Below are 54,923 nucleotides of genomic sequence, written 5' to 3'. Positions count from 1 at the left end.
GAGTCGTCGCTCGCGGGAAGGGGACTCGATCCGATGCCGCCCGCCGCCGGCAGCTCGGCGCCTCAGCCCTGCTGGGGCGCGTGGCAGAGCGTGCTGGGACTGGTGGCTCGGGAACCGGAGTGACCTTCGTGCTGGGTAGGAGAGCCTCCGGGATCCGCCATCATCGCCCGGAGCCGGACCAAGTAGGCTCGTAACTTGTGTACTCATAATCTCGATCTCGCAGACGTAGCGGTCCTGTGTCTGGCTTGGGAGAAACCGTAACTCGTGTACTCAAGTTGAGTACACGTACAAATGGGTGAATTAGTCTGTACTATGCGTGATCAGGCTGATCGCGAAACGGAGGTAGGCGTGGCTCAGCAGCAGCTTCCACCGGCGGTGATGAAGATCGTGTTGGGCAATGAACTCGCCCGGCAACGCATCGAGGCCGGGTTGAAGCAGGATGAGGCGGCGGAGGTCCTGCGCTGCACCCAACAGAAGATCGCGCACATCGAATCCGGTAGCGGCATCCGGCCTGTGGAGCTGGATGCACTTTTGGAGCGCTACGGAGCCACCGAGACAGACAAGGCGTACGCCCGGGACCTGCAAGCCGAAGGCAACCGTCGGACGAAGCGAGGCGCGTTCAGTACGAGGTTTCGCCAGCACATGCGGCTATTGGTTGACATGGAGGCCAGCTGCCAACGCTTCTTTTCCTATCAGGCCATGGTCGTACCGGGCTTGCTGCAGACCGAGCAGTACATGCGCACCTTGTTCCGCGCCTGGCGCCCCTCGCCGAGCCAAGAGCAGATCGACCAAGACACCTCGGATCGGCTGGCACGCCAACGCGTGCTCGACGACGCCGATCAGAAGTTCTGGTTCATCATCGACGAAGCTGCACTGCGTCGGTGGAGCATCGGCAGCTCGGAGATCATGAAGGGGCAGGTCATGTGGCTTACCGAGGTCCTGGATCGCCCGAACATCGAGCTTCAGCTCGTTCCGTTCACTGCCGGGTACTACATGGGGCAAGGCCACGACTACTCGGTCTTCGAGTACGACACCAAGACTCCAGTAAGTATCGTTTACCTGGAGCAACACGATGGTGGTACCTACGTGGATGACAGCAAGCGAACGGCGCAGTACCTGGCTCTGTGGGACCAGCAGAAGGCAGCGGCATCTGGCCCCGAGCAGACCCGCCGTGTCCTGCTTGATCTTGCTGCCAGCCTCTGATCGCCAGTCACGCAGCAACATAACGAAGGACAGCAGCGGAGATGACCTCCAACAACGCCAGCACGGCTCGCCGTGACAGCCCTATCGGGGTGTGGTTCAAGAGCTCGCGCAGCAACCCAAACGGCAACCAGTGCGTCGAGGTTTGCTTCGGCACCGATCTCGTCCACATCCGCGACAGCAAGGACCGCGGCGCAGGCCCGGTTCTGAGCGTCCCTGCTGGTCACTGGACACGGTTTCTGGATGAAGTTGTTGGACGTGTGCCAGCCAACTCGAACGCCGTGATCAACATCGTGATCGGCACCGACGGTCGAGCAGACCTCCACGCGCGCACCAGCCCAGGCAAGACCCTGTCGTACACGCCGGGCGAGTGGTCCGCGTTTGTCGAGGGCGTCCGCAATGCGGAATTTGACCTGGCCAGCGCCGAGAAAGTAGCTGCCTGAGCCTTGAGCCGCGAAGCGTCTTGCTCCCGCGAGCGGTGAGCGCGACCACTGGTTGAGGACACAAGTAGCGCGTGACGAACGGTTCTAGTGTCTTCGTGTTCAAGGCGGCGGGAGAGGTCGCGTTGGACCGTGCGGGCCGGCCCCCCGCGCCCACAGGGACGCGGCCCGCCTCGTCGTTTCACCAGGGCAGGTGCAGGTGGACAGCAGGAAGGAGCCCGGCCAGTGGAGCGGAACACGACGCAGCCCCGCCACGCCACAGCCGGTGTGGGTTTGCCTGCCGCAGGTGTTGCCGCCCGCACGCGCCGGAAGCCGAAGCGGGGTGCCACTGCGCGTCCGGGCCGGCGGGCTGGATAACTCCGCGACCGTGCCCGGTGTGCTGCACGCTTGGCACCAAAATCACACCGGCGATTGGTAGGCCTTGGCCAGCTTCGAGATCGCCAACCGCAACGGTACCGCCAGCCTGATCGTGACCCAGCTCGTGACCGCCGACGCGCTCCGGCCCCGCTGACACGAGCGCCGTGTCCTGTCAGCACGGTCTGTGGCAGGCCGTGCTGCCTGGCCACGCATGCTTCGGAACATGGCAGCGCGGCCGCAACCGCCTCGGTGGCTCGCCCGAGGGCCGATGCTGCCTGTCCTCGGGAATCCGCCCACCAGGCCCGGGTGGGCCGTCGAGATCAAAGGGACGGACCTGCGCGGGGTCGCCGGTTCCTGTGCGTCGGCTCTCCGGGAACCGGTACTGGTGACCGCGCGGGTCACCGGTTTTCGTGGCAGGTTTCCGGGTCGGACGCCCGGTGTGGCTTGCGTTGCCGGTCGATGAGTTCGTTTTCGTTTCCGGAACCGACGGCGTGGGCGGGGCGGAGACTTCGTCAGCCGCTACGGCCTCGGCAATGTCGTGGTTCGGCGGTCATGGCGGGTTGCTGGTCAGCCGTTGCATGGCCTGTTCGAGTTCCGCGGGTTCGGGTGCGGGTGGCGGGGCGTCGATCTCGTGGGCGGCGAAGGCTCGGAGCAGGTGTCCGACGAGGCGCTTCCACGCCCCCGGGGCGGAGTCGCCGGCGGCGGCCACGACACCGGCATTGGCCATCAGCAGCACCACCAGGTCCTCCGGGCGGAATTCCGCGCGCAGCTGTCCCGCCCGCTGCGCTCGTCCGATGAGCTCGGTGACACCGTTGAGCGCAGTGGAACGCTTGGCCTCCAGTTCGTCGGCCGCGGGGAAGGTCATCGTCAGCACTTCGGCGAATCCGCGGTCGGCCGCCTGCATCCCGCACGCGGTACGGATGAAGTACGCGAACCCCTCCCACGGGTCCGGTTCCTCCAGCGCGGTGGTGACGGCGGAGACGTAGGAGTCCATCGTGTCCTCGAAGACCGCCGCGATCAGGTCCTGCTGGGTCGGGAACCGCCGGAACAGGGTGGCGATGCCGACGCCGGCGCGGCGGGCCACCGATGCCATCGACACGTGCAGCCCTTCGCGGGCGTACGCCGAACGAGCCCGGACCGAGGAATGGTCCTATGAGGAATTTCTGGCCGCTTGCCTGCAGCGCGAGGTCGCCGCCCGTGAAGCCCACGGCGGCGAAGGCCGCATCCGCGCTGCCCGCTTCCCATCGCGCAAATCGCTGGAAGAATTCGATTTTGAGCATCAGCGCTCGTTCAAGCGGGAGACGATCACGCACCTGGGCACACTAGATTTCGTTGCTGCCATGGAAAACGTCGTCTTCCTCGGACCACCAGGCACCGGCAAGACGCACCTGTCGATCGGGCTTGGCATCCGCGCCTGCCAGGCCGGACACCGGGTCGCCTTCGCCACCGCCGCCGAATGGGTCGCCCGCCTGGCCGAGGCCCACCACACCGGGAACCTGCAGGCCGAACTGATCAAACTGGGTCGCATCCCGCTGATCATTGTCGACGAGGTCGGCTACGTCCCCTTCGAGGCCGAAGCAGCCAACCTGTTCTTCCAACTCGTGTCCTCCCGCTACGAGCGAGCCAGCATGATCGTCACCTCGAACAAGCCATTCGGGCGCTGGGGCGAGGTCTTCGGCGACGACGTCGTCGCCGCCGCCATGATCGACCGCCTCGTCCACCACGCCGAAGTGATCTCGATGAAGGGCGACAGCTACCGGCTCAAAGACCGCGACCTCGGCCGCGTCCCCGCGGCCACCAAGACCAATGACTAAAAGATCCACAGCTAAAGAAGGGGGTCAAGGCTCGCCCGGAACAGAGGGGTCAAGAGTCAGCCGGAGTTGACAAACGCGCTCGGTCCGTAGGCGTAGCTCGTCAGGATGTGGTGGTCGAAGCTGGCCCAGAGAGTTCGCTGATTCTCCGGGCAAGCGGGTGATGAGGATGTTTTCTACCCACCCTGAGACCGAGCGCCGCATTTCTCGGTGGCGAGGCATGGCCCACCCAGCTCTCGCTGAGAGCGTTATCTGGCATCAACAGCAGGCAGGTGGGTGTGCAGCCATGGCTCAGCAGCTGTCTGGCGAGATGGTGAAGGGTTCGCGCGACGAGGGCGGTCGAGATCGTGGGCGTTGGCGCGTCGTGTGGACTGTCACTCGGGCGAGCATGCCGTGTGTGGGGCACGTGTCGCCAGGGTGGTTCGTTGAGCCGGTAAGAAGCCGGTTCGGACATCACGGAGGATTTCGTCATGAGCTTCATCGGGACTGTGCTCGGGTATGTCTTGACGGCGTTCCTGTTGCTGCTCATCGCCCGGCTGGTGCTGGATTGGACGCGAGTACGGGCCCAGGGGCCGCACTGGGTGAGACGGGTTCGCGCACTGACCCACACCGGGACCGAGCCGGTGATCGCGCCGGTGCGGCGGGTGCTGCGACCGGTGCGAGTCGGCGAGATCTCGATCGATCTGGCCTTCACGGCCGTGTTCGTCGCCGTGCTGATCTTGCGCTCCGTTGCCTTCAACCTGTAGCCGCAGTCTCCCGGCCGGTGGGACGTCACGCTCGGCAGCCCAGAATTCATGCGCCGACGCCACGCCGCCGAGGAATCGTTGAACACCGCCGCCCTAACGTCCGCGTTCGAGCAGCAGCGACTGCGCGCCGCCCATCGACCATCGCCTCGGGTCCATGCCTAGCGCGTGCCTGATGGATCGTGGTCGGTGGGAGCCGTGCACACCGCTGGCTGCTCGTTAGTGTTTCTCGGCGACGCCGCACCATGCGAAGGGCCGCATCTTCTCCGCTTCGGCCTTGTCCTCCGGGGCGATCTGGTTGGGGCGCCAGTCGGGCAGCTGCGTCACTCCCGGTACCAGCAGTGTCCACTCTTGCCCGAGCCTCTCCAGCCAGCTCGTGATGGTGTCGCGGTCGCGGAGATACAGCGGGTGGGGGGTGACGTCGCATTCGGTGCGGAACCGTTCCATGGCGGCGCGTGCCTCCGGGTCGGGCACGTCGGAGGCGAAGTGCGAGACCGCTATTCGGGAGCCGGTGGCGAGTTTCGTGCCGTAGCGGCGCAACATCTCGGGGATGCCGCGGTCGGGACCGACGAACTGGAGGGCGGCGACGGCGAGCAGGCACACCGGTTCGTTGCGGTCGAGGAGGTGCTTGGTCGTGGCGTGGGTGAGGACCTCGTGGGAGTGCATGAGGTCGGCTTGGACGACCCCTGCCCAGTCGGTGTGCTCCAGTTTCACGCGCGAGTGGGCGGTGGCGACCGGTTCGCAGTCGACGTAGACGACGCTGGCCGGGTCGTTGGTGTGCCGTTGGACGATCTCGTGCACGTTGCCCACGGTCGGGATGCCCGAGCCGAGATCGAGGAATTGGCGGATGCCCGCGTCCAGCGCGTCTGCGACGACGCGTTGCAGGAAGGCGCGGTTCTGCCGGGCCACGCCTGCGATCTGCGGCCACATGCCCAGCAGGCGTTCGCCGAAGACGCGGTCGATGGCCCAGTTGGAGTTGCCGCCGAGGAACCAGTCGTAGATCCGTCCGGGGTTGGGTCGCTCCAAGTCCACCCCGGCGAGAACTTCGGGTGGCTTCCGTTCGGCCATCGGCGTCCCTTCCCGTCGATAATGCGCGTTTGCGATGATCTCATCGACAGTACCGCCATGGGGGGCCGGGAGGGCTCGCCGTGCGGGATGATTATGGAGTGGCGGCAGGCTCAGAGGTCGGAGACCCGGGCGACCGTGACTTCGGTGCGCATCAACGGTCATGCCGTGCCAGACCTTTGTCGATGCTGGTGATTGGCGACGGGAGCGTCGGGTGCTCGCCGGGGCCGAACGCCTGGCGGCTACCGAGTGGTGCAACGCGGGCGTGCCCGCGCTCGGTCTCGATGTGGACCACCAGAGCGAATGTGACGGGCACGACGGCCACCTGCTGCGATCCGCCGGTGATCCGGACTCGCCAACGAGGTTCTCCCCGGGCGGACGCGGGGTGGCGGAGTATCCACGGAGGCGCGCCGATCGGCTTGGCACTCCCCCACGGTCCCATCGTTCGTGCGGCCAGCTGCTCGACCACCTCGGCGCCGACGTTGCCCGACGGGTCGGTTACCACCAGCATGCTGCCGTCCCTCCTTGCTCCGAACCGACCTGCACGCAGGGATGTTGGCGTAACCAGGTATCGAGTGTGGCCACAGTGCGGTCACCAGGGCGTCGACGCGGTCGGCGCCCCGCGTCGACGATCACGGTGACGTATCGCCTGTCGCTTGCGCAGGGCGAGCTTGCTAGGAGTCGACCCCGCTGCGCCCGGCGCGGTCGGTTTGGTGCGGTTCATGGGGTGAGGAGTGAGCGGCGACGGCCGCAGGGTCGGTGCTTCGCCCGTTTCAGTCGGCGGCGTCCCACGTCTCCATCTCGGTGATTGCCCAGATCTCGACCAGCACGCCGCCGACGAGGCCGGCCCAGGATTGCTTGTGCGCGCCCGGGACTGGGGCGGCTTCGAGGCCGAGGTGTTCGGCCCACTCGCGGCCCGCGACGATCCGGGCCCGATCATCTGGGTGGTCGCTGCGCGCGAGCTGCCCGCGCAGCGCCGCCCCGTGGCCGTCCTGGTGTGGCATCGACCAGGTGATCTGGGGTAGATCGTGCTCGGTGGCGTAGCGCTCGAGCTGTTCACGCAGCCCGGTTTCGGCAGCCGACCGCGGAGCCCAGTACACCTCGAAAGAGTTTTCCCGCTACTGCAAGGAAATCCGCGTGACCACCAGCCTCGGCGGCACCGGTGTCTGCTGTGACAACGCCGCCGCCGAATCGTTCTTCGCAAGCCTGAAAAACGAGTGCTACCACCTGCACCGGCACGCCACCCGCGCCCGGGCGAGATTCGCCGTGGCCGACTACATCGAGGTCTTCTACAACCGCCAACGGCTACACAGCAGCCTCGGCTACCGCACGCCCGCCGAGGCCCTGCACGACCACCACACCACCGCACCAGCGGCTTAACCAGGAAAAACCAGAGGAACTGTCCAAGATCGTTGACACAGCCCACTGGGTCGCGTCCTGCCGCTCCCAGTCGGCGAAGTGGTTGTACACAGTGGACCACGGTGGGAAATCTGCCGGCAGGGCACGCCATTTGATGCCGTTGTCGACGACGTACAGGATCGCGTCGATGATCTCGCGGCGGCAGCGCTTCGCCCGACGACCGCCCCGCCCGGCCTGGTCGCCCGAGGGCCAGCGGTAGGACCGCGGACGCTCAACGTCACGGCTCCGCGGGACTACCGCTGGCACTTCGGGCGGGGCGAGGTGCACCCAACGGAGGCGCGACCGATCGAGCAGGGCCGGGCGGACGGCACCGCGCCAGCCGGAATGTCCGATGTGGACATCTCGGGGCCCGGATGCCGGGCTCACGGCTTGACTTGCTCGACGCGCCACAGCTTCCGCGGCAGGCCGCCCTCTTCGAACGCGTGCACCTCCGCGAGGTTCCACCCCCGAGCCAGCGAATCGACCAGTGCGCGGTCGAAGTAGTGCACGGCGAAACCGCCGTGCTCGTGGATGTCGTCGCCGTGGTCGATGCCGGTGCCGTAGTGCGAGTCGCCGGTGTGGCGCGCGGTGTAGACGAGACGCCCGCCGGGCCGCAGCACGCGGCGGATTTCGGTGACGACGTCGTGAATCTGCTCCGTGAACAGGGCCATGCACAACAGCATGTGCGCGAAGGCGGCATCCGCGCTCCCGTCCGGCAGCGGAAGCGGTGTGCGCACGTCGTGCACGAGCGTGCTGATCCGGTCGGCCGTGCCCTCCTGCCGGGCCCTGGTGCGCAGCTGGTCCAGGGCGGTGGCGCTGAAGTCGGTGGCGTGCACCAGGAATCCGCGGCGGGCGAAGTGTAGGGCGTCCCTGCCGTGTCCGGAACCCAGCTCCAGGACCGCGTTGGTGCCGTCGGCGGCGAACCGCTCGGCCGCGTGGCGCGCAGGAGCGGAGGCGTCGTCGCCGTACATGTGCGGATTCGCTTCGTACACGGACTGCCAGTGCTCTCGCTGGAGTCGTCCTAAGTCGGTTGTCATAGCATTTCGCTTTCGGTGTGGAGCAACCGGCAGGACCGGTCGGCGACCGGACGGCCGGTCTGGAGCGCGGGCCGCGATCAGCGGCTGACTCAGCATCGGGATGCCGGGAAACCCGGCGGCGGAGTCGGCGTGCGCGTCAGTCGCGGCCGAACAGCTTTCGCAGGAACCCGCCACCGCCGTCGCGCCGAGCACCGGCGAGCACCTGTTCCACGTGTCGGCCACATCCCGCGTAGGTCGGCTTCCCGCACGTGCGGCATTCCACGCGACGGCACATGTTCCACCTCTTCGTTTCGGAGAATTGCCGGTTCGACGACTCGCCGCGGCGTCAACCCGGCAGCGTCAACCCAGCGCGGAGGGATCGATGACAGCGGCTGCGGCGACGAGTACCGCCACGGCGAACACGACGTAGGCGAACCAGCGCCGCACGGTCGACGAGTTCAGCCTCGTCGACATCCGGGCGGCCAGCACGGAGACCACCAGGGACGTACCGGCGAACACCAGCAGCACCGGGTAGTCGATGCCCGCGGCCGCGTCGGCGTGGGCGACCAGCCCGGCCACCGAGTTGATCAGTACGACCACCAGGGATGTCGCGACCGCCTGCTGCGCTCCCAGGCCGAGCAGCAGGGTCAGGGCCGGGACGATGACGAAGCCGCCGCCTACGCCGAACAAGCCGGTGAGCACGCCGACGGCAGCGCCTGCGAGCACGGACTTGGGAAGGCAGGTGCGCCAGTCGATCCGGCCTTCCCGGGTGCGGCAAGCGTCTGCGTGGTTCTCCCCGCCACGCAGCATCCGCACCGCGACGACACCCATGAGCGCGGCGAAGGCGATCAGCAGCCAGCGCTGCGGAAAGAGATTGCCGAGCGCCGCACCGCCGAAGGTGGCGGGGGTACCTGCCGCGCCGAACACGAGCGCGACAGGCCACCGCACCGCGGTGCGCCGCTCGCGGGGGACCAAGCCTCCCAGCGAAGACAGCGCGACGACGGCCAGCGAGGCGGGGATCGCCGTCTGCAAGGGCTCTCCGACGCCGTAGACCAGGGCGGGCACGGCGAGGATCGAGCCACCGGCGCCGAGCAATCCCAGTGCCAGCCCGATCACCGCGCCGAACACCACTGCCAAGTACAACGGAACCACCTAACCCGGTGGCGAAGTCGCCACCCGTCGCCGCCACAGCGCACTGCCCGCGGGTCACTTCCCAGTCGCCGCCTCTTCGCCGGTAAGCGCTTCGAGCAGGGAGCGCCGACCCGTGCTCGGGGTGCGGTTGTGCGGCAGCAGCCCCAGCACCCGGGACATGGCGCAGGTGTCGGTCACCGCGGCGAAGGTCAGGCCCGCGCCGACGAACCCGGCGATCCACTTGAGCGGTTCGTAGGCGATGCTGGCGACCACGCCGGTGAGCACCAGCAGGCCCGCGGCCAGCCGCACCTGCCGTTCCATGGCCCAGGTGCCCCGGCCCCGGTTGAGCTCGCCGCCTTCCCGGCCCCAGCCGGTGATACCGCCGCGGAGCACGCTGAGCCGCTCCAATCCGGCCGTCTCGAGCAGGGAGCGGGCTTGTTCGGCGCGACCACCCGAGGCGCACACCAGCACCACCGGGTCGCCGTGCTGCGCGGTGAGCTCGTCGCGGTGTTCGCGCAGCAGGTCCAGCGGGACGTTGTAGGAGCCCGGGATGTGCGACGAGACGAACTCGCCGGGTGTGCGCACGTCGATCAGCCGGATCTGCGGGTCGGTTTCGCGGACCTCGCGGACCTCGGCGGTGTCGACGAGTTTGGGCAGGGTCTTCGGCATTTTTCGCGTTCCTCCGCGATCGTTTCCGGATGTGGTGTCAGATTCCGTCGGTCATCGGCACGCCGGCCCCGGCGGCGGCGCCGAAGTGGTCGTCGATGAGCACGACCGGGCGGTCGGCGCCTTCCAGCAGCGAGGCCGCCGCGGTCGCGCGGTAGCCGCTGCCGCAGTGCACCCACACGGCCCCGGCCGGGACCTCGTCGAGCCGGTCTTTAAGCTCGTAGAGCGGGATGTGCACCGCGCCGGTGACGTGCGCAGCGCTGAACTCGTTGTTGGTGCGCACGTCCAGCACCACTGCGGGTGCGGGCAGCAGGCCGGCGTCGCCGTCCAGCGCCGCGGCCAGATCCGCGAAGGTCGCGGTCGGGGTGCTGCGCAGCTGATCCGGGTCGACGGCCAGGTGCTGCGGGGTGCCCACGGCCGCAGCGGCGAACTTGTCGATGCCGATCCGCGCCAGCTCGCGCTGGGCCTCGCCGACCTGCTCGCGGGACTCGCCCAGCAGCGTGATCGGGGCGCCCCAGTCGATCATCCAGCCGAGCCAGGTCACCATCGGACCGTCCAAGCCGAGGCTGACCGTGCCTGCCAGGTGCGAGATCACGTAGGCCTTCCGGGAACGCAGGTCCACCACCCACTCGCCGTGCTGCAGGCGGCGGCGCAGCTCCTCCGGCTCCGCACGCACCGGCTCGCGCAGGTCGAGCGGTTCAGGCCCGGTCGTGTTCTGCACACCCATGTGCGCGTAGTACGCCGGGTACGCATCCAGGCCCGCCAGGGTCTGCTCGACGAAGTCGCGTTCGGCCAGCGTCAACGCGGGGTTGAGCCGCTTCTGCTCGCCGAGCGTTGCCGAATCTCCCGAAGCCTGCGTGGCCGAGCAGAAGCTCCCGAACCCGTGGGTCGGCCAGATCTGCGCCCCGTCCGGCAAGATCGCCGCGAGCTTCTGCGCCGAGGCGTGCTGGTGGCGCGCCAGATCCTCGCTGTGCTGCTCGCCCAGCAAGTCGGTGCGCCCGGTGGTCCCGAACAGCAGCGACCCACCGGTGAACACGCCCACCGGGCCGTCCTGGCCTTCCAGCGCGTAGGACAGGTGGTGGTAGGTGTGCCCCGGGGTGGCCACCGCCCGCACCTGCATGTTCGGCGAGAGCTCGACCGCGTCGCCGTCCGAGAGCGGTCGCCGATCGAACGGCACCTCGTCCGCGGCCGCCAATCCGTACTCGGCGCCGGTCAACCGGGCCAGCTCCAGCCCGCCGGAGACGTAGTCGTTGTGCACGTGCGTGTCGAGCACCAGCGCGATCCGCACGTCCAGCCGCCCGGCGGCCGCGATCACCCGATCCACGTCCCGCTGCGGATCGACCACCACGGCCACTTCGCCATCGCTGGCCAAGTAGCTGCGATCCCCCAGCGAAGAGGTCTCGATCACCTCGACCACCAGACCACCGGCCAAGCGGTCCTCGTGCTCGACCGCACCGGTCGCCGTCATCGCTGCACCCCCTGCTCCACCTCGTTACCGGCTTCGATCCACCCCGACGTCCCGCCGGACACGGACACCGCGCGGGCACCTGCCGCGTTCATCGCCTCCGCCGCCCTCCGGCTGCGGCCTCCGGAGCGGCAGATGACGTAGCACTCCTGCCCCGCGAACCGCTCGGGCGAGGCCACCACGTCCGCCAGCGGCACGTTCACCGCACCCGGCACATGGCCCGACGCGTACTCCTCCGCCTCGCGCACATCGATCAGCCGAGTGCCCTGCCGCCACAGTCCTGCGAAGACGACCACACCGACTTCCGGCGTCTGTTCAGACACGAATCCTCCTAGTACCCACTGGGGTATCAACGATCGAACACGGCCCCGGGTGACAGGGGCGCACCATGCTCAGGCGAGCGCGAGGAACAGCCGCTCCAGCTCCTGCTCGGTCATCGGCGGCTCGTCGCCGTCCTCCCGGGCCTGCTGGCAGTAACGCATCCCGCTGGCCACGACCTTGAACCCGGCGCGGTCCAGAGCACGGGAAACAGCAGCCAGCTGGGTCAACACCTCGGCGCAGTCGCGCCCCTCCTCCATGGCCTCGATCACACCGCTCAGCTGGCCACGGGCCCGGCGCAACCGGTCCAGGGCGTCGCCCACCATTTCCGGCTTCATCTCCACAACGACCATCTCCCTTCGTCCATACCAACCTAACAAACCCCCCGGGGTATACCGGAAGGGCTATCGCGCTCCGGACCGTGCCCGGCATGGGGTCACGCCGGTTGGCCGACCGCCTGCTCCCAGCTGCTGAAGCCGCCTTCGAGGTCGGCGACCCCGGTCCGCCCGGCGCGGCGCAGGACGCTGGCACCCACGCTCGAACGCCATCCCCCGGCACAGTGCACGATCACGGGCCGGTCGGCGGGGATGTCGGCGAGCCGCCGCTCGAGGTCGGCCAGCGGGATGCGCAGCGAGCCGGGGATGGCACCGGTGTCCACCTCGGTGGGGTTGCGCACGTCGAGGACCGTCGCGCTCCCGTCCCGGCGCGCCCGCTCGAGGTCGGCGACATCGACGCGTTCGGCGGTGCACACCGGTTGATCGGGCTCGGCGAACACTTCGGCCGGCGCGGCGAGGTGACCGGCGACGTCGTCGATGCCGATGCGCGCCAGCCGCATCGCGACCTCGGCCTCCCGGCCGGGCTCCGCGACGATGACGACCCGGTCGCCGAGGTCGAAGAACATCCCCGCGGTCTCGGCGAACCGCCCGTCGATGCCGACGTTGACGGATCCCTCGAGGTGCGCCTCGGCGAACTCCTCGGGTGCGCGGGCGTCGAGCAGCTTGGCACCGGCGTCGACCTCGGCACGCAGGTCCGCGAGCGCCAGCGGGACCGGCGTCCGGTCCTGGCGACCGAGCTGGTGCAGGCGGCGGTTGAGCACCGCGTCCTGGGCGAAGTACGCGGGAATCGCGGGCTGGCCCGAGGAGACCGCGGCGACGAACTCGTCGGCGCTCATCGGGCGCACCGACGGGTTGCCGATGCGCTGGGCGCCGATGGTCGACTCCAGCTCACCGGCGATGTTCTTGCCGCACGCGGACCCGGCGCCATGGGCGGGCAGCAACCGCACGTCGTCGGGCAGGCCCATCAGGGTCTCGTGCGTCGAGACGTACAGGGCGCGCGCGAGCTCGTCGGGATCCGCGCCGACGGCGGCCGCGAGGTCGGGTCGTCCCACGTCCCCGTTGAACAGGGCGTCGCCGGTGAGCACGGCGTTCGGGGCCCGGTCGTCGGCGTGCTCGCGCACCAGGACCGAGACCGACTCCCAGGTGTGGCCGGGAGTCTCGACGATCTCGAGCTCCACCTCGCCGAGCGAGATGCGGTCGCCGTGGGCGAAGGCGCGGATCTCGTAGTCGGGATCGGCGCGCCGCCCGTACCCGATCCAGGCCCCAGTGGCCTCGGCCAGTTCGAGGTGCCCGGCGACGAAGTCGGCGTGGAAGTGCGTGTTGATCACGCCGACGATCCGCAGCCCGGCGGCCGCTGCGTCGTCGAGGTAGACCTGCACGTCCCGACGCGGATCGACCACGACCGCCCGGCCGGAGGTCTCGTCGCCCACGAGGTAGGAAGCGTGCGAGAGGCAGTCGATATAGTACTGGTTCAAGATCACGAGAAGTTACCTCCGAGATTGGGGGAAGGCACCCGCGTGCGCATTCCCTGTCGGTTCCGCTGATATCCGGGTCGAGATCGCCCACCTCGTACAGGCCGGTGACAGCACCGGTCCCGCGCGGACCGCGGCCGCGCCGGAAATCACCGCCGCCGTCGGCTGCCGGACCGCAGAGCCGGAATCGCCCGCGCCACCGGTCGAGGTCGGGTGGAACTCGTTCCGCGAAGTGACGGGTCATCGCCCCGGAATGGAAGAAGGAATTCAGGCGTGCGGGTATCTCCAGCCGGTCCGGGCGATCATCCCGGTCGGCGGCGAAAGCCGCACCCGTGCGAATCCGCGACGAGTCGGCGCGGGAAGTCCCGCACCGGCAGCACGGACCACAGCTGCACGAGGCCCGTAGCGGGGGCTGCCGCCGGGTGGCGGAGCCCCCGCGTGCACGGTGTTCAGCCCCGATCAGAGACCGAGGATGCCCAGTCCCAGCAGACCGTCGTCGGCACCGGTCGAGGAGCTGGTGCCGTTCGAAACGGCCCCGTCCGGTCCGGCGACGTGCTGCTGCTGGTCGTAGGACGCGCCGCCGGAACCGTCGGTGCCGGCCTGCACGCTGTTGGATGCCGCCCCGTCCGGGCCGACGGCCGCGTTGTGCTGCTCGAACGAGTCGGCCGCGGCGATTCCGGTGGCACCGAGGACGAGGGGCAGCGACAGAATGCCGGCGGCGATGCCACGATTGAGCTTGCGCATCAGGGTTACCTCCTGTTGCGTCGACAGTGACACCCGGGCCCCGGCGCCGTATGCCAGTACCCGCCGGGGTTCGGAGTGTCCGAGACCTTCCGATCTCGCACTGGTCAATCTACTGGGTACCCCCCGGTGTATCAACCGGATCTGCACCTTCCCGCCGGTGACTCCACTCATAGCTTTGCCCTTAAGCTTGCACGTTTTGCTGAGAATACCCCCGGTTCAGGCCTGCTAGTGGCTTTGCGGTCGCACCCCAAGGACTCAGCGCGTCTCGCGATAGACCCCCGGGGGTACCCTGCCTTGAAGTGGCTTCTGTTTACCGGGCGGGGCGAGCCCTGCCGCCGAGCGGTGTCAGCCCAGCAGTTGCGGGAGCGCCTTCCACAGCAGGTTCACCGCGGTGGCGAGCAGCAGCGCGGTGATGACGGCGTCCAGCCTGCGCTTGTCGATGTTGAAGCGGCGGCGGATGACCGTGCCCAGTGCGAGGCCGAACAGCGTGACGAGCGCGATGGTCGATCCCAGCCAGATCCGGTACTCCGTGAGCACCCCCTGCAGCCACATCTGCACGACGCGCTCGCCGATGACCACGGCGAAGAACAGCGACATGCCGCCGATGTAGCGCTGCGCGTTGCGTTCGAAGATCTGCAGGTAGGCGGGCAGCACCGGCCCGAGGTTCACGGCCCCGAGCAGGAACCCCTGCACGACGCCCACCACGCTCAGCAGGACCGGGTGGCCCGCCCGCGGTGCGGTGGCGAACCGGCGGGTGAGCTGGAACGTGATGTGGGCGAGCAGGATGACCGCGACCAGCACGGACAGAATTGCCTGGTCCGGCTTGGCGCTCAGCAGCGCTACCCCGGCCACCGAGCCGACCAGGCCGAAGGCGAACAAGGCCCAGTTCTGCCGCACGTAGGCGCGTCCGGTGCCGGTTTCGCCGACTTGGAACACGTTGAGCATCAACGGTGGGATGGCCAGCACCACCACGGCCAACGTCGGATCGATGATCAGTGCGGCGACCGGGGTCACCAGCAGCGAGTATCCGAACCCGGAGATCCCCTTCAGAGCCGCGCCGACCACGGCGACCGCCGCGAAGGCCAGCAGGCTCCAGCCGGTGACTCCGGCACGCAACCCGTCCGCGAGGTGCTCCACTCCGGGAAACAGCGCGACCGCAGGGACGGCGACCAACAGGACGGCCGAGGTCATGATCAGATGACTATGGCTCGGCCGCGGACGGCTCCGAGCCTCGAGAGGTGCGGTGGGCATCGCAGATGCCCCTCCTTCCGGCGTTCGTGGGGTTCGGAATCCGCCTCCGGTTCGGCCCGCGGTGCCCGCGAAGCGCGGAACCTCGGCCGCCGTCCCGGAATCCCCGGCGAAGTGAGCCGCCGCGGGACATCGGGCTGTGCTCCGCAGGAAGGTCGCGCCGATGCAGGGGGTTCGAGCGGCCGAACAGCTGCGCGGAAAACGAGCTGCGCCGAGTGCCGCCGCTGCCCCGAAGACGGGATCAGTGCTCAAAGCGTCGCGCGTCCGGGAACGTTCACGGGTGGACGTAGGCCCAGCCGTCGTGTTGCAGCCGCACCAGCTCGGCCAGCCCGGCCCGCACCAACCGCACCCCGGACAGCACCTCGGTTTCCGGAATCTCCTTGCGGCGCAACGTGTTCTGACACGCCAGCACCTCCACTCCGGCATCGAGCGCGGCCCGCACACCCGAGGCGGCGGCGGTGCGGCCGGTCGCGAACTCGATCCCGTCGCCGTGGGCGATGACCCGGATGGCGACGTCGCCGAGTTCCGCCGCCACGTTGCGCACGTTGCGCACGACGGTCTCGTGGAACTCGGCACCGTCCCGGGGAACCTGGAAGACGACCTGGTAGACGCTCACTCTTGCGCTCCTTCGCTGTGCGGGTTGTTCATCTGCTGACTCGCCCCGAACGCCCGCGCCGGGCAGCTCGGCGCGGCCGCCGCGGGGCTTCTCGACGACGCCCTCGGCCCAGCACCCGCCGGAACAGCCCCCGCGGGCACTACGCAGCGCCCGGCGCCGCGCGCGGGCGACCACGGCAAGCGCTCCACTGAGGACCACAGTGGACAGCCCGATCGGGCCCGCCGGTGCGTTGCGGCCGAACGGCACCGCGATGCCGGGTCCCGGCCGAACATCGGTAAATCCAGCCACTCGACGCGCTGCCTACCGGTCCCGGTGCAACGCCCGATCGGCCGCGGTCCGGCAGAACGGCGGGCGGCGGTCCGGCATCCGGCGCGGTGACCAACGCCCGCCGAGGCCGCGGCGAACCACAGCATCCGGACCGGAGCCCTGCCCTTTCGCCCGATGCCATCCCCACCGCCCCTCGCCCGACCGAATGTCTCCTACGAAGGTTAGTAGATCTTCTACTGTCGTTAGTAAGGTGGTCCGGCTCATCCGCGAACACACGGCAAGCGGGAAACCGCGCAGCCGGACAACACGCCCCGCCCGTGGACCGTCCTCGGCCGCGGGCGGTGGCCACCGGAACCGCGACGACTCGCGCGAGGGCGGTCCCGCTCATCCCCGGGTAAGCGAGGCACCATGCGCAGCTGGACGACACGCCCCACTGGATGTGGGCCGCGGTCGTGGCAGCAGTCACCGGAATCGTGACCGCTCTCATCCCGAACCCGGTCTGCACACGCACGATCGAAGCGCCGTGGTGGAGCTACCCGGTCTGGATCGCCTCCGCGGTCCTGTCCGGACTGCTGATCGCGACCTACGTGCGCGACCGGCCAGGCGACGAACCCTCGGCCCAGCGAGCACCGCGACATTACCGGGGCGGTGCTGTCGTTGCTGGCGGTCGGCTGCCCGACGTGCAACCACTTGGTCGTCGCCGCCCTGGGCGCGCAAGGGGCACTCACCTGGTTCGCCCCGGCCCAGCCGGGGCTGGCGGTCGGTTCGCCAGTGCTGATCGATTTCGTGCTGCGGGCCCGGATGCGCGCCGCCCGCGGCTGTCCGATCCCGGCGGCCGGACGACCATGACCTACCCTGCTGGCGGAAGGGGGGAGCAGCTCGATGCGCAGTCTCGGTCCGCTCGAGTCAGCGGTGATGTCCCTGCTGTGGGACGCCGATGGCGCCCTGAGCGTGCGGCAGGCGCTCGACGGCCTGCGCGACCGCGACCTCGCCTACACCACGGTGGCCACGGTCCTGGAAAACCTGCACCGCAAGGAATGGGTCGAGCGGGAACGACTCGGCCGGGTGTGGTTCTACCGCCCCCGCGTGCAGCCCAGCGAGCACGCGGCCTCGCAGATGCGGGAGGCGCTGGCGGCCAGCAACAGCCCCCGCGCCACATTCCTCAAGTTCGTCGACGAGATCAGCGACGACGAGGCGGCCTTGCTGCGGGAGTTGCTCGCCGAGGCCACGCCACCGGAGGAACGATGACGCCGCTGCTGCTCGGGTTGTCCGCTTACGCTGCGGCCGCGGCCGTGCTCGCCCCCCGTCTGATGCGCGCCTACCGGAGTTGGCAACGGGCTGCGCCGCGGCTCGGCCTCGTGCTCTGGACCGCGCTGCCGCTGTCCTGGATCGTCGCCGTGCTCAGCGTCGGTCTCGCGGCCACCGCCCGGCTCTCCGGCGGACTCGGGCTGGCCGGGCTGCTGCACGCATGCCTGCGCGCGGTGGAGGTCGTACTCGGCGTGCACAGCCCGGCCGACGCTCCCGCCGCCCTCGCCCTGCTCGGCTCCCTGACCTTCCTGCTGCGGCTGGGAACGATCGCCGCACGACAGGCCGCCTGCGACCGCAGACACCGCAGAGCGCACCGGCGTCGGGTGTGCGAGCCATCGAGGACCGTACACCGCGACGGGCAACGGATCTCCGTCGTCGACAGCCCGGCGCCGGCCGCATACTGTGCACCAGGGCGCAGGGCCTCGATCGTGCTGACCACGGGCGCCCTGGAGAGGTTGTCACCGCGCGAACTCGACGCGGTCATCGCCCACGAGCAGGCGCACCAGCGCGGCAGGCACCACCTCTGCGTGTCCTGGGCAGCAGCGCTCGCCCGGGCGTTCCCGTTCGTACCGCTGCTGCGCAGCGCTCCGCACGAGATCGCGCGCATCGTCGAATGGCTCGCCGACGACCACGCCGGAAAGCAGTGTGGCAGGCAGCCGGTCGCCCGCGCCCTCGCCGCGATGGCGACGAGCACCACGCCCACCAGCCGACCGGCATCCGTCCTGACCGCCACCGGCTCCGACGTGCTGGACCGCGTGCGGCGCCTGCTCGAACCCCCGGCGAACGCTGGCCGCGCCCGCTGGCCGATCACCGCGGTGATCGCGCTGCCCGTGCTGGTGCTCGCCGCCGCGGCAGCCGTGCTGATACCCGCCGCCACCGCGGACCCCGCACCGCTGTGCCAAGGCAGGCAGCCGTCGCACGCACCGACCGGCTCGCAGCGGACGGGGACGTGACCGTGCGCGGTAACGCGGGGAGGCGGAACGAACGCCGAGCACTCGATTAACCACTACCGCCGCCTCCCCGCCCCACCCGCACCTCCGCGAACTGACCAACCGCGAACTCCGCCGCTCTGCTCATCGGAGCCGCCGTCCGCCGCCGGATCGGGGTCTGTCCGATCAACGGTGTTTCCGGCGGTGCGGTTAGTAGGTTTCAGCGGCTGGCCAGCGGTCGCTGAAGGTGATAGCGAACGCGTTGATCACGGGCTTCCAGCGTTGCGCCCATCGTGTGCGGCCGGTGCCGGTCGGGTCCAGGCTACGGGTGACGAGGTACAGGCACTTCATCGCCGGGCGGATTCAGGCGGTCAACGCAACACCAGGTGGGCTGGTCGGCTTGGAGAGTAGCACCTTGAGGGCTTCGGCAGGGGTCTTCCAGTCCAACCGTTTCCGTGGTCGGCTGTTGAGTTCTGCTGCGACGAATTCGAGGTAGTCACGATGATACCCCAATAGATCAAATCCCTTGGGAAAGTACTGGCGGAGCAGACCGTTCGTATTTTCGTTGGAGCCGCGCGGATTCGCCGAAAGGATGCCGATCCGGTTTCGGCCGACGCCCGGCCTGCGAGGGGGAGGGAGATACAGGCCGGGCGCCACCAAGGCCACGGAGGGGGATCGTGGCGAGCGCAACTGTAACCGAACCCGCACCCGAAAGAACTTCACATCGCGGTCGGGGTACAACGGGTTGGTCAACGCTTGACTCGGCAACCGGGGTCGCACGAGTGCTCACGCGAATGTGCATAGATGCCGTATGTCTGTGCGAGGTTGGAGGTCCTGCTGGGACTCGGGGCGGGCGACCGTCGGGGGGTCGCCCGCCCTGCTGGTGCGGGGGTGTGACACCGCGCAGCTGTGGAGCAGGTCGCCGTGGTGATCGCGGTGTGCAGCAGTCGTGCTATTCGGTTGGCAGGCTTGGGCTGGACCTTCCAGACGGCTGGGAGGTGCACTCTTGATGGAACACCAGGGACTCGACCGGCAGGGAGCTGTGGTGCACATCGGGGAACTGGCCCGGACGGCGCGAGTGAATCCCAAGACGGTTCGCTATTACGAGAGCATCGGTCTGCTGCCTGCGGCCGAGCGCAACGCTGCTGGCTATCGGGTGTACAGCGCCAGCGATGCCGACCGGGTGGGTTTCATCAAGGCCGCGCAGCGGCTGGGCATGCGGTTGGACGAGATCAGCGAAGTACTGGCGCTCCGGGATGCGGACAAGCGTCCGTGCGGCTATGTCCGGCAGGTCCTGCACGAGCATGTCGGCGACATCGATGAGCGGATCGCGGAGTTGCAGCGGATGCGGCAGCAGCTGCTGGAGTTGGACGCGCGTGCCGATCGGTTGGCCATGGAGGAGGCCGATGCCGCCTCCTGCCCGCTGATCGACCACATGCGGCGCGAGAGCGAACCGCGGACTTGACCTTCCACTCGACTGGAAACCTTAGCGTGCCGCCTTGGAGGTGATGACGATGGCAAACCGCCACGTTGAAGTGTTCACGACTGGGTGCCCGGGTTGCGCGCCCGTGGTGGAGCTGGTGGAGGACATGGCCGGGCCGGGTTGCGAGGTCGTGGTGCGCGACCTGCGCAGCGACGCGAATGCCGCGGACCGGGCGGCCGAATATGGCCTTGCCCGGATTCCTGCTGTGGTCGTGGATGGCGAGCTGGCCGAGTGCTGCCGGAGTGGGCAGGGCCCGACCAGGGAAGGGTTGACCGCCGCCGGGGTCGGCCGCTGCGGCTGATCATCAAGGGGCGGCCCCGCCGAGCGCGGGGCCGCCCCTCGCTGCTTTCTTCCCGGTTTGGCTGCGGCGGCGCTGCTCGGGTTCGGCAACAGCGCCGCCGTGGTCTGTCAGCCGTGGTTGAGCATCTGGTGGATGGTGTTGATCTCAGCTTGTTGGGAACTGATGATCCGCTGGGCCATCTGCTTGGCGGCGGGGAACTGGCCCTGTGCGGGCTCGGTTTGAGCCATGCCCACCGCTCCTTCGTGGTGCTTGATCATCATGGTGAGGAACATTCGGTCGAACTCGGGCCCGTTGACCTGCTGCAGCTTTTGCATGTCGTCGGCGGTCATCATGCCGGGCATGTTCCCGTGGTTCATGCCGGGCATATTCTCGTGTTCCATGCTCGGCATGGTGCCGTGGTTCATGGGCATGCCGGGCCGGGGTGTGGGGGCGCCCCAGCTGCGCAGCCAGCCGTTGAGCGTCTCGATTTCGGGGCCTTGGGCCGCCTCGATCTGACGCGCGAGGTTCTTGACCTGGTCGGACTGGGCGCGTTCGGCGGCCAGTCGGGACATGTCGATGGCCTGGCTGTGGTGGGGAATCATGTCCTGGGCGAACGCCACGTCAGCGTTATTGTGCTGCCCGGCTGCGGCGGGCGGCTGGGAGGTGCTTGCCGGCGGGGTGGCGTGGTTCATGCCCGGCATGCCCTGCTCGGAACCGGTACACGCGGCAAGGACGCCACCTGCGGTGGCGATGGCCAACGCAACGCCGACTGTGCGCATCGTGTTCATGGTTTATTCACTTTCGTCGTTCCGAATTGGTTGCTGCAGAAAAGGAACGATCCGTCGGATCGTTCGGAACGGCGAAAGATCACAACCGGAGCACGCACAGCTGCGCCAGTCTTCGAGGTAACGGGGGCGGGGGGCGACTCCGGCTTCGACCTGGGCCGAGTGCGGCCGCCCGGAACGGTGCTTTCGGGAGGAGTGCCGAGGCGCGGAGGGCGTGTGCGGCGAACAGGACGATCGCTGCGGCCAGGATCGCCAGACACAGGTGGAGCCACCCGTGCTCATGAGCAGGCTGCCTGTCGGGTGACGAATGGGCAGCCGGTTCTGCGGAGCGGCCGACCTGGGCGTGGGGGACGTCAGCTGCCTGTGCGGCGTGCGTGCCGTGCAGCTGCACCAGGGCTGGCGGCATCGGCATCGGCGCGGAGTCGCTGGCGTGGGCCAGCGGCGCATGGTGCATGACCATGACGCCGAAGGCGAGCAGCGCCAGCAGCCACCCGTAACCGTTCGTGGACCGATACCCCACGGATTCCACCCTAGTTCGTGACTCGTTCTGCTTGGGGAGACGGTGCTGTCGCCCAGCGCCAACCGGGAATGTGCTTTCCGCCTTACCTCCCGGGAGGGGAAAGTCGTGCTTGAACAGTGGTCCTACCCGCCGTACCGGCCGTTAGGAGCGCGTCGCGCTGGGCCGCGGTGAGGACACGTCGTGTGTTTCGGTGCCCAGCTGGCGTGGGTTGGTAGTGGTGCTGTGGAAGCGGCGTAGGCGCAGGCTGTTGGCGACGACGAACACGGAGCTGAACGCCATGGCGGCCCCGGCGATCATGGGGTTGAGGAGTCCGGCTGCTGCCAGCGGCAGGGCGGCGACGTTGTAGGCGAAGGCCCAGAACAGGTTGCCCTTGATGGTGCCGAGGGTTCGGCGGGCGAGCCGGATCGCGTCGACGGCCGCACGCAGGTCGCCGCGGACGAGGGTGAGATCGGATGCCTCGATGGCAACGTCGGTGCCGGTGCCCATGGCCAGTCCGAGGTCGGCTTGGGCCAGTGCGGCGGCGTCGTTGATGCCGTCGCCGACCATGGCCACCACGCGGCCCTCTCGTTGCAGCCGGGCGACGACGTCGACCTTGTCGGCGGGCAGGACCTCGGCGATGACCTCGTCGATGCCGACCTGCACGGCGGTCGCCTGGGCGACGGCCTCGTTGTCGCCGGTCAGCAGCACCGGCCGCAGCCCCAGGCCGCGCAGGCCGTGGATCGCCTCCGGCGAGGTGGGTTTGATGGTGTCGGCGATCACCAGCGCAGCGCGGGTTTGCCCGTCGACGGCGGCGACGACGACGGTACTGCCGTCCCGCTCGGCGTCCAGTTTGGCCTGCGCCAGCGTCTCGGGGACCCGGATACTCCATTGCTCCAACAGCTGCGCCCGGCCGACCAGGATGGCGTGGCCGTCGACGACGGCTTGCACGCCGAGTCCTTCGATGTTGGTGAACTCCTCGACTTCAGGGAGATCGCCGACGCGGTCGGCCGCGCCGCGCGCGATCGCTTGAGCGATGGGGTGCTCCGAGGCGTGCTCGGCGGCTCCGGCCAGTCGGAGTACTTCGTTCTTGTCGACGCTGTCGAGGGTGTGCACTGCGGTTAGGGACATCTGTCCGCTGGTGATGGTGCCGGTCTTGTCGAGCACGACGGTGTCGATGCGGCGGGTGGATTCGAGGACCTCGGGGCCCTTGAGCAGGATGCCCAGCTGGGCGCCGCGGCCGGTGCCGACCAGCAGCGCGGTGGGGGTGGCCAGTCCGAGTGCGCAGGGGCAGGCGATGATCAGTACGGCGACGGCGGCGGTGAACGCCGCTGTGGCTCCGGCTCCGGTGACGAGCCAGAAGATCAGGGTGGCCAGCGCCAGGGCGATGACGATCGGGACGAAGACCGCGGAGATGCGGTCGGCCAGGCGCTGGACGGCGGCCTTGCCGGTCTGGGCGTCTTCGACGAGCTTGGCCATCTGGGCCAGCTGGGTGTCCGAGCCGATTCGGGTGGCGCGGACGACGAGCCGACCACCGGCGTTGACCGTCGCGCCGGTCACGATGTCGCCTCGGGCGACCTCGACCGGGACGGATTCGCCGGTGAGCATGCTGGCATCGACCGCCGAGGAGCCGTCTTCGATCACGCCGTCGGTGGCGATCTTTTCGCCGGGGCGGACGATAAAGTGGTCTCCGACGGCGAGATGGTCGGTGGGGATGCGCTGTTCGTGGCCGTTGCGCAGGACCGTGACGTCCTTGGCGCCGAGTTCGAGCAGGGCGCGCAACGCTGCGCCCGAGCGTCGTTTGGATCGGGCTTCGAAGTAGCGGCCGGCGAGGATGAACGTGGTGACCCCGGCGGCGACTTCGAGGTAGATGTTCCCGTCGCCGCTGCCCGGTTGGACGGTCAGGGCGAACGGGTGGGTCATGCCGGGCATGCCGGCGGTGCCGAACAGCAGTGCGTACAGCGACCACGTGAATGCGGCCAGGGTGCCCATCGAGATCAGGGTGTCCATGGTGGCCGCGCCGTGGCGCAGGTTCGTGGCCGCGGCGCGGTGGAACGGCCACGCGCCCCACACGACCACGGGAGCGGCCAGGGTCAGCGAGATCCACTGCCAGTAGGTGAACTGCAACAGCGGGATCATCGCCAGTGCGATGACCGGCACGGACAGCACGGCGGAAATGATCAGGCGTTCCCGCAGCGACCGCGTCGGGTCGTCGGAGTCACCGTCGCTGGTGGACGGTGTGTTCGTGCGAGCGGGTTGGGGCAGGGTGGCGGTGTAGCCGGCGGCTTCGACCTGGTCGATCAGCTGCTGCGGGTCCAGCCCCTCGGGGTAGGTGACCTTGGCCTTTTCGGTGGCGTAGTTGACCGTGGCGGCCACCCCGTCGAGCTTGCCCAGTTTCTTCTCGACCCGCGCCGCGCACGAGGCACAGGTCATGCCGCCGATAGCGAGCTCGACGTCCTGACTGGGCGAGGCCGTGGACTGATTTGTGGTGGTAGTCATGGAGCCCTCCTGTGTCCCTCCGGTGCTCACGGACGTCGGAGGGGTCGACTTGCTCCTGCTGGCGAGCAGTGATGGTGGTTAGCGGGCTGCCAGTTGGTAGCCGGCTTCTTCGACGGCGGCTTGCACGTCGTCGTTGCTGACCGGTTCAGCGCTGGTCACCGTCACCGCACCGGTGGCGAGGTTCACCGCGACGTCGGACACGCCGTCGATCTCGGTGAGCTCTTCGGTCACCGACCGGGCGCAGTGCTCGCAGGTCATGCCGGTCACGATGTAGGTCGTCTCGGTCATAGCGATTCTTTCCTTCTCGATGTGAACCGTGCGTCGGTGCTCGTCGCGTTTGGTCAGGAGCGCACCAGGCGGGCGATGGCGTCGCTGGCTTCGCGGACCTTCTCGTCGGCGGCCTCGCCGCCTTCGGCCATGGCTTCGGCCAGGCAGTGTTTGAGGTGCTCGTCCATCAGTCCCAGCGCGACCGACTGCAGGGCTTTGGTGGTCGCGCCGATCTGGGTGAGCACGTCGATGCAGTACTGGTCGTCGTCGATCATCTTTGCCAACCCGCGGACCTGGCCTTCGATGCGACGCAGCCGCTTGGCGTAGGCGTCCTTGTCCTGGGCGTAGCCATGCATGGCGAGCCTCCTCGGGACTATTAGGGGGTAGGGGTATGTCAAGATTTCGCGGGCTGGGGCGCTGAAGGGGATCTGCGGTGCTTACAGGTGGTTGAGCATCGACTGCATGTGCTGGATCTGTTGGTTTTGGGACTGCACGATCGAGTGCGCCAGCTGCTTCGCCTGCGGGTTCTCCCCGCCCTGGATCTCGGGCTGCGACATGGACACAGCGCCCTCGTGGTGGGCGATCATCTGGTGCAGGAACAGCTTGGAGGCAGCCGCGCCGTCGGCGTGCTCGAGCGCGGCGAGGTCGTCGGGGGAAAGCAGTCCCTGCATGCCCTGTGCTTGTTCGAGCGACATCGCGGATCCGGCGTTCCAGGCACCCAGCCACGACTGCATCGTGGCGATCTCCAGGCGTTGCTCGCGCTGGATCTTCTCGGTCATTTGGCGCACCTGCGGGTCCGGTCCCTGCTTCGGCAGCACGATCTCGGCCATCCGCAGCGCTTGCTGGTGGTGCGGAATCATCATCTTCACGAACTGCACGTCGGCCTGGTTGTGTGCCGGGCTCACCGCGGTGCCGGGTTGCGCGGGCGCGCTCGCGGCCGGCGGTGGTGGCGGACTCGCAGACGGTGCCTGGGGCGCTGGCCCTTCCGGGGAGCAGGCCGCAACGCCGGCCAGGCCCAGCGCGAGAACGGACGCGGCTGCGGTGCGGCGAAGGTTGATCATGCTGTCCTCTCACGTCCTTGATTGTTCGACCAGCTGACACTTGCGCTAACACCCCTACCCCCTAGGGGTATTCCGGCAGCCGAGATACATCCTTGTGTCGATCTAGGATCCGGCGCTCTCGATCGCGGTGGCAGTCGGCGTCGGCGAGCGTTCCGCTGGGTAGTCGGTCAGGCTGGGAAAGCCGTGATCTCGCTGTTCGGGGGTGGCGATGGGTGATGCAGTGACGCTTCAAGCGCGGTGCGCGAGGTCTGTGGGCTCGAACGTGCTTGTGCTGCGTGGAGCATGAGCGGGTTCGCGATGGCGCTGTTGGTCCTGGTCGTGGTCGTGGTGGTGGTCAGCGGCGTGTACGGCGTGGCCTCGCTGGTGCAGATCGGACCGGGCAGCATCCGAGTGAGGCCGTTTCTGGCCGGTCATGCACCGTCCGAACATGCGTTTTCGCGTTTCCACGTGCGGTGGTATGCGCTGACGATGATTTATCTGGCGTTCGAGATGGAGATGCTGTTCATGTATCCGTGGGCGCTGGTCGTCTCGTCGGTGGGTACGAGCGCGGTCGTCGAAATGTTCGTGTTTCTAGGGATTTTGCTGGCTGGGGTGGCGTATGCGTGGCGGGAAGGGGCGTTGCGATGGGCGTGACCGCCCTGTTGCGGCGCTTCGCCGCCGGGGTGCCCCACGTGCTCGTCGCCGAGGCTCCAGGAGGTACCGCGTCTCGGTTGGCGGTTGAGCAACTGCTGCGCCGATGGGGATGGGTGCAGGTGTCCCATCCGGCGGATGCTGATGTCCTGGCCGTCGTCGGGCCTGCGGGGCCGCAGTGGACGAGCTTCGCCGATCAGCTGTGGGACCAGGTTCCGCAGCCCCGGGTTCGCGTGCAGGTCGGCAACGCGGCCGAGGCCGACATCGCGCTTCAGCGTGCGGCGAGCCTGCTAACCGACCAGGGCGAGGCGCCTCCCGTTGGTGAAGGAATGTCGGCGCGGCGTGGGCGGGGCGGTGCGGGCCACGCTGAGCACGGTCGTTCTGATGACCAGTCCCAGGGCCACGAGCAGCACGGTGGCGGCGGGATGGACATGCCGGGCGGTGTGCCCATGGCCGATCGTGGTCCGGATCGGGATGGACTGATGCTCGATCAGCTCCATGTGCCGCTCGGCCCGGTGCTGCCGGACTGGCCCGCCGGTCTCGTGCTGCACACCACGCTGCAGGGCGATGTCGTGCAGAGAGCCCGGCTCGAGGTGATTCGCGATTACGGCGACGTGCCGGATTTCTGGAACGAGCCATGGCGCCGGTCAGCCTCTGGTGAGGCCGTCACGGCGGGCGAGGCCGCTCGGCGCCGCGCTGCGGCGCACCTGGACAGCCTGGCGAGGTTGCTGGCTGTGGCGGGCTGGCGTGACGCGGCGCTGCGGGCGCGGCGAGCCCGCGACGACGTGCTTGCGGGCGTGCCTGCCGAGGTGGTCGCTCGCCTGGTGCACCGGTTGGTCCGGTGGCTGCGTCGGTCGCGAACGCTGCGGTGGCTCACCGGTGGGTTGGGGGGCTTGCCCGCGGAGGCGGCCGAGGCCGCAGGGGTGACCGGGCCTACCTTGATGGCATCTCGTGCCGGGGGTGACGTGCGTGCGCGGTGGCAGGCGTGGCTGGCCGAGATCGAGCGATCGGTGCCCGCATTCGACGACGGCGCGCCATTGACCATCACCGATTCCGGGCCACGAGGACGGCTCGGTGCCGGCGGGTGTTCGGCGGCGGCTCTGGGGGTGCTTTCCGGGCTGGTGGAGGGGGCCGAGCTGGCCGGGGCGCGGTTGATCGTGGCCAGTGTGGATCCGGATATCGCCGAGCTCGACCACGTCGACGTGGGAGCGGTGGATGGCTGAGGCTCCAGTGTGGAGTGTGCTCGTGCTGCCCGTGTTGTTGGGGGTGGGTGCGGTCGCGGCGCTCGTCTTCGATGCGGCTTTGGCGGCGCGTGCGGCTGGACGACCGGTGTCGGCGTCAGCGGCGTTGAGCGCACCGCTGCGTGCGGTGGTGCGGCTGCTGATCACGCAAAGGCGGACGACCGCGGCAGCTGACGCGGTGCTGTGGCGCACCGGCGTGGTGCTTGTTCCGGTCCTGGCGGTGCTGGCCGGATCGGTGCTGCCGCTGGGCGGGGTGGCCGTGTCGGATCTCGCGGTGGGGGTCGTGTGGTTCAACGCGATGGAGATCCTGTCTTGGGCGGCGGTGTGGATGGTCGGCTGGGGCCCGAATGCGGCGTTGTCCCTGGTCGGTGGTTACCGGTTCGTGGCCCAGGGGTTGGCTTACGAGTTGCCGCACATGTTCGCGTTGATCACGGCGGCCACCGGTGCGGGCACGTTGCGGGTGGGCGGGATCGTCGAGGCCCAGTCCGGGTTGTGGTTCGTGGTGTGGATGCCGGTCGCCTTCGTCGTCTATCTGCTCAGTGCGATGGCGATGGCGTTCTGGGGCCCGTTCGACGCGCCGCTGGGGCATGACCTCGCCGGCGGAGCGGCGGGGGAGTCTTCCGGTGTGGACCGGCTGGTGTTCCTCGGTGGGCGGTGGTTGCTGCTGGTGGTCGCGGTGGCGATGGCGGTGCCGCTGTTCCTCGGAGGAGGCGGTGGGCCCTGGCTGCCGGGCTGGGTGTGGACGGTGCTCAAGACTGCCGCGGTGCTGGGCGTGGTCGTGTGGCTGGGGCGCCGGTTTCCCACGGTGCGGATGGAGCGGTTCGCTGAGTTCGCCTGGGTGGTGCTGGTCCCGCTGACGGTCCTGCAGGCGCTGGTCGTCGCGCTGGTGGTGCTGGTGCGGTGAAAAGGGGTGCGTGGTGACGGTTGCGTTGTTCTGGCTGTTCGCGGTCGGCGCTCTGGTGTCCGGGTTCTTGGTGTTTCGGTTGAACTCGATGGCGCGGGTGACGTTCGCGTTGCTGGCCTCGTTCGTGTTCGTGGCCGCGGAAGTGGTGCTGCTCGGGTTGGCCTACCTCGGCGTGGTGATCGTGTTGATGATGGTCATGGAAATGGTGATCATGGCCGTGTTCATGGTCATGTACATGATGAATCCCGCCGGGCTGATGCCGATGGCGATGGAACACAACAAGACCGGCGCCGCGGCGATCTCGGTCGGGACTTTCGTCGTGCTCGCGGTGGGCATCGTGCTCGTCGACTGGCCGCAGCGGGCTGGGATGCCGCCGCCGGACCCGACGGTCGCGCTCGGGGAAGCGCTGATGGGCCCGCACATGCTGACCATGATGACCCTGGGGGTGGCGCTGTTCGCCACCATCGTGGCCACCGTCGTTCTGGCCACCCACCGGGGGCGCTACGACCGGTGGGGCGACGACCTGCGCGTCGTCCGCGCCGACGAGCCGGTGTGTGGGGGGATCGGGCGGTGAGCCTGGAGCTGTTCCTGCTGCTCGGTGCCGGGCTGTTCGCCATCGGCCTCTACGGAGCGTTGTCGCAGCAGTCGATCGTGATGCTGATGATGGGCCTGGAGCTGATGCTCAATGGCATCACGGTTGCGGCGGCGGCCTTCTGGTACTACGTCGCTCCGTCCAATGCGGACGGTCAGGTTCTGATCATCGTGGTGATCACGGCGATGGCGGTGGAGATGGCGGTCGGTTTCGCCGTGGTGACGGCGATTTTCCGCGCCCGGGATGTGGACATGACCGACATGGCCGCGGATCTCAAGGAGTAGCCGATGGGCGCGCTGGCATGGCTGCTGGTCGCGGTGCCGCTGGGCACCGGGGCAGTGCTGGCGTGCACCGGTAGGCGAGGCGATCGGATCGCGCCCGTAGTCGGAATCGCCGGCGCGGGGATCACGGTCGTGCTCGCCGTGCTGGCATCGGTGGTGCGCCCTGCGGCGACCGCGCCCTTTCTGCAGGGGATGGACGCGGGTGTGGCCGTTGACGGGCTTTCGGCGGTCCTGGTGGTCACGGTCGCGGTGGTCACTCTGGCGGTGCTGGTCTTCGCCGCGGACGAGTTCGGCCCGCACGAGCCGCGGGCTCGGTTTTTCGGACTGATGCTGCTGTTCGCCGGAGCCATGCTCGTCACGGTCACCGCCACCGGCCTCGCCCTGCTGCTCATGGGCTGGGAGGTCATGGGTGCAACGAGCTGGGCTCTGATCGGGTTCTGGTGGCGCGACCCTCGCCGGGCGCACGCGGCCAACGTTGCGTTTCTGACTACCCGCGCCGCGGATCTTGGTCTCTACCTCGCGGCCGGGGCGGCGCTCGCCGGAGGTGTCGGCACGCTCGCCCTCGCGGAGCTGCCCGCGGTGAGGTCACCCTGGCTGACCGTGCTCACCGTGGGGATCGTGCTGGCCGCGTTGGGCAAGTCGGCCCAGGTGCCGTTTCACTTCTGGCTTTCGCGTGCCATGGAAGGTCCGAGTCCGGTCTCGGCGCTGCTGCACTCAGCCACCATGGTCGCCGCTGGCGCGTACCTGCTCCTCCGGCTGCACCCGGTACTGGCCGCCTCCGATTGGGGTGGCCCCTTGGTCGCCTGGTTCGGTGCGGCCACCGCGCTGGCGCTCGGCCTGGTCGCGGTCGCGCAAACCGACCTCAAACAGTTGCTCGCGGCCTCGACGTGTGCGCAGATCGGGTTCATGGTGCTGGCCGCGGGCACCGGTGGAATCACCGCCGGCACAATGCAGCTGGTGGCGCACGCGGCGACCAAGTCCGCGCTGTTCCTGGCCGCCGGAGCGTGGCTGACCGCACTCGGCACGAAGACGCTGCCCGCCTTGCGGGGTGCCGCCTGGCGACACCCGGTGGTGGGCGTGACGTTCACCCTCGCCGCCGCGACGCTGGCCGGCCTGCCCCCGCTGTCGCTGTGGGTGACCAAGGACGCCGTGCTGGCCGCGACGGCACAACACGCGCCCGGGCTGTATGTGGTGGGACTGGCCGCCGCGGTGGTTTCCGCCGGGTACAGCGTCAAAGCGGTCTGGTTCGTCTGGCAGCCAGTACCCGCCAACGCCGCGACCAGGTGGGACACGGAGCAGCCCGGCTCCCGCGAGGTGTCCGCCTTTGCCTGGCCGGTACTGGTGGTGCTGGCCGGCCTGGCTGCGGTCTTGGGGGTGTTCGGCCTGCCGTCGGTGGCCGAGAGCGCGCGAGGTCTGCTGGGTGCGGGACCTGCCGCCGCACCCCGCGTGTGGGAGCTCGCGCTGTCGGCGGCACTCGCCGTCGGCGGGTCGGCTTTGGCTTGGTGGTGGGGAGATCGACCGGTGCCGCTCACCGCACCGGTACGGCGATGGTCACGGGACTGGCTCGGGTTCGAGCGCGCTGCCACGGTGCTGCTCGTGCGGCCCACGATGGTGCTCGCTCGCGCACTGGCGGTCTTCGACGACCGCATCCTCGACCGGGCTGTGCGGTCCGTGCCCGCACTCGGTCTGTGGCTGGCCGAGCTCGCCAACCGGCGCACGGAAATCCCCGTCGACGGTCTCGTGCGCGGCCTGGCCCGCGGTGCCCGACGGCTCGGAAGGCTCGCCCGGCGCCCGCAAACCGGGCAGCTGCACCAGTACTACGCCCAAGCCGTCACGGTGTTGGCCGTGCTCGCCCTGCTGATCATCCTCGTGAGGTAGCCCGTGCTGTCGCTGATCGTGTTCCTCCCGCTGGCGGCCGCGGCGGTCCTCGCCGCGGTGCCCGCCTCGGCCGGGCGACGGGTGTTCGTTTGGAGCTGGATCGGGATCACCGCAGCCGATTTCGCCTTGGTCGTGGCGGCCTGGATCGGCTACGAAGCCAGGGCCGGACTCGCGTACGAGGAGAATCTGCGGTGGATTCCCAGTGCCGGAGTCGGTTACCACGTCGGTCTCGACGGGCTCTCGCTGCCGCTGGTGGCGATGACCGCACTGCTGTTCTTGGCCTGCGCGGTCCATTCGCTGCGGCACACGCAGCGGATCAAGAGCTTCGCGCTGCTGTTCCTTTTCCTGCAGACGGTGAGCATGGGATTGTTCACCGCGCTCGATTTGATCCTGTTCTTCGCCTACTTCGATCTGTCCATTGTGGGCATGTACTTCGTCATCGCCGGGTGGGGGCACGGCAACGCCCGCGAGTCGGCGTTGAAGTTCTTCCTCTACACCTTCATCGGCTCGCTGGCGCTGTTGCTGGGGTTCATCGGCCTGTACCTGGCCGCCGAGCCGCACACCTTCGACCTCGTCGCCCTCGCCCGTGCGAACCCGTTGGCGGGCAGGGGTGTCTTCGGCGGGCTGGTGCTGCTCGCGATCAGCATCGGTCTCGCGGTCAAAACCCCGACCGTGCCGCTGCACACCTGGCTCCCGCCGGCCCACACTGACGCTCCGGCTGCCGGGTCAGCGATCCTGGCCGGGGTGTTGCTGAAGATGGGCACCTACGGTTTCGTCCGCATCGCAATGCCGCTGCTGCCCGGAACATGGCGGCACTACGCGGCGGTCGTCGTCATCATCGGCGTGGTCTCGGTGCTCTACGGCGCGCTCGTCGCACTGGCCCAAGAAAACTTCAAGCGGATGGTGGCCTACACCTCGGTCAACCACATGGGCTACATCGTTCTCGCAGTCGGTGCCGCCGGCATTCTCGCCGGGAGTGACGGGCAAGCCCGCTCGTTGGCCGTGACCGGGGCGGTGACCCAGATGGTCAGCCACGGTCTGCTCACCGCCGCGCTGTTCCTGCTCGCCGGGGTCTTCTACGACCGCAGCCGCACCTACGACATGGGCGCCTACTCCGGTTTGGCCGCTCCAGCACCGGTCTTCGCGGGTGTCACCGCGCTGGTCGCCTTCGCCTCTTTCGGCCTGCCCGGCTTCTCCGGGTTCATCGCTGAGTTCCAGATCTTCACCGGAAGCCTCGCTTCAGCCACCGTGGCCACCGCGTTGGCGCTGCTCGGCATCCTGATCACGGCCGGACTGTTCCTGCGGGTCGTGCACCGGATCTTCCTCGGGGAGCTGCGGGTGCCCGATTCCCCTGGCGCGGCCCGCGAGTTCACCGATCTGCGAGCCAGCGAAACCACGGCGATCCTGCCCCTGCTCGCGCTGGCCGTGGTCATCGGTGTGCTGCCGCGGTTTCTCCTCGACGTGATCGAACCCGCCTCGACGACGCTGATCGGTCTGGTCAGCCGATGACCATGAACGAGAACCCCGCCGCGCTGATCCCCGAACTCGCCCTCGTCGCCGGAGCCGTGCTGGGTCTGCTGCTGGGCTCCTGGCTGCCACGGCACCGGCAGTGGCTTGTGCGCATCGTCGTGGCCACTGCGTGCGTCGTCGGCCTGGCGGCCACCTCCATCGCGATGCGTGCGGCCCCCGAAACGGTCTTCGGTGACAGCTTCGCCGTCGACACCGCCACCAACGCGGCCCGATTCATCGTGCTGGCTGCCACCCTGCTCACGCTGTGTTTGTCGATCGACACCGTCGACTCCCACCATCGGGAAACCGAGTTCTACGCCTTGGTGCAACTGGGCGCACTCGGCACGATCATGCTCGTCGGCGCACTCGACCTGCTGCTGCTCGTGGCCGCCTACCTCCTCGCTTCCTTGCCGCTGTACGCGCTGGCCGGGTTCGGCAAGGATGCGCCGGGCACCGAGGCTGCATTGAAGTACTACCTCATGGGCGTCTTGTTCGGCGTCCTCATGCTCGCCGGGACCACCGTCCTCTACGGCACCGGCGGAGCCACCGACTACGCCACGCTCGCCCGCACACTGCCCGACACCTCCCGTGCCGCGGTCGCGATCGGCGTGCTCGCCGTCCTCGCCGGGCTGCTGTTCAAAATCGGCGGCGTGCCCGCGCACTTCTGGGTTCCCGACGTCACCGACGGCGCCACGACACCCGTCGCCGCGTTCGTCACCACAGTGCCCAAGATCGGTGGCCTGGCCGCCGCCTACCGGCTCGTCGTCGAGGCACTGCCCGCGGTGAGCCTCGACTGGCCCCTGTTGATCGCGATCCTGGCCACCGCATCGATGACGCTGGGAAACCTCGCCGCGTTCTTCCAAGAGAATGTCCGCCGCCTGCTGGCCTACTCCACGATCAGCCAAGTCGGCTACGTTCTCATGGCCGTTGCGGTCGCCACCCGCAGCGGTCTCGCCCTGCCCGCCCTGCTGTTCTACCTAGCCGCCTACACCGTGACCAACCTCGGCGCGTTCGCCGTCGTCGCCGAACTCCCCGACGCGAGACGACTCGCCGACTACCGCGGCTTGGCCAGGCGGCATCCCGGATTGGCCGCCGTCCTCGTCGTGTGCCTGCTCGGCCTGGTCGGAACCCCGCCCACCGCGGTGTTCCTCGGCAAACTCGTCGTGTTCACCGCCACGATCAACGGTGACCTCGCGTGGCTGGCGGTCGTCGCGGTCATCAACACCGTCGCCAGCCTCTTCTACTACCTGCGCTGGATCGCCCCAGCTCTGTTCACCGCCCCCGACCGCGAGCACGACACGCTCGTTCCGGCCGGACGGTTCGCAGCGCTCGGCGCCTACACCGCCGGAACAGCCTCCCTCGCCCTCGGCCTCGCAGGAGGACTCGTGCTCCCCCTCGGTGCCGGACCCTTGCTGCCGTAGGCAAACGCGACGAGGACTTCGGCTTTTGGCGGCTGTCCCGCCGAACCTTGGTCGGTTCGGCGGGACAGCGGAGCGGAGGTCGGCAGTCTCGGTCGAGTCGATCCCAGCCAGCCTGGTGGTACTCGTTGCAAGCCGTGCATGAACCACTACCCGGGAGGTCAACGTCCACGGCCGGACGCTGATGCGGCAGCACGATCACGGTGTCCGTGCGCGGGCCCGGAGGTTGCGGTCAAGCGTCGGCGCAGGATGCGGTTCGCCGCGTGCGGTGGCCAAGCCCGCAGCAGCCAACCGGTCCCGAACTGAGGGCCCGGCGTGGTGCTAAGCGCGGTTGCCAGGATCCGGGTGAGTCGCGAAGGTCCTTTCAGCCCTGTGTGCCGTACTCGCGGGTTGGGTGGGACTCGGCAGCTGGCCGCTGAGCGTTCTCGGTAAGGGGTGGAGGGGGAGGGTGCGCGCGGCCGGGGGTTCGAGTTCGCTGCTCATCCGACAGCGGATTTCGGGTTGGTCGCGATGGTGCGGCCTGGCTTCGTCCCGGTGCCGGTGAGCGTGCTCGTTCCGGAGTGCGCGCAGGCAGCACAGGCTCGCCACCGCACACACCGTCCCCATCAACGCGATCGAGGCTGGGGTGGGCAAGACGATGGCCATGGGGCCTGCGAGCAGTGGGCCGGCTGATTGGCCCGCGAGCAGGAAGCTGTTGGCCATGGCCACGTAACCGCTGCGGCGTTCCTCCGGGGCGTGCCGGCTGAAGTGGAAGAACAGCGACTGGGCCAGGGCGGCGAAGCTGGCCCCTTGCGCGAGTCGCAGCACGACCAACCCGGCCATGCCGAGCGGCAGCGCTTGGGCGGCGATGCTCACCGCGCACACTGCTGCGGCGATGGCCAGAGCACGGACGGGCTGTTGGGCCCGGTCGTTGTGCCGTCCCCACCAGAACGAGGCGATCAGCGTCGCTGCCCACGTCAGGGACTGGAAGATCCCCACCCACAGGCCGGCCTGTCCGGGCGGAAAGCCTTGCTGCACGTGCTCGGCGAAGACCGGGATCAGTCCGTAGACGCCGAAGTAGGCCGCGACCGCGGCCACCGCCAGCGGTGCCGCGCCGGGGACCTCCCAGAAGCCTGCCGGCCGGGAGCGCCCGTGCGGTGTGGTCGCACGGCGCTTGGGAGTCGGCTCTGACTGGCCCGCGTGAGGATCGCGGAGCCCGAGTGCGCAGGCACCCGCGAGCAGAGCCGCGATGACCGCGATGGCGATCATGAGCACGGTGAGCTGGCCTGCGCCGATGAGGGCACCGCCGAGCACGGGGCCGGTCAGCGAGCCGGCGGCGGTGGCGCTGAACGATTTGCCGAGCGCGGAACCCCGCTTGTTGCCCGGCCCGGCTGCTCCGGCGAAGGCTTGGGTAGCTTCGACGACCCCGCCGAGACTGCCTTGCAGCAATCGTCCCACGACCAGCATGATCGGGTTGCCCGCCACCGCCATGACCAGCATCGACAAGGCGAGTCCGACAAGGGCGCGCACGACCATCCAGTGCCGCCCGATCCGGTCGCCGAGGCGACCCCACAGCGGGGTCGCCACGGTCAGCGCCAGCGCAGGCGCCGCGATCGCCACGCCCGCCCACGTTTGGATCTCGGCGGTGCCGCGCACGCCCATGCCCTGCACGTAGAAGGGCATGATCGGCACCAGCATCATCAACCCCGCGGTGTTGATGAACTGGCTGGCCCACAACAGCACGAGGTTGCGTTGCTGCACACGGTCCGGAGTGCTCACGGGGCCTCCGCCAGATCGCCTCGGGTAACCTCGTCCTTCAGGTTCTCGGCCCACGCGTCGTCGTAGACCGTGTCGAGGTAGCGTTCGCCACGGTCGGGCAGCAGCGTGACCACCCGCGCTGGGCCGGGCAGGCGTTCGATGAGGCCGTCGAGCGCTGAGATGACCGCTCCGGAGGAGCCGCCGGCCAAGATTCCTTCGGTTTCTACCAACCTCCGGCAGCCCGAGGTCGACGCCAGATCCGCGACGTGGACGACCTCGTCGATCTCGGCCGGGTTGAAGATCTCCGGTACGCGACTGGCACCGAACCCGGGGATGCGCCGCTTCTGCGGCGGACTACCGAAGATCACCGAGCCCACCGCATCAACGGCCACGACCCGCAGCTCGGGGTGCGACTCGCGCAGTCGCCGGGCGGTGCCTTGCAGCGAACCGGTCGTGGACACCGGCCCGACCAGGTAGTCGATCGGCCCGTGCACCTGCTGCAGCAGCTCGGTGCCGACCGTGTCGTAGTACGCCTTCCAGTTGCGCTCGTTGGCGTACTGGTTGATCCAGACTACCTCGGGGTCGGTTTCGGCGTAGCTCTGGGCACGACGCACGCGGGTGTGCAGGTAGCCACCCGCCTCGTCGGGCTCGGTCACCATGTCCACGTCGGCGCCGAACAGATCCAACAGCCGCAAGTTCGTCGCGGAGGTGTTGGGATCGACCACCGCGGTGAACGCCAGCCCGTGCATCCGGGCGGCCACGGCCAAGGCCACGCCGAGGTTGCCCGAGGTGCTTTCCACCAGTCGCATCCCCGGTCGCAGTGCGCCGTCGCGCACGCCCTGCTCAACGATGTAGCGCGCAGGCCGATCCTTCATGCTTCCGCACGGATTGAGCATCTCGAGCTTGGCCAACACCTCCACGTCGCGGTGCGGAAAGCAGCGCCGCAACCGCACCAGTGGGGTCGAACCGACAGCGTCCAGAACAGATTCGTATGCCACAACAACCTCCCGGCCGCGCCACGCACGGGCGCCGCCGTATCCACGTCAACGAGACCGACCGCCATCGCCGGGCGGACGGTGAACAAAGAAGGAACTCCGCCGCACACCGCGCTGCACGCGGCCGCTATCAGCGAAAACGTCGGCGGACCGAAGAACAGGAAACGATGCCGCTCAGGAAATGTTCAGCCTGAGTTCAGGAAGGCATCAGCCTGCGAAACGTGAATCAAGTTCGTGACACACCGAGGGTGAGCAACAACGAAAAGCCGGAAAGGCGACCAGGTGGTCGCGTGGACCACCACCGAGCACGTGCCTGCCTATCAAGAAGCGTGGCGCCCACCGCAGCGACCAGCAGTGCCGCAGGAAGCCCCGGGAACATGCCCTGCAGCGGCTTCACCACGTCCACGAAGTGCGTGCTCGTGGCGTGACACACCGGCGCCGAGTGGTGGTCGTGGTGCTCGGAGTGGCCATCCTGCGGTGTGCTCGACGCCGACGCGGAATCACCGGTTTGTCCCGGCGCCATTGGCTGGGCCGTAGCCGCAGAAACGCTCTCCGGGCCCGACAGTGCCGCTGCCGTCACATGCGAGTGGTGCAGCGGAAGGATGCACAGCAGGAAAGCTGAAAGAGCAAACATCGCCAGGAACGCGGTGCGCCCGCGTTGGGGGCTGATTGCTCTCAGCATGGCCCCACTCTAGCCAAAGCCGGTTCGGGATCGGCTACCGGCATGGGACTCATCACGCCGCGAAGTAGCGGCGTGGAACGGCGTCTTCTCGGAAAGAAGCGCTCGGTCGGCTCACCGCGCCACCGTGTCGTGCAAGCTTCCTTCCGCGATGTGTTCGAGCGACCGCGGGTAACGGCGATGCGGTGGTATAAATCGCAACGGCGCGCGTGCCGTCATGCTCGTCACGCTGGGCGCGAGGGCGGTGCCGAGCTTGGCGCCTACACCGCGTAACTACGAAGCGGGATGCCACTGGCCGAACGAACGCACGGATAGAACACTGCCCCGAGTCGATTCCCAGTGCCGCCGACCATCCGTCGAAGCAGCATGTGTGCAGCCCCGCCGCTTCGCGCATGGAGGCGGGGCTGCACGGCTCGGGTCAGGCAAGCGCCGGGGCGGGGCCGCCCGTGTTCATGTGCGGAACCGGTCGGCTGTCTCGCGCAGGGCCGATCCGAAGCGGTCGACGTGATCGAGCGTGGTGAACAGCGCGGGGGTCACGCGCACGCAACTACCGCGAGCGGGGCCTTCCCGCGCGACGGTGAAGATTCTGTGTTTGTCGAACAGGTACTTGGCGATGGCCTCGTTGTCTTCTTTGCTCGTCCGTCCGGCGATGCGGAAGCTGGTGATGGCGCCGTACATCGACGGCTCTTGGGGAGTGAGGATCTGAATGTCGGTGCGGTCGGCGACGGCCGAGACCCAGCGGTCGCGAAGATACCGCAGCCGCGCCTGCTTGACCGTACTGCCCAGCGCTTGATGAAAGTCCAATGCGGTGGGTACCGATAACATGCCTGCGACGTCGCGGGTCCCTGAGACGACCCTTGAGCGGATGTCGGTTTCGGGATGGGATTCGTCGGCGAATGTGCGGTCGATCGCGTCGAGTCGTGTCCGCCTGATGTAGAGGAACCCCGTGCCCAACGGGGCTCCGATCCACTTGTGCAGGGAAAATCCGGCGAAGTCGGCGTCGAGGTCGTTGATGGTGAAGTCCAATTGCCCCCACGAGTGCGCCGCGTCGAGGATGACGTCCACGCCATGGGCGCGTGCCATGGCGATGATCTCGCGGGCGGGAGTGCCGAGTCCCGTCCGGTTGTTGACATGGGACAGGAGAAGAAGTTTGACGGTCGGGTGGTTGCGCAGCGCTGCGGCGTAGGTGTCGAGAACGGCTTGCTGGGTCGCCGGTTCGGGCAGCGCGATGGGAACGACCTCGACCCCGCGCCTGTCGCGCAGCCAATCCATGGCATCGACCATGTCCGGATAGTCCAGGTCGGCGTACATGACCGAGTCGCCTGGGCGAAGCTGGTTGTAGCCCGAGATGAGGTTTTGCAGCGCTTCGGTGCCGCTCTGCGTGAGTGCGATCTCTTCCGTGCGGGCCCCGACCAGCGAGGCGATCCGTTCCCGGATCTGTTCGGATTCGGGTTTGTACGTTTTGCGCAGCAGGTGCGAGTTCTGCTCGTTCAACCGGTCAACGTTGTTGTGGAAAGCCCGCCGAACAGGGTCGGGCATGATGCCGTAGTACCCGTTTTCCAAGTTGACGAAGTCGTCAGTGAGCGTGTACTGCTGCGCGACCGACTTCCAGAAGCTTTCGTCTGCGGCGGTTTGAGCGGGATCTTTCCCTTGGGGAAGCGTCATCGAGGCCAATTCGGTCCGCGGTGTTGCGGCGCAGGCCGAGGTTGCGCCTGCGACTGAAGCCAGTGCTCCCATGGTGGCGAACAGGTGGCGGCGGGGGATTGCCATGGTGGTTCTCCGATTCGGGTGTGGGGTTGGGCGGTCTTGATGGGCCGAAGGCCAGGTCACGGCCGGTCGCTGTGTGACCGTGGGCGGGTGCTGGCTGGTTGCGCGCCGTCAGCCGAATACGCGAGGTCGGGCAGGGTCTGTTCGGAAGGCAGATCAAGAGTTCCGCTCATGCTGGTGGGCAGCCGAGGCAGGGTCTCGGTGGTGAGGGTGTGTTCGTCGTTGTGGACGGCGGCGGACTCGGCTGTGCTGGCGCGCAGGCAGCACACGCCGGCGACTGCGCAGGAGGCCCCGAGCAGTGCGATCGAGATCGGTGTCGGGAAGACCACGGCCATGGGCCCCGCCAGCAGCGGTCCGGCGGATTGCCCGATGAGCAGGAAGCTGTTGGCCGTGCCGACGTAGCTGCTTCGACGTTGCGGCGGGGCGTGTCGGCTGACGTGGAAGAACAACGACTGGGCCAGTGCAGCGAAACAGGCTCCTTGCAACAGGCGCAGGCCGATCAATCCTGCGGTGCCCACCGGGAGTGCTTGCGCGGCGATGCTGACCGCGCAGCCGGCGGACGCCCAGGCCAGGGCACGTAGCGGACGCTCGGCCTGGTCGTTGTGCCGACCCCACCAGAACGAGGCGATCAGGGTGGCACCCCAGGTGAGCGAGTGGAAGACGCCGACCCACAGCTCGGCTTGGCTGTTGGCGAAGGTCTGCTGCACGTGCGCTGCGAAGACGGGGATCAAGCCGTAGACGCCGAGGTAGACGGCCACCGCCGCTACTGCCAGCGGAATCGCTCCCGGAACATGCATGAACCCGATTCGGCTCGCGCCGTTGTCGGAAGCCGTCGGCGTTGTTGCCGGGGTGGAGTGCTTGATGGCGGGTTCCTCGCGGAGCCCCGCAGCGCACGCGACGGCGAGGAGGACGGCCAGCGCGGCGATGGTGAGCATCAAGTCGTTGAGCTGGCCGGCGCCGACCAGCAGTCCGCCCAAGAGCGGTCCGGTCAACGAGCCGGCAGCGGTCGCGCTGAAGGATTTGCCCAACGAAGAGCCGCGCCTGCCTTGTGGTCCGGCCGCGCTGGCGAAAGCCTGAGCGGCTTCCACCACGCCACCGAGGCCGCCCTGCAGCAGCCGTCCGAGAATGAGCACGATCGGATTCGCCGCCGTAGCCATGACGACCATCGCGGTGGCCAGCCCGGCCAGGGCGCGCACCACCATCCAGTGGCGCCCGACCCGGTCGCCGAGGTGGCCCCATAGCGGGGTCGCCACGGTCAACGCGAGCGCCGGTGCGGCGATCGCGGCCCCGGCCCAGGTTTGCACGGCGGCCGTGCCCTGCACGCCCAGGCTCTGGACGTAGAACGGCATGATCGGAACGAGCATCATCAACCCGGCGGTGTTGATGAATTGGCTCGCCCACAACAGCGCCAGGTTCCTGCGATGGAGACCGGCGGCCGTGCTCATGGGGCCGCTGCCACGTCAGTGGGGGCGTCGTCGTCGCTCTTGACCTGGTCCACCCACGAGTCGTCGTAGACGGAGTCGAGGTAGCGCTCGCCCCGATCGGGAAGCAGGGCGACGACCCTGGCCGGGCCGCCGACCCAGTTGAGGAAATCGCCCATCGCGGAGATGACCGCACCGGAGGAGCCGCCGGCCAGGATGCCCTCGGTTTCGGCCAGTCGACGGCAGCCTGCGGCGGAGGCGGCATCGGCGATGTGGAAGACCTCGTCGATCTCCACCTCGTTGAAGATCTCGGGAACCCGGCTGGCGCCGAAACCGGGGATCCGCCGCTTGCTCGGTGGAGTCCCGAAGATCACCGACCCCACCGCGTCCACGGCCACCGTCTTCAGCTCGGGATGGACCTCCCGCAGCCGGCGGGCCGTGCCGTGCAAGGATCCCGTCGTCGAGACCGGCCCGACCAGGTAGTCGATCGGGCCATCGACCTCGCGGAGAATCTCGACTCCGACGGTCTCGTAGTAGGCGCGCCAGTTGCGCTCGTTGGCGTATTGGTTGATCCACACCACGTCGGGGGCGGCCTCGGCGTGGCCGCGCGCGCGGTCCACCCGTGTGTGCAGGTAGCCGCCCGCGGAGTCCTGCTCGGTGACCATGTCGATGTCGGCCCCGAACAGTTCCAGCAGCCGCAGGTTCGTCGGCGAGGTGTTCGGGTCGACCACGGCTGTGAACGACAGGCTGTGCATCCGTGCGGTGACCGCGAGCGCGACGCCGAGGTTGCCCGACGTGCTTTCCACGATGCGCATCCCGGGTCGCAAGGTGCCTTCCCGAACGCCCTGCTCGACGATGTGGCGAGCGGGACGGTCCTTCATGCTCCCGCACGGGTTGAGCATCTCCAGTTTGGCCAGGACCTCGACGTCGGGCAGTGGAAAGCACCGTTGCAACCGCACGAGCGGGGTCGAACCGACGCAGTTCAGGACAGAGTCGTATGTCATGAGTACCTCCCGGCTCTCCGCGGCAAGGGCGCGCGGGGGTCAGAGCGTGTCGTTTCGCGGAAGTGTGAGATGCCGCCATTGCGGCAAGTGAACGAGAAGCGAATTGCGCGCGAGGCTGCGGTGTCGTGCGGCGCGTGCTTCTCGCAGCGTTAAATAACGCTGAGAATGTCAGGGCCGAACTCTCAGGAAAATCTCAGGGAGAGATCGTCCGAGGAATAACCCTGATCGGGCTGTCAGGTCCGCGACACGCCGAGGAAGAGGAGAAGGGGAAACCCGGAAAGGCGGTGAACAGGCGATCTTGGCCGGTGACAGAAACGGAGCGCGGGGAGCATCCCGGCGAACCCGGCAAGTATGACCAGTGCGGCTGCGAACAGGGACGCGGCATCCGCGTGGAGTTTCGTCAGCGTGCCATGCCCCATCCCCATGACCTGCGGACTTTCACCGTCGCACACCCAAACCGGGTATGACTCGTGATCATGTTCGCCTGAACCCGCCAACTCGACGGCCGTCGATTCGACGGAGCCGTGCATGTGGTCGTCCGGCGAAGGGTGGGACGAGTGTTCGATGCCCTGACCGACGCTCGACACCTGCTGGAACGGTGAATGATGCGGCGGCAGCGCGCACACCAAGAAAGACGACAGCGCGAGCAGCACAAGAGTGACGCGCACCCGGGCCAGCGCCTTCAACATGCTGTCACTGTAGCCCACTCGTAACCGTCTCCGGTTCGGGGTCGAGTTTTGTCACTCGGTGGGGGACGCAGCTTAACCTCGCCGACTTTCGGGCGCTATCGCTGCAGCTGTGGAGTGCCTGGGCGCAAAACTTGAATTAGCAAAGTGTGTGTTTCGTGGACGCTATTTCGTTCGAGGTCAGCGCGTAGGGGGGAGCTCTGTCCGGCTTGCGTGCCCAGGCCAACGCAACCTTCGACAGGGCGTCGACCAAGATCCTCGTGCCTTCGCGCTAGCCTCCCAGACTGGTACGTCGGGTGTCGCCACTACCGGTGCACCCTTACCCGGGGGAAACCGTTCGGGACCTGCTGACCGGGTCGATCTCCGGCTGGGAGCGCATGTCGGCTACTGTCCGCGGAGCGTGCTCCGGCGCCGCTCGTATTCCTCTTCGTCGATCTCGCCGGCGGCATAGCGGCGGCGGAGAACCTCCTCGGCGTGGTCCTGACGCTCTGTCGCGCGAGTGTTCGGACGGGTCATCGCGCGGACCAGCCAAACGATCGCGACCACGATGAGGATCAGGATCGCCAAGGAAATCAGGCCCCACAGCGCCATCCACAGGCCCATCGCCGGATACATGTCACCCATCATCGTCATCCACCTCTCATTCGGTGCTCACTTAGGTCGTACCCAGCTGCGGGCTGTATTAGGGGCCGCGGATGCCCACGGCCGCGGTGAATACGTCGGGGGCGGCGCTTCCGCGGAGCTCAGGGCGTCGTCATGACAGTGGCGAAGCCCTGGCCTGGGTGGACAGGGCAGGGAAGCTTGCGTTCGTAGAGGGTGCGCAAGAACTCCGGAGGTTGGTGGTAGCAGAACACCGAGGAGTCCGTGCCGACAATGCCGGGCGTGTCCAGGAAGAACGGGAGCTCCGCGAGGAAATAGCGGGCCGCCGCGTGGAGCTGGTCCTCGGTCGGCGCTGTTGTGCGGGTTCGTGATGCCAGCACCCAGTGAGACGCGTCGAGGCAGGCGCGTCTGATCACGGGATCGGTCTCGAACCACGTGCGGGCTTGCTCGCGCAGCGCGCGGTAGCGCTCGTTGCCCTCGACGGCCTGTGTGTCGAGCACGAGGTCGTGCCCGGCGGGTGCCCCTGCCGACTCCAGCGCGCGCTCGATCTTGTTGCGCAGATACCGCGCCTGGCGGTGGGCCTTGTGCGCCGCCCGCTCCGGGGAGTAGCCCAGCGCTTCCAGCGTGTATGCAGCGGCTTGATCCGGGACGAACAGATGCACGCGCGCGAAGCGCGCCTGTGCCCACTCGACCAACGCGGTGATGCGCGCTGTCGAGAAGTAGCTGTTGAACGGGCTGATCCCCAAGCACGCGTGTTCCCGTCGTTCCCACGGCTGCACGCAATGCTTGCTCAACGGTTGCGCATCGACTTCGACAACAGAGCTGGCCATGTAGCTTCTCCGGAGCGTGCGGCGGCAGATCCAACCCAAAACCTAAACTACTTAGTAGATTCGTTGCTAGGGTGGGTTGGGGCGTCGCGGATCAGTGCCGCGCATGGTCATGGGGACTACGGGTGGCCCATGTCGCTACGGATACTGAAAGCGGACCCCGCTGTTGGCAGGCGAGCCGAGAGGGTGGGCCGCAGTGGAGCCCGGCGACTGTTGTTCGGCATGCAGGACCCCGTCGTGTGGGCGTACCCGGCGGCGTCCTTCGCTTCGGCAACAGATCGCTCCGGTTCACGGCCACCACGCAGGACTGCTGCCGAACCACCTGGCTGATCCCCGGTCTGCCTGTTACTGCGGAGCGCGGGCTAGTCTCGGACTCGAAAGGCCAGCGGGAGGAGATCGAGTGCATCGCTTCGGCGAGCTCGAAGCTGCGATCATGGATCAGGTCTGGTCGGCAACGGAGCCATTGACGGTGCGAGTGGTCGTCGACGCCCTGCAGCGCGACCGGTCGGCGGCCTACACCACCGTGCAGACGGTGATGGACATCCTCTACCGCAAGGGCTGGCTGGACCGCGCCAAGCACGGTCGCGCCTACCGCTACTCGCCGACGTTGAGCCGCGACGCCTACACCGCCCAGCTCATGGACCAAGCGCTTGCGTCGAGTTCGGATCGCGGGGCGGCGCTGCTGCGCTTCGTCGAGACCATGGATTCCGGTGAGGTCGACCAGCTCCGAGACGTCATCGAGCAGGCGAAGCGGCACCGGGACGACACCGCATGATCACCTCCCTGCTGCTGGTGGCTTACGCTGCGGTGCTCGCCGTGCTCGTCGCGCCGGCGCTTCGTCGCGCACTGTGGACCGAACGAGTCCCGTCGTGGGGGGTGGCTGCATGGCTGTCCGTGTCGTGGTCGCTCGTGCTGGCAGTGGCGATCGCTGTTGTGAGCCTGTGCCTGCATGTGCCCGGTTCGTTCGAAGAGCTTTACCGTGCGCTCGCCCTGTGTCGGAGTGCTCTGACAGGAGCCGCCGGCTTTCCCGCAGCTGTTCTGGTTGGGTTCAGTCTCGCGGGAACGTTGCTCGGCTTTGTCCGCCTGGCCTACGTGCTCGGCCGGCAGTGGTGGGGCGTCTTCCGGACCCGCTGCGAGCACGCGCATGCGTTGCGCCTGCTCGGCGCCACCGAACGCGGTCATGGCATCGTCGTGCTCAACGATGACCGTCCGGTCGCGTACTGCGTTCCGGGGCGAAACGGGCGAATCGTGTTCACCGAGGGGGCCCTTGCTCGGCTATCACCGTCGCAGTATCAGGCGGTACTCGCCCACGAACGCGCGCACCTGCGAGGTCGACACGCCGTGCTCGTAGCGCTGGGGGCCGTGCCTGCGCGGTTGCTGCCGCGATTGCCCGCCGCCCGGCAGGCCGCTGATGCGGTGGGCCGTCTGGTCGAATTTCTGGCCGACGACGCCGCCTCGCGGCGCACCGATCCGCTCACGCTCGCTGAAGCGCTTCTTGAGCTCGGCGCCCCCGCGTCAACGAGCCCCGCACGAACACTCAGCGCTGCAGGAACAGCCACCTCAGCTCGCGTTACCCGACTGCTGCATGTGGCTCCGAACGCGCATCGCGCCGGGAACGGCGTGCCCCTGCTTGTGGCCATCGGCGGAGTCGTCATGCCATTCGTTCTCGCAGCGATATCGACAGAGTTCGGTTCCGGATACGCTTGCCTGTTCCAAGCAGCTATGTGCTGATCTACCGGCCCGGCAGCGCGGGTCGAGGTCCCGAATCGCCTCACATCTTCTCGGTGGACGCTCCCGAAGTCGGGCTCGTTGCTTGTTCAGTCCTGCGCAACCACACCGCGCCGACCGCCTGGATTGCCGTGGCCGCTCCGGTGAGGATGACCGCGAACCCGCTCACCCATGACCAGCCGAACCAGCTGGCGACGACGAGAGCCGCCACGAAGAACACGAGCGTTCGGATCATGAGCAGGGTCATCCTGCGCGAAGTCATCATCGAGGTCCAGCGTAGGCCCACCTGCCGGCACCGGTGCGAACACGCTCCCGCAAGCTCGGTCCGCGATCACGTACTGGGTGAAGTCACCAGCGAGCCGGATCTCGTTGGCTTGGCTCGACCGAGCCGTCCGTGGACTAAACGTTGTCTCGTAACCCGGTGGTTGTGGTCGTGTGCTGATCGTTGATCATGGGTGGATGCAGGTGATCTCGGCGGCTGGGTCGGAGTGGATTGCCCCGTTCACGGGGTTGGAACCACGGCAGTTCCGGAAGCTGGTGGGCACGGTCGCTGCCCGTGGTGGGGAGGCGATCGCGGATGGACGTCCGGGTCGGCAGTGGAGGCTGCGGCTGGAGGACCGGGTGTTGCTGGTGGCGGTGTACTGGCGCACGAACCTGACGATGCGCCAGATCGGCCCGCTGTTCGGAATCTCGCACGCGGCTGCCCACCGTGTGATCGACTCCCTCGGCCCGTTGCTGGCGCTGGCCCCGGTGCGCAAGCGCCGCACCGATCAGGTCGCGATCGTGGACGGCACCCTGGTACCCACCCGCGACCGGCGAGTGGCCGCGCCGTCGAAGAACTACCGGTACTCCACGAACCTGCAGGTCGCGATCGATGCTGACAGTCGCCTGGTCATCGCCACCAGCGAGCCGCAACCCGGCAACCGCAACGACACCACCGCCTACCGGGAATCCGGCATGGACCAGAAATTGGCTGCTCGCCCGGTGATGGCCGACGGCGGCTACCGCGGCAACCATGGGGTGATCATGCCCTACCGGAATCACCCTGGCGACCACGATTTGCCGCCATGGCAGGAAAAAATCAACGGCGAGCACCGCCAGATCCGCGCCCGCGTCGAGCACGCCCTGGCAGGCATGAAGACCTGGAAAATCCTCCGCGACTACCGACGCGCCGCGGCCACCCTCGCCGACACCGCCTCCGGAATCGCCCATCTCCGCAACCTCGCCCTCACCGGCTGAAGCAACCCCGCACCACACCAACCACAAGATCAGTTACGAGACATCATTTAGCAGCGGTTACTCCGTTTGTGCAGGTGGCGCGCTTGCGCATGCACCACTGGCAGTCAAGGGGTCACGGGTTCGAATCCCGTCAGCTCCACAGGAAGGGCACTCAGGAAGCCCCTACACAGGGTTTGACCTGCGAAAACGCGAGATCAAGGGGCTTCCTGTCCGGTTATCGGCTTATGTTCCGTGTTCGTGTGAATGTGCTGGTCAGGGGCAGGTGTCCGGGTTCTATTCCCGCAAGGTGTTTGAGGGCTGTCGGTCCGCCCCCGGTCCTGTCTCGATAAGCCGGTGGCAGTCCGGGCCGATGTGGCGCCGGGCGCGGCGTGGAAGCTAGTCCACGATGTGCGAGCGCGGTGGGCTTCCTGCGGCTTGGCGTCAGCTCGCGTCGTCGAGTGTGAGCTGACGCATGTGGAAATCGAAGTGCTGTGTGGGAAAGCGGTAGATATTGGCCAGGGTCATGAACTCCTGGAAGAACGGATCCCACCGGGTGGGGTAGTGCATGCCGCGGACGAGGTCGGCCTCGGTTTCGGCGTCCAGTCGACGGTGCAGTGCCGCGATCACGCGATCGAACCGGGAAGCCATCTGCTTGCGGGTGAGGGCGGTTCCGCCGAGGTAGGAACCGGCGTAGTTCACAAGGTCGAATGGTGTGGTCGCAGCGTTGAGCGCCCGCGCGAAACCCCGTCCGGCACCGGAGGGTCGCCGGTCGAACACCTTCGCCAGGGTCACCAAGGCGCGGATGATCAGGTAGCCGAGCAGCATGTGGAACAGCAGTTGCCGGTTGTTCCAGCGGGTTCCGTTCGATGGCTTGCGCAGATCGGCATCGGTAGCAGCGTTGAGGAGCCGATGGAAGCTGACGCGTGCGCGCTCCATGTCATCGTGCACGGCTTGCTTGTCCATCCGTGCAGTGTCTGCCGGTTTCGGGTGTCAGCGCCATTGGCTAACGGGTGGTGTGGTTTTCGATGATGTGGCAGACGACCGCGTCTTCGCCGCGGCGTTGGCTGTCGCGGGCGGCCTGGCGGGCGGTGGCCAGTGAGCGGCGGAGCTGACGGAGTTCGGTCAGTGTGCGGTCGATCTCGGCGATGTGGGTATCGAGCAGTTCGGTGACCCGGCCACAGGGGGTGGCGCCGTCGCGCTGCAGGTCGATGATGTTTTTGATCTCGGGCAGGGTCAGGCCCAGAGTCTTGGCTTGGCGGATGAAGCGCAGCACGTCGAGATCGTCCTCGGTGAAGACGCGGTAGCCGGCCTCGGTGCGCTCGGCCGGGGGAAGCAACCCCTTGGACTCCCACAGTCGCACCGCCTTGGCGCTGACCCCGGCGGCCTTGGCCGCCGCGCCCACGGTCATGCCCATCAGAGCCTCCTGCGGCGGCCGGAACTTTCATCCTTGACCTTACCCCAGGGACAAGGTTCTAACGTCTACGGAGGCGAGGACAACCGCAGGGAACCAGGGGAGTTAAACGACCATGGATATGGTGAGGTTGCAGGTCACGGGCATGTCGTGCTCGGGGTGTGAACAGCGCATCGCGAGGGTGCTGCACCGCGTGGACGGCGTGCGGGAAGTGACCGCTGACCACAGCACCGGCCATGTGGAGGTGAGTATCGGCCCGGGACTTGCCGATCGTGCGGTGCTGGCTGAGCGGATCGAGGCGGCGGGCTTCGAGGTCATCGACGGGGCGAGCCGGTGAGTACGGCCGTTGAGGAACGCCCGCAGTTGTGGGCCTCGGAGCCGAGTACGACGCCGGGCCAGCGGCGGATTCGGGCGCGGATCTCGGGTCTGCATTGCTCGCTGTGCACAGGCACGATCGAGAAGGCCCTGGGCCGCATGGACGGGGTCGGCACTGTATCGGTGAGCCTGACCCACGAGCAGGCCCTCGTTGACTACGACCCCGGCATTGTCGAGCCCGAACAGATCCTGGGCACGCTGCGTGATATCGGCTACGAACTCTACGATCCACGCAAGCTGCGTGCCTTCGAGGACGAAGAGCGCGACCTGCTACGCGAGGGCCAACGGCTGTTCACCGCGATCGGCGTGAGCCTGCCCGCGATGGTGCAGATCGCCGAGGGCTGGTGGACGATCGCGTGCGCCACCCTGCTGGTCGGGGCGCTGGCGCTGGTGTTCTCGATCCTGCGCCCCACCGGGCAGGGGCGGGCGGCCGGATGGGCCGCCGCGGTCGCCGCCCCCGGTGCGCTTGCCCTGGCCGCCCGCTTCTCCGGGCTGCTCGCACCACCAGTCAACGGCTGGATCGCCGCCGGGCTGGCGGGGGTGATGGTGTTCGGGGTGGCCCCGCACATCCTGCGGATGGCGTATCAGTCCGCGCGCCGCGGCATCCTCAACCAGCACGTGCTGCTGGAGATCGGCGCGTTCGCCGGCATCACCGGCGGCATCGTCGGGCTCACCGGCGTCCTGGCGGACTATCCGACTGCGGAGTTCTTCGCGGTGGCGGCGATCGTGGCGACCTACCACATCTTCTCGGAGTGGCTGTCGCTGCTGGTCAAGACCCGCTCCAGTCAGTCGATCAAGAAACTGCTGGACCTGCAGCCCGACCTGGCCCGGCTGGCCACCGACTCCGGCGAGTCCGAGGTGCCCGTCGAGCAGGTCGAGGTGGGCCAGCTGGTGCGGGTGCGGCCGGGTGAGCGCATTCCGCTGGACGGGCGCATCAGCTCCGGCTCCTCAGCGGTCGATTTTTCGCTGGTCACCGGGGAACCGGTCCCGGCCGAGCGCGGGCCGGGCGAGGAGGTCGTGGGCGGGGCGATCAACGGCACCGGCAGCCTGCTGATCGAGGTCACCGCCACTGGAGCGGAAGGCTTCCTGGCTCAAGTGGTGCGCCATGTGGAGGACTCCCGGGCGCTCAAGCCCGGCATCCTGCACCTCGTTGACAGGGTGCTGCGCGTCTACACGCCCACAGTGCTCATCGTCGCTGCCGTGGCGCTGCTGGCCTGGCTCGGCGCGAGTTGGGCGGTCTCCGGGCAGCCGGATGTGCACCGGGCGGTGTTCGCCGCGCTCGGGGTGCTGGTGATGGGCTACCCCTGCGCGGTGGGCATCGCGGCACCGCTGGCGATCGTGCGCGGCACCGGGCACGCCGCCGACCGGGGCATCGTCATGCGCACCGGCGAGGCATTCCAGACTTTCCGGCTGGTACGCCGCATCGTGCTGGACAAGACGGGCACCGTCACCGAAGGCCGCCCCACCGTGCGGGCCGTCGCCTCCACCGACGGCGACACGGCCGCCGTGCTGGCGTTGGCCGCCGCGGCAGAGCACCACTCCGAACATCCCCTCGCCCGCGCTGTCGTGGTCGCCGCCGAGGACGCGGGACTGACCGTGGCGCAGGCGCACGATTTCGAGTCGATGACCGGCTCCGGCGTGCGCGCCACCGTCGACGGCCAGCACGTCGTAGTGGGCCGCCCAGGATTGCTCCCCGACAGCGGCGTGGGCCTGGCGGGGTTGTCGGACTGGATCGCCGAGCAGGAAGCCGCCGGGCACACAGTGATCGCGGTGGCCGCCGACCAGGTGCTGCGGGGTGCGATCGCACTGGGCGACCAGGTGCGGCCCGACGCCGCCGAGGCGGTCACGGCCATGCGCCGCGCCGGGATGCAGCCGGTGTTGGTCACCGGCGACAACCAGCGCGCCGCACGCCACGTCGCCGATCAGATCGGCGTCACCGAAGTTCATGCCGGGGTGCGCCCGGAGGGCAAGGCCGCGATCGTGCGCGAGTTGCAGGCCGACGGCACCCGGGTGGCCATGGTCGGCGATGGGATCAACGACGCCCCCGCGCTGATGCAGGCTGACGTGGGCGTGGCCGCCGGTGGCGGCACCGACATCGCCGTGGAATCCGCCGACGTCGTCCTGCTGCGCGACGAGGTCACCGCGGTGCTCGATGCTCGTGCGATTAGTGCCCGGGCCTACCGGCGCACCCGCACCAACGTGGGCTTGGCGTTCACCTTCAACGGCCTCGGCATCCCGCTGGCCTCTACCGGGCTGATTTCCCCGGTGTGGGCCATGGTGGCCATGGCCGCCAGCGTGACCACGATCTTCCTCAACTCCTTCGGCACGCGCCCCTCGCTGCTGATCAGCGCCATCGCCAGCGTCGGTCGCGCCCGCAGCGCAGCAGGCCAGGAGTTCTCCGAGCAAACCGTGACCTGATTGGCCACGGCAACACCGGATTTGACCGCACATCACCGGTTCGGGGGCAGCGCCCTGGACTTGTCGCACAGGAAATGACGTGTCTGAGCAACTGACAAAGCCCGCTGCTCCGCGCGGGATGCTGGCGCTACTGACCGCCGCGGCGTTTGTGATCTTCGCGCAGATCTTCATGGTCGCGCCGCTGATCCCGCGGCTGGCCGAGGTCTTCCACGCCTCGCCCGACCTTGTTGGGCTGGCCGTGCCCGCCTACCTGATCCCCTACGGAGCGATGGTGCTGGTGTGGGGACCGGTCTCCGAACACCTCGGGCGCCGTCCGGTCATCCTCGGCTCACTGGCCGCCCTCACCGTGCTGGCCGCCGCAACCGCGTTGGCCGGCAGCGCCGGGGCGTTCATCGGGATGCGGCTGGCCACCGCGATCGGCGCCAGCGGCGTCGTACCGATCTCCCTGGCACTCATCGGGGACCTGGTGCCCTACCAGCGGCGTGGCCACGCCCTGGGCTGGCTGTTCGGTGGTATGGCCGGGGGCATCGCCGTCGGCGCCACCACCGGCGCCCTGGGCGAGCCGCTGGTCGGCTGGCCCGGACTGTTCCTGGCCGCCGCCGCGGCCGGGCTGGTTCTATTCGTCACGGCGCTGGCACTACTACCGAAGACCCCGCGGTCGGCGGCACCGCCCGCGCCGCGGACCGTGGCCGCCGGGTACCTGAACCTGCTGCGCCCGGCCCGTGGGCGCCGCACCTACACCTACGTGCTGATCAACGCGCTGCTGCACTCCGGCATCTACACCTGGCTGGGCGTGTACCTGACCCAACGTTTTGGCCTCGGCGAGTTCGGCATCGGGCTGACCCTGCTCGGCTACGGCATCCCGGGCCTGCTGCTCGGTCCGGTCATCGGACGCCTGGCCGACCGCTACGGCCGCGCCCGCATCATCCCCGCCGGCGTGGCCCTCGGCGCTGTCTGCGCCTTGCTGCTGGCCACGCCACTGCCGCTGCTGGCCGTGCAAGCCACCATCGTCGCCCTCTCGCTGGGCTACGACATGACCCAACCACCGCTGGGCGGCATCGTCACAGACCTGCCTGGCCACGGTGGGTTGGCTATGGGCCTCAACGTCTTCACCTTGTTCACCGGCATGGGACTGGGCAGCCTCGCTTTCCAAGCCGTCCTGCTGCCTGCCGGATTCACCGCGGCTCTCAGCTCTTTCGGGGTCGCCGCGCTGGTCGCTGCGGTAGTCGCCCTCCCGGCATTCCGCCATGAACGACCAGAAAGGTCGTCCACGGTGTGACGCGCGTCCGGCCGGCGCAGCGGAATTTCGCCGGGCCACCTGGATAGAGAGCCTCGTCAGTTAGCCAATCACCGGCCCAGGTCGACCCGGCCCTTCACAGGTCGGCTCAGCAAGCGGGAGGGCTCGGGGCCGACAGCGCCGTCCAGCCCAGTTCTGTTGATGCTCGCCGTACCACCTCGAATTCCTCGGCGACCGGGATGACTTCGCCTTGCGGGTGCGCGGTTAGCCAGTCGGCGGCGACCTTGCGTGAGCTGAAGAAGTGTCCGAGATCGCAGAGATCGCGCAGGTTGGCCACGGCCCGGGTGAGGTGCATCTTTGATACCAGGGCTTCTGGCGGGTCGACGCGGACGATGCCGTTGGGGGTGAGTTCGATGCGAATGTGCTGGCCGGTGGCTGGGCAGGTGGAGTCCACCACGCCGGGGTGGCCGAGGCCGCGCGGGAACTGGAGCGTATCGGTGGCGCACCACCCGTAGACGGTCCTGCGGTCGAAGGTGAACGCGTGCGGTGTGGGGCGCAGGGTCAGCCCGAATCCGGCGATTCGGCCGTGCTCGTCCCAGTCCACCCCAGGCTGCCTGGCCAGCTCGGCTTGAACCTTCTCCATCGGCCAGCCGCCAGCGGCGGCCAAGTGCTCTGCGGAGACGGGTTCGCCGAGGTCGACGAGCAGGCGCCACAGGTGCGGCAGTAGGTCAGGCATGGCCAGGTTCGCGTTGACCACGCCAATCAGCTTCTGCACGCCGGCGTGGATCTGTTCTTCGGTCATGGCGATCAGTCCTTGGTTGTTAACTTCGGCCCGGCAAGCTCACTCGCCAGCCTGGTCCTCGTCGTATCGCGTCAACGCCGCGGCCATGCCCCGCGCTGCGGCGAATCCGTCCTCAAGAGACAAAATGGCGATGTCGTCGCGACCGGCTGCCCAGTGCTCGGCCTCGGTGTGGTTGGGGAAGAAGAAGCTGTGATGGCAGAAGGAGCCCCAGATCGCGGTCTTCGTACCGAAGTCGGATTGGCCACGAGCGGGCACTCGCTGCGTCACGACAGCGTCGGCCGGATCGGCCTCGGTGGTGCCGGAGGGACTGACCTGGAGCCGCACGACCGCACCGGATTCGGGGGCGGTTGAGCACACGGTGATCGGTGTGTTCAGCACGATCGTGAAGATCAGGGTGTCCATCGCGCACCATGTCCACTTCCGGGCGCCGCCGATGATGACCTCGTGAGCGGTCGGGTTGTGGGTCAAAACGAGTCCCACGATGTGGCCCTCGTCGTCGCGTTCGGTCCAGGAATCGAGCAGGGCAGCCGCGTGTGCGTGCTCGATGCCCAGGCCCGCGATCGAGTCCAGGACCCGGTCACGGCGGACGGGATGGTCCTCCTGGGCGAGCAGGCGGAGCATCCGGATCAGCAGACGGGCCTGGGCTGGGCCGAGATCGAGGGCGCCGCCGGGCTGGCTGAGTTCGTCGACGGCCTGGGTGGGATGTGCGCTGGTCACGGTCCTTACCTCCCACGGTGACGGCGTAGTTGCTGGAGTGCCGCGACCGTAGGGTCTGACCCCGGGGTGAGGGTCAAGCGTGCGCGACGCAGCGGGGGTCACCCGGCCAGCACACCCCACCCCGCCCGGCTAGTTCTGTGCGGTGGGCATCCTCGAACTCGTCGATGCGCCGCAGTGTCTGCTGCAACTCGTCGATCCGTGCGGACAGGCGCTGTCGTGACCGCTGAAGCAACCAGGCCAGACGGGGGCCGATCGGATCGGCGGTGCCGGTCAGCTCGCGGATCTCGGCCACGGTGAGCCCGAGGCCGCGGAGCTGGCCGATCAGGTGGACACACCACAGGGCGTCGGCGTCGAAGAGTCGGTAATTCGCCGCGCTGCGACCGATGGTGTAGATCAAGCCCCAGTCGCTGTACTGGCGCAACGTTTTGATCGGGACGCCGGTACGGCGGGACAACTCCCCCACGGTCATTACCTGGGACTGTCCCGTGCTCTCGGTCATCGTTGGGTCTTTCCGCTCAGGCGGCGCAGCAGGAGAGTTTGGTGATGTCGCGGGTGAAGGTTTGGGCGGCGAGTTTGAGGGCCTCGGCCATCGTCAGATACGGGCACCACAGCTCGCCCATGTCGTAGACGCTCATCTGGTTGTGCAGCGCGTAGACCGCAGTGGCGATCACCTCCCCGGCGCCGTCAGCGAGCACGTGCGCACCGAGCAGCCGGCCGGTGTCACGTTCGGCGACCAGCTTGATCAGCCCGCGCGTGTCGCGGTTGATCAGGGCGCGCGGCACATGTTCCAGCGGCAGGACCCGGCATTCGCAGTCGTAACCCCGCTGCTGGGCCTCGACCTCGGTGAGGCCCGCGGCGGCGACCTGGGGGCTGGTGAAGGTCACCCGCGGCAGGTGGTGGTAATCCAGCGTTCGGCCTGCCTGGTGGAAGGCGTTGTCGACCACGACCGCGCCGTGCGCGCCCGCGACGTAGACGAACTGCGGGTGCCCGGTCACGTCACCCGCGGCCCAAATCCGGGGGTTCTCGGTGCGCAGGTGTTCATCGGTGACGACCTGGCCGTGCTGCCCCGTCCGTACGCCGACGGCGTCCAGCCCCAACCCGTCGGTGACCGGGGCGCGCCCGGTGGCCATCAACAGGGCGTCGACCCGCAACTCGCGAGCGTGCCCCCGCGGGTCGCGCAGCTCGGCGACGACCCGCCCGTTCTCGCGTCGCACCCGCGCCAGGACGGTGCCGGAGTGCACGCCGATGCCTTCCTCGGCGAAGACCCGCGCGAGCGCGTCGGAGACCTCGGGTTCCTCGGCCGGAGCCAGTCGGTCCAGCATCTCGACCACCTCCACGCGCACCCCGAGGCGAGAGAACAATTGAGCCTGTTCCAGGCCGACATAGTTGCCCCCGACGACCAGCATCGATTCCGGCAGGGCCGTCAGTTCCATCGCCGTGGTCGAGGT

General features: G+C 68.3%; 59 protein-coding genes and 3 pseudogenes (1 of these 62 only partly in view). 24 read left to right on the top strand and 38 right to left on the bottom strand.

From position 1 onward, the window contains the following. Positions 1-348 precede the first annotated feature (348 nt). On the top strand, positions 349-1,203 hold the full coding sequence (locus tag V1457_RS04160; protein ID WP_338600424.1) for a helix-turn-helix transcriptional regulator: 855 nt from the start codon (positions 349-351) through the stop codon (positions 1,201-1,203). Between the two features lie 41 nt (positions 1,204-1,244). Continuing rightward, positions 1,245-1,643, top strand: a complete 399-nt coding sequence (locus tag V1457_RS04155; protein WP_338600421.1) for a DUF397 domain-containing protein — start codon at positions 1,245-1,247, stop codon at positions 1,641-1,643. A gap of 904 nt (positions 1,644-2,547) precedes the next feature. Here V1457_RS04155 and V1457_RS04150 read toward each other — a convergent pair. Next, entirely contained in the window at positions 2,548-3,081 is a 534-nt protein-coding gene (locus V1457_RS04150; RefSeq protein WP_338600418.1) for a TetR/AcrR family transcriptional regulator, read from the bottom strand. Between V1457_RS04150 and istB the strand changes: the two genes are divergently transcribed. Continuing rightward, a complete protein-coding gene (gene istB / locus V1457_RS04145; protein ID WP_338600415.1) occupies positions 3,056-3,811 on the top strand; it encodes an IS21-like element helper ATPase IstB in 756 nt (251 codons plus the stop codon). The two genes, V1457_RS04150 and istB, sit on opposite strands and share 26 nt — an antisense overlap. Positions 3,812-4,278: 467 nt before the next feature. Next, positions 4,279-4,554 (top strand): YggT family protein, encoded by a 276-nt coding sequence (locus V1457_RS04140; protein WP_338600412.1) that lies wholly within the window; start codon positions 4,279-4,281, stop codon positions 4,552-4,554. Between the two features lie 216 nt (positions 4,555-4,770). Here the strand turns inward: V1457_RS04140 and V1457_RS04135 are convergent, their stop codons facing one another. From V1457_RS04135 to V1457_RS04125, 3 genes are all read right to left on the bottom strand, one after another. Beyond that, positions 4,771-5,619 carry an SAM-dependent methyltransferase gene (locus V1457_RS04135; RefSeq protein WP_338600409.1) on the bottom strand — a complete coding sequence of 283 codons (849 nt, stop codon included), beginning with the start codon at positions 5,617-5,619 and terminating at the stop codon, positions 4,771-4,773. A gap of 151 nt (positions 5,620-5,770) precedes the next feature. Beyond that, the gene (locus tag V1457_RS04130; protein ID WP_338600406.1) at positions 5,771-6,127 is read right to left on the bottom strand and encodes a hypothetical protein; all 357 of its coding nucleotides are present in this window, start codon (positions 6,125-6,127) and stop codon (positions 5,771-5,773) included. A 262-nt stretch (positions 6,128-6,389) separates the two neighbouring features. Next, on the bottom strand, positions 6,390-6,716 hold the full coding sequence (locus V1457_RS04125; RefSeq protein ID WP_338600403.1) for a hypothetical protein: 327 nt from the start codon (positions 6,714-6,716) through the stop codon (positions 6,390-6,392). A gap of 37 nt (positions 6,717-6,753) precedes the next feature. Between V1457_RS04125 and V1457_RS04120 the strand changes: the two genes are divergently transcribed. Beyond that, entirely contained in the window at positions 6,754-6,996 is a 243-nt protein-coding gene (locus tag V1457_RS04120; protein ID WP_407074746.1) for an integrase core domain-containing protein, read from the top strand. 86 nt (positions 6,997-7,082) lie between these two features. On the opposite strand, the pseudogene V1457_RS30555 reads toward V1457_RS04120, so the two are convergent. The 11 genes and pseudogenes from V1457_RS30555 to V1457_RS04065 all read right to left on the bottom strand — a co-directional run. Continuing rightward, positions 7,083-7,206: pseudogene (locus V1457_RS30555) on the bottom strand (transposase); the annotation flags it as partial. A 191-nt stretch (positions 7,207-7,397) separates the two neighbouring features. Beyond that, positions 7,398-8,006 (bottom strand): class I SAM-dependent methyltransferase, encoded by a 609-nt coding sequence (locus tag V1457_RS04110; protein WP_338600400.1) that lies wholly within the window; start codon positions 8,004-8,006, stop codon positions 7,398-7,400. Positions 8,007-8,390: 384 nt separating this feature from the next. After that, a complete protein-coding gene (locus tag V1457_RS04105) occupies positions 8,391-9,173 on the bottom strand; it encodes a sulfite exporter TauE/SafE family protein (RefSeq protein WP_338600397.1) in 783 nt (260 codons plus the stop codon). A 63-nt stretch (positions 9,174-9,236) separates the two neighbouring features. Continuing rightward, a complete protein-coding gene (locus V1457_RS04100) occupies positions 9,237-9,830 on the bottom strand; it encodes a rhodanese-like domain-containing protein (RefSeq protein WP_338600394.1) in 594 nt (197 codons plus the stop codon). A gap of 37 nt (positions 9,831-9,867) precedes the next feature. Continuing rightward, positions 9,868-11,295, bottom strand: a complete 1,428-nt coding sequence (locus tag V1457_RS04095; RefSeq protein ID WP_338600391.1) for an MBL fold metallo-hydrolase — start codon at positions 11,293-11,295, stop codon at positions 9,868-9,870. Beyond that, positions 11,292-11,615 carry a rhodanese-like domain-containing protein gene (locus V1457_RS04090; protein WP_338600388.1) on the bottom strand — a complete coding sequence of 108 codons (324 nt, stop codon included), beginning with the start codon at positions 11,613-11,615 and terminating at the stop codon, positions 11,292-11,294. The genes V1457_RS04095 and V1457_RS04090 overlap by 4 nt, the downstream gene beginning before the upstream one ends. A gap of 69 nt (positions 11,616-11,684) precedes the next feature. After that, a complete protein-coding gene (locus V1457_RS04085) occupies positions 11,685-11,936 on the bottom strand; it encodes a metal-sensitive transcriptional regulator (protein WP_407074774.1) in 252 nt (83 codons plus the stop codon). 110 nt (positions 11,937-12,046) lie between these two features. Then, positions 12,047-13,426, bottom strand: coding sequence for a rhodanese-like domain-containing protein (locus V1457_RS04080; RefSeq protein WP_338600385.1), 1,380 nt, complete (start codon positions 13,424-13,426; stop codon positions 12,047-12,049). A 450-nt stretch (positions 13,427-13,876) separates the two neighbouring features. Beyond that, positions 13,877-14,161, bottom strand: coding sequence for a hypothetical protein (locus V1457_RS04075; RefSeq protein WP_338600382.1), 285 nt, complete (start codon positions 14,159-14,161; stop codon positions 13,877-13,879). A 345-nt stretch (positions 14,162-14,506) separates the two neighbouring features. Then, on the bottom strand, positions 14,507-15,352 hold the full coding sequence (locus tag V1457_RS04070) for a sulfite exporter TauE/SafE family protein (protein ID WP_338600379.1): 846 nt from the start codon (positions 15,350-15,352) through the stop codon (positions 14,507-14,509). Positions 15,353-15,683: 331 nt separating this feature from the next. Then, a complete protein-coding gene (locus tag V1457_RS04065) occupies positions 15,684-16,025 on the bottom strand; it encodes a DsrE family protein (RefSeq protein WP_338600376.1) in 342 nt (113 codons plus the stop codon). A 915-nt stretch (positions 16,026-16,940) separates the two neighbouring features. Here V1457_RS04065 and V1457_RS04060 point away from each other — a divergent pair. The 3 genes from V1457_RS04060 to V1457_RS04050 are packed head-to-tail and all read left to right on the top strand — an operon-like array spanning position 16,941 to position 18,553. Beyond that, on the top strand, positions 16,941-17,141 hold the full coding sequence (locus V1457_RS04060) for a hypothetical protein (protein WP_338600373.1): 201 nt from the start codon (positions 16,941-16,943) through the stop codon (positions 17,139-17,141). 33 nt (positions 17,142-17,174) lie between these two features. Next, a complete protein-coding gene (locus tag V1457_RS04055; RefSeq protein ID WP_338600370.1) occupies positions 17,175-17,540 on the top strand; it encodes a BlaI/MecI/CopY family transcriptional regulator in 366 nt (121 codons plus the stop codon). Continuing rightward, positions 17,537-18,553 (top strand): M56 family metallopeptidase, encoded by a 1,017-nt coding sequence (locus V1457_RS04050; RefSeq protein WP_338600367.1) that lies wholly within the window; start codon positions 17,537-17,539, stop codon positions 18,551-18,553. Before V1457_RS04055 ends, V1457_RS04050 begins: the two co-directional genes overlap by 4 nt. Positions 18,554-18,739: 186 nt before the next feature. Here the strand turns inward: V1457_RS04050 and V1457_RS04045 are convergent. Together V1457_RS04045 and V1457_RS04040 are read right to left on the bottom strand one after the other, a co-directional pair. Continuing rightward, positions 18,740-18,883, bottom strand: a pseudogene (locus V1457_RS04045) (IS256 family transposase); the annotation flags it as partial. Positions 18,884-18,892: 9 nt separating this feature from the next. Continuing rightward, a pseudogene (locus V1457_RS04040) lies at positions 18,893-19,105 on the bottom strand (transposase); the annotation flags it as partial. 433 nt (positions 19,106-19,538) lie between these two features. On the opposite strand from V1457_RS04040, the gene V1457_RS04035 reads away from it, so the two are divergent. Together V1457_RS04035 and V1457_RS04030 are read left to right on the top strand one after the other, a co-directional pair. After that, the gene (locus V1457_RS04035) at positions 19,539-19,994 is read left to right on the top strand and encodes a heavy metal-responsive transcriptional regulator (RefSeq protein WP_338600364.1); all 456 of its coding nucleotides are present in this window, start codon (positions 19,539-19,541) and stop codon (positions 19,992-19,994) included. A gap of 43 nt (positions 19,995-20,037) precedes the next feature. Continuing rightward, entirely contained in the window at positions 20,038-20,313 is a 276-nt protein-coding gene (locus V1457_RS04030; RefSeq protein WP_338604805.1) for a thioredoxin family protein, read from the top strand. Between the two features lie 107 nt (positions 20,314-20,420). On the opposite strand, the gene V1457_RS04025 is transcribed toward V1457_RS04030, so the two are convergent. From V1457_RS04025 to V1457_RS04005, 5 genes are all read right to left on the bottom strand, one after another. Continuing rightward, the gene (locus V1457_RS04025) at positions 20,421-21,080 is read right to left on the bottom strand and encodes a DUF305 domain-containing protein (RefSeq protein WP_338600362.1); all 660 of its coding nucleotides are present in this window, start codon (positions 21,078-21,080) and stop codon (positions 20,421-20,423) included. A gap of 658 nt (positions 21,081-21,738) precedes the next feature. Next, positions 21,739-24,072, bottom strand: coding sequence for a heavy metal translocating P-type ATPase (locus tag V1457_RS04020; RefSeq protein ID WP_338600359.1), 2,334 nt, complete (start codon positions 24,070-24,072; stop codon positions 21,739-21,741). 78 nt (positions 24,073-24,150) lie between these two features. Beyond that, positions 24,151-24,360, bottom strand: a complete 210-nt coding sequence (locus V1457_RS04015) for a heavy-metal-associated domain-containing protein (RefSeq protein ID WP_200071463.1) — start codon at positions 24,358-24,360, stop codon at positions 24,151-24,153. A 53-nt stretch (positions 24,361-24,413) separates the two neighbouring features. Further along, positions 24,414-24,695 (bottom strand): metal-sensitive transcriptional regulator, encoded by a 282-nt coding sequence (locus V1457_RS04010; RefSeq protein WP_338600356.1) that lies wholly within the window; start codon positions 24,693-24,695, stop codon positions 24,414-24,416. Between the two features lie 81 nt (positions 24,696-24,776). Continuing rightward, the gene (locus V1457_RS04005; protein ID WP_200071465.1) at positions 24,777-25,244 is read right to left on the bottom strand and encodes a DUF305 domain-containing protein; all 468 of its coding nucleotides are present in this window, start codon (positions 25,242-25,244) and stop codon (positions 24,777-24,779) included. 438 nt (positions 25,245-25,682) lie between these two features. Between V1457_RS04005 and V1457_RS04000 the strand changes: the two genes are divergently transcribed. Genes V1457_RS04000 through V1457_RS03965 form a run of 8 tightly spaced genes read left to right on the top strand, consistent with a single transcriptional unit; the run spans position 25,683 to position 33,856 of the window. Beyond that, on the top strand, positions 25,683-26,033 hold the full coding sequence (locus V1457_RS04000; protein ID WP_200071466.1) for an NADH-quinone oxidoreductase subunit A: 351 nt from the start codon (positions 25,683-25,685) through the stop codon (positions 26,031-26,033). Beyond that, positions 26,024-27,253 carry a hypothetical protein gene (locus V1457_RS03995; protein ID WP_338600352.1) on the top strand — a complete coding sequence of 410 codons (1,230 nt, stop codon included), beginning with the start codon at positions 26,024-26,026 and terminating at the stop codon, positions 27,251-27,253. The genes V1457_RS04000 and V1457_RS03995 overlap by 10 nt, the downstream gene beginning before the upstream one ends. Continuing rightward, on the top strand, positions 27,246-28,175 hold the full coding sequence (locus tag V1457_RS03990) for an NADH-quinone oxidoreductase subunit H (RefSeq protein ID WP_338600349.1): 930 nt from the start codon (positions 27,246-27,248) through the stop codon (positions 28,173-28,175). The genes V1457_RS03995 and V1457_RS03990 overlap by 8 nt, the downstream gene beginning before the upstream one ends. A 10-nt stretch (positions 28,176-28,185) precedes the next feature. After that, on the top strand, positions 28,186-28,749 hold the full coding sequence (locus tag V1457_RS03985) for an NADH-quinone oxidoreductase subunit J (RefSeq protein WP_338600346.1): 564 nt from the start codon (positions 28,186-28,188) through the stop codon (positions 28,747-28,749). After that, positions 28,746-29,051 (top strand): NADH-quinone oxidoreductase subunit NuoK, encoded by a 306-nt coding sequence (nuoK, locus tag V1457_RS03980; protein WP_338600343.1) that lies wholly within the window; start codon positions 28,746-28,748, stop codon positions 29,049-29,051. Before V1457_RS03985 ends, nuoK begins: the two co-directional genes overlap by 4 nt. A 3-nt stretch (positions 29,052-29,054) precedes the next feature. Beyond that, entirely contained in the window at positions 29,055-30,926 is a 1,872-nt protein-coding gene (locus V1457_RS03975; protein ID WP_338600341.1) for a proton-conducting transporter membrane subunit, read from the top strand. A 3-nt stretch (positions 30,927-30,929) separates the two neighbouring features. Next, on the top strand, positions 30,930-32,435 hold the full coding sequence (locus tag V1457_RS03970; RefSeq protein ID WP_338600338.1) for an NADH-quinone oxidoreductase subunit M: 1,506 nt from the start codon (positions 30,930-30,932) through the stop codon (positions 32,433-32,435). Beyond that, complete coding sequence (locus V1457_RS03965; protein ID WP_338600335.1) at positions 32,432-33,856, top strand: NADH-quinone oxidoreductase subunit N; 1,425 nt, start codon at positions 32,432-32,434, stop codon at positions 33,854-33,856. The genes V1457_RS03970 and V1457_RS03965 overlap by 4 nt, the downstream gene beginning before the upstream one ends. Before the next feature lie 318 nt (positions 33,857-34,174). Here the strand turns inward: V1457_RS03965 and V1457_RS03960 are convergent, their stop codons facing one another. The 9 genes from V1457_RS03960 to V1457_RS03920 form a co-directional block, all read right to left on the bottom strand. After that, positions 34,175-35,611 carry an MFS transporter gene (locus V1457_RS03960; RefSeq protein ID WP_338600332.1) on the bottom strand — a complete coding sequence of 479 codons (1,437 nt, stop codon included), beginning with the start codon at positions 35,609-35,611 and terminating at the stop codon, positions 34,175-34,177. Further along, entirely contained in the window at positions 35,608-36,588 is a 981-nt protein-coding gene (gene sbnA, locus V1457_RS03955) for a 2,3-diaminopropionate biosynthesis protein SbnA (protein WP_200071474.1), read from the bottom strand. The genes V1457_RS03960 and sbnA (V1457_RS03955) overlap by 4 nt, the downstream gene beginning before the upstream one ends. Positions 36,589-36,811: 223 nt before the next feature. After that, positions 36,812-37,267, bottom strand: a complete 456-nt coding sequence (locus tag V1457_RS03950) for a hypothetical protein (RefSeq protein WP_338600328.1) — start codon at positions 37,265-37,267, stop codon at positions 36,812-36,814. A gap of 447 nt (positions 37,268-37,714) precedes the next feature. Beyond that, complete coding sequence (locus V1457_RS03945; RefSeq protein ID WP_338600325.1) at positions 37,715-39,034, bottom strand: aminotransferase class V-fold PLP-dependent enzyme; 1,320 nt, start codon at positions 39,032-39,034, stop codon at positions 37,715-37,717. 56 nt (positions 39,035-39,090) lie between these two features. Continuing rightward, on the bottom strand, positions 39,091-40,476 hold the full coding sequence (locus tag V1457_RS03940) for an MFS transporter (protein WP_338600322.1): 1,386 nt from the start codon (positions 40,474-40,476) through the stop codon (positions 39,091-39,093). Beyond that, on the bottom strand, positions 40,473-41,456 hold the full coding sequence (gene sbnA / locus V1457_RS03935) for a 2,3-diaminopropionate biosynthesis protein SbnA (protein WP_338600319.1): 984 nt from the start codon (positions 41,454-41,456) through the stop codon (positions 40,473-40,475). Before sbnA (V1457_RS03935) ends, V1457_RS03940 begins: the two co-directional genes overlap by 4 nt. Before the next feature lie 233 nt (positions 41,457-41,689). After that, on the bottom strand, positions 41,690-42,145 hold the full coding sequence (locus V1457_RS03930; protein ID WP_200071478.1) for a hypothetical protein: 456 nt from the start codon (positions 42,143-42,145) through the stop codon (positions 41,690-41,692). Positions 42,146-42,526: 381 nt separating this feature from the next. Beyond that, entirely contained in the window at positions 42,527-42,775 is a 249-nt protein-coding gene (locus V1457_RS03925) for an SHOCT domain-containing protein (protein WP_200071479.1), read from the bottom strand. Positions 42,776-42,885: 110 nt separating this feature from the next. Further along, complete coding sequence (locus tag V1457_RS03920; RefSeq protein ID WP_200071480.1) at positions 42,886-43,572, bottom strand: tRNA-dependent cyclodipeptide synthase; 687 nt, start codon at positions 43,570-43,572, stop codon at positions 42,886-42,888. Positions 43,573-43,969: 397 nt separating this feature from the next. Here V1457_RS03920 and V1457_RS03915 point away from each other — a divergent pair, with 397 nt between their 5' ends. Continuing rightward, positions 43,970-44,344 (top strand): BlaI/MecI/CopY family transcriptional regulator, encoded by a 375-nt coding sequence (locus V1457_RS03915; protein WP_200071481.1) that lies wholly within the window; start codon positions 43,970-43,972, stop codon positions 44,342-44,344. Further along, positions 44,341-45,300: a M56 family metallopeptidase gene (locus V1457_RS03910; protein ID WP_200071482.1), complete on the top strand. Its 960-nt coding sequence runs from the start codon at positions 44,341-44,343 to the stop codon at positions 45,298-45,300. The genes V1457_RS03915 and V1457_RS03910 overlap by 4 nt, the downstream gene beginning before the upstream one ends. A 40-nt stretch (positions 45,301-45,340) precedes the next feature. Here V1457_RS03910 and V1457_RS03905 read toward each other — a convergent pair whose 3' ends face one another. After that, positions 45,341-45,532 (bottom strand): hypothetical protein, encoded by a 192-nt coding sequence (locus V1457_RS03905; RefSeq protein ID WP_200071483.1) that lies wholly within the window; start codon positions 45,530-45,532, stop codon positions 45,341-45,343. A gap of 224 nt (positions 45,533-45,756) precedes the next feature. Between V1457_RS03905 and V1457_RS03900 the strand changes: the two genes are divergently transcribed. Next, positions 45,757-46,536, top strand: coding sequence for a transposase family protein (locus tag V1457_RS03900; protein ID WP_338596291.1), 780 nt, complete (start codon positions 45,757-45,759; stop codon positions 46,534-46,536). A gap of 420 nt (positions 46,537-46,956) precedes the next feature. On the opposite strand, the gene V1457_RS03895 is transcribed toward V1457_RS03900, so the two are convergent. Beyond that, entirely contained in the window at positions 46,957-47,478 is a 522-nt protein-coding gene (locus V1457_RS03895) for a DinB family protein (protein ID WP_020501430.1), read from the bottom strand. A 40-nt stretch (positions 47,479-47,518) separates the two neighbouring features. Continuing rightward, positions 47,519-47,929 carry a MerR family transcriptional regulator gene (locus tag V1457_RS03890; protein WP_020501431.1) on the bottom strand — a complete coding sequence of 137 codons (411 nt, stop codon included), beginning with the start codon at positions 47,927-47,929 and terminating at the stop codon, positions 47,519-47,521. Between the two features lie 118 nt (positions 47,930-48,047). Here V1457_RS03890 and V1457_RS03885 point away from each other — a divergent pair, with 118 nt between their 5' ends. From V1457_RS03885 to V1457_RS03875, 3 genes are all read left to right on the top strand, one after another. Beyond that, positions 48,048-48,263, top strand: coding sequence for a cation transporter (locus V1457_RS03885; protein ID WP_020501432.1), 216 nt, complete (start codon positions 48,048-48,050; stop codon positions 48,261-48,263). Continuing rightward, the gene (locus V1457_RS03880) at positions 48,260-50,719 is read left to right on the top strand and encodes a cation-translocating P-type ATPase (RefSeq protein WP_026197966.1); all 2,460 of its coding nucleotides are present in this window, start codon (positions 48,260-48,262) and stop codon (positions 50,717-50,719) included. The genes V1457_RS03885 and V1457_RS03880 overlap by 4 nt, the downstream gene beginning before the upstream one ends. A 79-nt stretch (positions 50,720-50,798) precedes the next feature. Beyond that, the gene (locus V1457_RS03875) at positions 50,799-51,998 is read left to right on the top strand and encodes an MFS transporter (protein WP_240437788.1); all 1,200 of its coding nucleotides are present in this window, start codon (positions 50,799-50,801) and stop codon (positions 51,996-51,998) included. A 106-nt stretch (positions 51,999-52,104) separates the two neighbouring features. Here V1457_RS03875 and merB (V1457_RS03870) read toward each other — a convergent pair whose 3' ends face one another. The 4 genes from merB (V1457_RS03870) to merA form a co-directional block, all read right to left on the bottom strand. Then, entirely contained in the window at positions 52,105-52,758 is a 654-nt protein-coding gene (gene merB / locus V1457_RS03870; protein ID WP_338600298.1) for an organomercurial lyase MerB, read from the bottom strand. Between the two features lie 39 nt (positions 52,759-52,797). Then, on the bottom strand, positions 52,798-53,475 hold the full coding sequence (merB, locus tag V1457_RS03865) for an organomercurial lyase (protein WP_020501436.1): 678 nt from the start codon (positions 53,473-53,475) through the stop codon (positions 52,798-52,800). Between the two features lie 73 nt (positions 53,476-53,548). Then, a complete protein-coding gene (locus V1457_RS03860) occupies positions 53,549-53,944 on the bottom strand; it encodes a MerR family transcriptional regulator (RefSeq protein ID WP_020501437.1) in 396 nt (131 codons plus the stop codon). 46 nt (positions 53,945-53,990) lie between these two features. Next, positions 53,991-54,923, bottom strand: the 3' portion of a protein-coding gene (gene merA, locus V1457_RS03855; protein WP_020501438.1) for a mercury(II) reductase. It continues 483 nt past the right edge of the window; 933 of the gene's 1,416 nt are visible here — the last part of the coding sequence; its start codon lies off the right edge, out of view — the gene reads right to left on this strand; the stop codon is at positions 53,991-53,993.

The organism is Saccharopolyspora sp. SCSIO 74807, assembly GCF_037023755.1.
GTDB classification, from domain to species: Bacteria; Actinomycetota; Actinomycetes; order Mycobacteriales; family Pseudonocardiaceae; genus Saccharopolyspora_C; species Saccharopolyspora_C galaxeae.
This window is presented reverse-complemented; position numbering and strand designations above follow the sequence as displayed.

Coding starts and splice junctions, on each gene's coding strand:
- V1457_RS03860 (WP_020501437.1), bottom strand. CDS start 53,944: ATGACCGTGGGGGAGTTGTCCCGCCGTACCGGCGTCCCGATCAAAACG.
- V1457_RS04070 (WP_338600379.1), bottom strand. CDS start 15,352: ATGACCTCGGCCGTCCTGTTGGTCGCCGTCCCTGCGGTCGCGCTGTTT.
- V1457_RS04130 (WP_338600406.1), bottom strand. CDS start 6,127: ATGCTGGTGGTAACCGACCCGTCGGGCAACGTCGGCGCCGAGGTGGTC.
- V1457_RS03975 (WP_338600341.1), top strand. CDS start 29,055: ATGGGCGCGCTGGCATGGCTGCTGGTCGCGGTGCCGCTGGGCACCGGG.
- V1457_RS04030 (WP_338604805.1), top strand. CDS start 20,038: ATGACGATGGCAAACCGCCACGTTGAAGTGTTCACGACTGGGTGCCCG.
- V1457_RS04025 (WP_338600362.1), bottom strand. CDS start 21,080: ATGAACACGATGCGCACAGTCGGCGTTGCGTTGGCCATCGCCACCGCA.
- V1457_RS03900 (WP_338596291.1), top strand. CDS start 45,757: ATGCAGGTGATCTCGGCGGCTGGGTCGGAGTGGATTGCCCCGTTCACG.
- V1457_RS04010 (WP_338600356.1), bottom strand. CDS start 24,695: ATGCATGGCTACGCCCAGGACAAGGACGCCTACGCCAAGCGGCTGCGT.
- V1457_RS04015 (WP_200071463.1), bottom strand. CDS start 24,360: ATGACCGAGACGACCTACATCGTGACCGGCATGACCTGCGAGCACTGC.
- V1457_RS03890 (WP_020501431.1), bottom strand. CDS start 47,929: ATGGGCATGACCGTGGGCGCGGCGGCCAAGGCCGCCGGGGTCAGCGCC.
- V1457_RS03965 (WP_338600335.1), top strand. CDS start 32,432: ATGACCATGAACGAGAACCCCGCCGCGCTGATCCCCGAACTCGCCCTC.
- V1457_RS04020 (WP_338600359.1), bottom strand. CDS start 24,072: ATGACTACCACCACAAATCAGTCCACGGCCTCGCCCAGTCAGGACGTC.
- V1457_RS03905 (WP_200071483.1), bottom strand. CDS start 45,532: ATGATCCGAACGCTCGTGTTCTTCGTGGCGGCTCTCGTCGTCGCCAGC.
- merB (WP_338600298.1), bottom strand. CDS start 52,758: ATGACCGAAGAACAGATCCACGCCGGCGTGCAGAAGCTGATTGGCGTG.
- V1457_RS04135 (WP_338600409.1), bottom strand. CDS start 5,619: ATGGCCGAACGGAAGCCACCCGAAGTTCTCGCCGGGGTGGACTTGGAG.
- V1457_RS03910 (WP_200071482.1), top strand. CDS start 44,341: ATGATCACCTCCCTGCTGCTGGTGGCTTACGCTGCGGTGCTCGCCGTG.
- V1457_RS03925 (WP_200071479.1), bottom strand. CDS start 42,775: ATGACGATGATGGGTGACATGTATCCGGCGATGGGCCTGTGGATGGCG.
- sbnA (WP_338600319.1), bottom strand. CDS start 41,456: ATGACATACGACTCTGTCCTGAACTGCGTCGGTTCGACCCCGCTCGTG.
- V1457_RS03895 (WP_020501430.1), bottom strand. CDS start 47,478: ATGGACAAGCAAGCCGTGCACGATGACATGGAGCGCGCACGCGTCAGC.
- V1457_RS04075 (WP_338600382.1), bottom strand. CDS start 14,161: ATGCGCAAGCTCAATCGTGGCATCGCCGCCGGCATTCTGTCGCTGCCC.
- V1457_RS04100 (WP_338600394.1), bottom strand. CDS start 9,830: ATGCCGAAGACCCTGCCCAAACTCGTCGACACCGCCGAGGTCCGCGAG.
- V1457_RS04155 (WP_338600421.1), top strand. CDS start 1,245: ATGACCTCCAACAACGCCAGCACGGCTCGCCGTGACAGCCCTATCGGG.
- V1457_RS04000 (WP_200071466.1), top strand. CDS start 25,683: ATGAGCGGGTTCGCGATGGCGCTGTTGGTCCTGGTCGTGGTCGTGGTG.
- V1457_RS03945 (WP_338600325.1), bottom strand. CDS start 39,034: ATGGCAATCCCCCGCCGCCACCTGTTCGCCACCATGGGAGCACTGGCT.
- V1457_RS03995 (WP_338600352.1), top strand. CDS start 26,024: ATGGGCGTGACCGCCCTGTTGCGGCGCTTCGCCGCCGGGGTGCCCCAC.
- V1457_RS04035 (WP_338600364.1), top strand. CDS start 19,539: ATGGAACACCAGGGACTCGACCGGCAGGGAGCTGTGGTGCACATCGGG.
- V1457_RS04050 (WP_338600367.1), top strand. CDS start 17,537: ATGACGCCGCTGCTGCTCGGGTTGTCCGCTTACGCTGCGGCCGCGGCC.
- V1457_RS03950 (WP_338600328.1), bottom strand. CDS start 37,267: ATGCTGAGAGCAATCAGCCCCCAACGCGGGCGCACCGCGTTCCTGGCG.
- V1457_RS04140 (WP_338600412.1), top strand. CDS start 4,279: ATGAGCTTCATCGGGACTGTGCTCGGGTATGTCTTGACGGCGTTCCTG.
- V1457_RS04085 (WP_407074774.1), bottom strand. CDS start 11,936: ATGGTGGGCGACGCCCTGGACCGGTTGCGCCGGGCCCGTGGCCAGCTG.
- V1457_RS03885 (WP_020501432.1), top strand. CDS start 48,048: ATGGTGAGGTTGCAGGTCACGGGCATGTCGTGCTCGGGGTGTGAACAG.
- istB (WP_338600415.1), top strand. CDS start 3,056: ATGCCGACGCCGGCGCGGCGGGCCACCGATGCCATCGACACGTGCAGC.
- V1457_RS03920 (WP_200071480.1), bottom strand. CDS start 43,572: ATGGCCAGCTCTGTTGTCGAAGTCGATGCGCAACCGTTGAGCAAGCAT.
- V1457_RS04095 (WP_338600391.1), bottom strand. CDS start 11,295: ATGACGGCGACCGGTGCGGTCGAGCACGAGGACCGCTTGGCCGGTGGT.
- V1457_RS03930 (WP_200071478.1), bottom strand. CDS start 42,145: ATGTTGAAGGCGCTGGCCCGGGTGCGCGTCACTCTTGTGCTGCTCGCG.
- V1457_RS03990 (WP_338600349.1), top strand. CDS start 27,246: ATGGCTGAGGCTCCAGTGTGGAGTGTGCTCGTGCTGCCCGTGTTGTTG.
- V1457_RS04055 (WP_338600370.1), top strand. CDS start 17,175: ATGCGCAGTCTCGGTCCGCTCGAGTCAGCGGTGATGTCCCTGCTGTGG.
- V1457_RS03940 (WP_338600322.1), bottom strand. CDS start 40,476: ATGAGCACGGCCGCCGGTCTCCATCGCAGGAACCTGGCGCTGTTGTGG.